The sequence below is a fragment of the Bacillus sp. VA13 genome (genome assembly GCF_055710085.1).
In genome coordinates, this window is the sequence record NZ_JBVQPP010000001.1 from 1,383,774 (window position 1) to 1,441,444 (window position 57,671).

The following is a 57,671-nucleotide window of genomic DNA, read 5'->3' on the forward strand; positions in this document are numbered from 1 at the left end:
GTCATACCATGCGAGCACCTTTACTTTTCTGTCTTCCATTACCATTGTCGTAAGCCCGTCAATGACCGCTGAATGCGGATTTGTATTATAGTCAGTCGAAACGAGCGGTTCATCTGAATAATCAAGAACGCCGTACATCGAAGTTTTGGCAGCCCGTTTAAATGCCTCGTTTACCTCTTCAGCCGTTACTTCAGTTTTCAGATCGACAACGAGATCAACCAGTGAGACGTTCGGAACAGGGACGCGCAAGGCAAGGCCGTGAAGCTTTCCTTTCAGATGCGGCAGCACGAGCGAAAGCGCCTTTGCCGCTCCTGTTGTCGTCGGAATGATGGATTCACCACATGCCCGCGCCCGGCGCAAATCTTTATGCGGATTATCAATATTTTTCTGGTCATTCGTATATGCGTGAACTGTAGTCATCAGCCCGCTCTCAATGCCAAATTCTTCATCCAGCACTTTTACAACAGGCGCAAGGCAATTTGTCGTGCATGACGCATTTGAAATAATGACATGGCGGTCGGCGTCGAATTGGTCCTCATTTACTCCCATCACAATGGTAACGTCTTCATTTTTTCCCGGAGCAGTCAGAATGACTTTTTTGGCCCCCGCTTCTATATGACCCATCGCTTTATCTTTTGAATTAAACTTCCCTGTCGCTTCGACGACAATGTCAATATCATATTCCCGCCAAGGCAGCTGTTTTGGATCACGGCTGTTTAATAAAAGCACTTTCTTTCCATTCACGATTAGGCAGTCTTCACCAGCCACAACCTCTTTGTCGTACCTGCCGTGATTTGTGTCATACTTTATTAAATGAGCCAGCGTTTCTGCGGAATAGCTGGCGTTAATGGCCACTACTTGAATTTGATCATCTAACATTGCTTTTCTAAAAACCATTCTCCCGATTCTTCCAAACCCGTTGATCGCTACTTTTACCTTCATGTTGGACACCCCTTATCGATTATGTCATTCTAATTTGTTGTCATCTGTAATTAGTATAACACATTAAAATGAATTCGCCAGTACATATTGATAAAAATCAACGATTACAACGCTAATTTATGATGCATTATATATTTTCTTGCACACAAATTAGGCGTAAGAACCAAAAAGCAGCCAGCGTTCCGCACTGACTGCTCTCATTTTTTATGACTCCTGTTTTAACTTATCATTGAGCACACTTTCTTCTAACACAGAAAATGTATCCCCGTACACTCTGTTAATATGACTCGCTCCCCAAGCACACAGCATGTCTAAAATCCCTTCTAAGCTGCGGCCGTATTCGCTAAGCTCGTATTCCACTTTGGGAGGAACCTGATTGTACACGATCCGGTTAATGACACCGTCCGCTTCCAGCTCGCGCAGTTGCTGGGTCAGCATTTTTTGCGTGATGTTAGGCATCAGGCGCTTTAATTCACTCGTGCGTTTTTTTCCGTGCGTCAGGTGGCATAAAATGACGCATTTCCATTTCCCGCCGATCACTTCAAGAGTCGCTTCAACTGAAATGTTATATTTTTTCTGCTCCATGCGGTTCACTCTCCTTACAGGCACTAAAAAGTGACTATAGCACTTAAAAGTACGTACTTTTCTTTTTTGACGATATCTTTCATAATCACATTTGTCGGCTGATTTAAATCTGCTCTTTTTTATTTATATAGCTTACTCGGCAGAATTTCAATCATACAACACATCATACAAAGGAGGAACATGATGACTTCAGCCAATAAAAGCAGCATTCCTGCACTCCTGGCTTTGGCCGTAAGTGCATTCGCCATAGGAACAACCGAATTTATCAGCGTCGGCCTTTTGCCGCTCATTTCTGATGACCTGCACATCCCTGTCACAACAGCGGGATTGACCGTTTCCCTTTATGCGCTTGGCGTTACATTCGGTGCACCTATATTAACTTCATTGACCTCAAGCATGTCACGTAAGACGCTATTGCTTTGGATCATGTTGATTTTTATTGCCGGGAATACGATGGCCGCTACCGCTTCAAGCATCGGGATTTTATTAGCAGCACGTGTGATATCAGCTTTTTCGCACGGTGTGTTTATGTCGATCGGTTCGACAATCGCAGCGGATATCGTCCCTGAGGATAAAAGGGCTAGCGCGATTTCGATAATGTTTACAGGGCTCACTGTGGCAACTGTAACCGGAGTTCCTTTCGGCACGTTTATCGGCCAGCAGCTCGGCTGGCGTTTTGCCTTTATGGTCATTATCGCCGTCGGAATCATTGCTTTCATTACAAATGGCATTCTTGTCCCGTCCAAATTACGAAAAGGGACGAAAACAACGATGCAGGATCAATTGAAGCTTGTGACAAACGGCCGGTTATTGCTTCTATTTGTCATTACAGCTCTTGGATACGGAGGAACATTCGTTGTATTCACGTACCTGTCTCCCCTGCTTCAGGAAGTAACAGGCTTCAATGCCGGAACTGTAGCAGTGATCCTGCTCGTATACGGAATTGCCATTGCAATCGGCAATATGATTGGCGGAAAGCTGTCAAACCGAAATCCGATTGCCGCTTTATTCTATATGTTTATCGTACAGGCACTCGTTCTATTCACGCTGACATTTACGGCTCCATATCAATCAGCAGGCCTTATCACCATTCTCTGTATGGGATTGCTGGCCTTTATGAATGTGCCCGGCCTTCAGGTGTATGTCGTCATGCTGGCTGAGCGTTTTGTCCCGAGTGCAGTTGATGTCGCATCCGCGATGAATATCGCTGCCTTTAATGCAGGGATTGCGCTTGGCTCATATCTTGGGGGTGTGATCACCGATTCAATCGGACTGATTCATACCGCTTGGATAGGCGGATTAATGGTAGTCGGTGCAGTTATCTTAACAGGCTGGAGCCGCTTGATGGAAAAACGGGATCAACAAGAAGCCTGACAATTTTAAAGGAGGAAATCAATATGACAACACATTTACAAGCAGCAGCAACACTTCATAACGGAGTAAAAATGCCATGGTTCGGCCTAGGCGTATTCCAAGTGGAAGAAGGATCTGAACTGGTAAACGCAGTTAGAGCCGCCATTGTTCACGGATACCGCAGTATTGATACTGCCGCTATCTACGGAAATGAAGCTGGAGTCGGAGAAGGGCTTCGGCAAGGCATTGAAGAAACAGGCATCTCAAGAGAGGATCTGTTTATTACATCAAAAGTGTGGAATGCAGATTTAGGCTACGAGGAAACACTTGCCGCATTTGAAGCAAGCGTGTCAAAACTCGGTTTGGATTATTTAGATCTATATCTCATCCACTGGCCTGTAGAAGGAAAATATAAAGAAGCCTGGAGAGCGCTTGAAACTCTGTATAAAGAAGGCCGTGTCAAAGCGATCGGCGTGAGCAACTTCCAAATCCATCATCTTGAAGACCTGATGACGGCTGCTGAAATACAGCCTATGATCAACCAAGTGGAATTTCACCCGCGTCTTACACAAAAAGAGCTGATGGCATACTGCAAAAAACAAGGCATCCAGATGGAAGCTTGGTCACCTTTAATGCAGGGACAGCTGCTGGATCACCCTGTACTGGCAGACATCGCTCAAACATATAACAAATCAGCAGCACAAATTATTTTGCGCTGGGATCTGCAGCATGGCATCATTACGATTCCTAAATCAACGAAGGAACACCGCATTAAAGAAAATGCCAATGTGTTTGACTTTGAGTTAGCACAGGATGACATGAACCGAATCGATGCGCTGAATGAAAACCTGCGCGTCGGTCCTGATCCGGACAACTTTGATTTTTAATGACAAAAACACCGTTCTAACGAACGGTGTTTTTGTATTCTGCCCAGCTAGTGATGATTTCATCAAGCTGCTGTTTGGTCTCTGCAAGCGTGCCGCTGTTATCAATGACTTGATCTGCTCTTGCTGTTTTTTCCTCTAAGGGCATTTGGGCACGGATACGGCTGACCGCCTCTACTTCCGTCAGCTGATTGCGCTTCATCAGACGTTCCAGCTGAAGCTCTTTGGTCACACTGACCACAATAATTTTATTAACTAAAGATTCCAATTTGCTTTCAAACAATAGCGGGATATCTAATACAACAAATGCCTCGCGATTTGCTATGGCTTCATCACGGTGATTGAGCATTTCCTGCCTGACTGCGGGATGAACAATTGCATTTAAAGCAAGACGCTTTTGTTCATTTGTAAATACCAGTGCCCCAAGCTTTTTTCGATCTATATCACCGTTTGGGAGCAGGATGTCTTCACCGAATTCGTCAATGATTTGCCGGTAGGCCGGCATCCCTTTTTCTACCGCTTGTTTGGCAATGATATCTGCATCTATAACTGTTATTCCTTTTTCAATCAGCATATTGGCTACCGTACTTTTGCCGCTAGCTATTCCTCCCGTTAAACCAATGACTAAGGTCAAGAGATCCACTCCTTTTTACAATTTCCAGAGCCCAATCGTGATCAGCAGAAGCCCCGGCAAAAACGCCATCTTATCAATCCATTTCCACTTAGACAGAAAATGGCCGGCATTGATTCCGATTGATACAAACAACGAGCTCATGATTGCCACGGCAATGCTCATCACAATCGGTGAAAAACCAAGAATGGCTGCGCCAATACCTGCTCCGAAGGCATCAATCGATAAGGCAAATCCCAATAAGACCGCCTCAATTCCATTGATCACACCCGATTTGTCGATATCCGCACTCATAGGTTTTCTCAAAATATGAATCACAATCCCTAATGACCGAACCTCTAAATTAAGCAGCGTTTTTTCATGCAATAAGTATTCTTTGTCTTTTGCCGGTTTGAAAAATTGATACAGAACCCACGCACCGATTCCGACCAATACCAAACCGCCAAGCTTCTCCGTTACATATACAGGAAAAAACTTTGTAAGAAAGCTTCCGATCAGCATGGATATAAACATGACAGCACCGGAACAGCAGGCGATAATTAAAATCGCTTTAAACGGTATTTTCATTTTTCTCAATCCGTACGTAAATCCGACTGAAAAACTGTCCAAGCTGACAGCCAACGCCAGCAGCAGTATAGAAACCATTTGCATATCCGTTTCTTCCTTTCTGTTGGTGCTCTTGTATCAGATGTGAAATGCCCGGGATTCATCACAATCATATATATGGTAAAGTGAAAAATCCGTGTTTCGAAAATGGCATCCTCTATTACAGAGTTACTGATATATGCACCGACAGCTTGGACGATGAAGCATTATGCTACTTTTTTTTCTGGCACTTCGCGCAAAAATGCGTGCCCCTGCCTCCGACGACAATTTTTGAAATCATCGTTCCGCAATTTTTGCACGGCTCGTCTTTTTTTCCGTACACAAAATGCTGCAGCTGGAACATTCCAATTTCCCCTTGGGAGTTGATATACGAGCGGACTGTGCTGCCGCCCGCGTCAATCGCCTCCTGCAGGGTGTTTTTGATTTCAGCATGAAGTGTTTTGATTGTTTTGTCTGATAATTGATTTGCTTTCGTCTCAGGATGGACACCCGCTCTGAAAAGAGCCTCGTCCACATAAATGTTCCCGAGTCCCACAACTGTTTTCTGATCCAGTAGGGCGGTTTTGACAACACGGTTTGTTTTGGCAAGCCGTTCTTTTAAATATGCACTCGTAAATTCTTCTGCATCCGGTTCCGGCCCTAATTGAGAAAGAGGGAGCTCGCCCGCTTCCTCTCCCGGTTTAAATAAGTGCATGGTCCCAAACTTCCGCACATCCCTGTAACGAAGCTGTGTTTCGTCTGTCATCGTGAATATGACATGCACGTGTTTATCGTCTGGCTCCTCCGCTTGATGAAGCCCGTATTTCCCTTCCATTCGAAGGTGGGAAACCATGACATAATGATCTAAATGAAACAGCAAAAACTTTCCTCGTCTTCCGATAGACTGTATCGTTTCTCCTGCTAGATTTCGCGCAAATTCCTCCGGTTCGGCAGGCCGTTTGATGATATTCGGCCATCTGATCTCTACCGATTTGATTGTTTTTCCCTTTACAAGCCCGGTCAGAGTGCGCCGGACCGTTTCAACCTCTGGTAATTCCGGCACATCCATCACTTCCTATCTCTGTTTATTTCGCATCGTACCAAGATGGGCCTGATGCAAAGTCCACCTTTAACGGCACATCTAATGCAAGCGCATGTTCCATCACTTCAGGAACAAGCTTTTCAAGAATTTCAATTTCTTCTTGCGGCGCTTCAAAAATCAATTCATCGTGTACTTGAAGCAGCAGTCTTGCTTTCAGCTGTTTTTCTTTCAGCTTGGCAGCCATATCAATCATGGCTTTTTTTATAATATCAGCTGCGCTTCCTTGAATCGGCGTATTCATTGCCGTACGCTCCGCAAAACTGCGGATATTAAAGTTTCGGCTCGTCAGCTCAGGAATGTAACGGCGGCGATGCATAAGCGTTGTCACGTATCCTTTTTGCTTCGCGTCCTGAACTGAATCTTCCATGTACGCTTTTACGCCTTGGAAGCTTTCCAAATAGCGTTCGATGAATGCTCCGGCTTCCTTCCGGGTAATGCCGAGGTTCTGTGACAGCCCGTAATCGCTGATGCCGTATACGATGCCAAAGTTGACCGCTTTTGCCTGGCGTCTCATCGCAGAAGTCACTTCATCCTCGGCAACATGGAACACATCCATTGCCGTTTTCGTATGAATATCCATATCATTTGTAAAAGCTTCAATAAGATTTTGATCCTTTGAAATATGGGCAAGCACCCGCAGCTCGATTTGTGAGTAATCGGCTGCAAAAATAAGCCAGTCTTTTTCAGACGGAACAAAAGCTTGGCGGATTTTACGCCCTTCTTCAAGCCTGATCGGAATGTTTTGCAGATTCGGATCAGTCGAGCTGAGACGGCCTGTTTGCGTTAAAGCCTGGTTAAAGCGCGTGTGCACCTTATGCGAATCCGGTCTCGTCACCTTTAAAAGCCCTTCGACATATGTCGATTGAAGCTTGCCAATTTGTCTGTACTGCAAAATATAGTCGACAATCTCATGCTTGTCAGCCAGCTTTTCAAGCACATCAGCAGACGTTGAATAGCCTGTTTTTGTTTTTTTTACGACAGGCAGGCCGATCTTTTCAAACAAGATGACGCCGAGCTGTTTCGGAGAATTGATATTAAACGGCTCTCCCGCAATCTCATGGATTTTTTCTTCATATTCCTTCAGCTTCGCACCCAGTTCTTCACCCATTCGTTTTAAACGATCAACATCGACCTTGACGCCAGTTGATTCCATTTCGCCGAGAATAAGCGCAAGCGGCATTTCGAGCTCTTCAAACAGCTCAAGCTGATCGTTGTTTTCCAGCTCCTGAACAAGCTTTTCCCGCAGGCTTTGAATGGCTAACGCTTTTCGGACAAGATGCTCAGACAGTACATCTTCTGAAGGTACCGCCCGTTTTGCTCCTTTGCCATAAACTGATTCGTCGCTTGATACGATATGCAGGCCGTAATCCTTGGCCACACTCGCAACGTCATCATATGAATTGCCCGGATTGATGATATAAGCCGCAAGAAGCGTATCAAACTCCGCCCCCTTCAGCTCAATGCCCTGCCAGCGCAAAGCGACAACAGCCCGCTTGCTATCGAAAAGCCATTTCTTCTGCTCGTCATTTTCCGCCCATTCTTTAAACACCTTAGACTCCACGGCAATGTCTTTCGGAATAAAATAAGATCCCGTTTCATTTACGATCGAAAATCCGAGAAGCGGCTCTTCATGATAATTGTCGCCAATCTGTTCAACGACAAATGCGGATGGAGAAACCAATATGCCGCTTGTTACGTCTGTGACGGTTTCGACCTTAATTTCCTCTAATGCCTGATCCTGCTCTGCTTCTTCACTGTCTTCCCCAAGACGTTCAAGAAGCGTGTTGAATCCAAGATCTTTAAAGATGGCAATCACCTGTTCACGATTAAAGCCTTGATATTCCAAGCCGGAAACGGATACCTCAATCGGCGCATCCGTCATGATCGTCGCAAGCTCCTTGCTCATCAATGCCTGATCCTTAAATTCCTCAAGCTTTTCCTTCAGTTTCTTTCCGCTCACCTCGTCAATGGACTTCAGCAGCTTTTCCACGGAATCGAACTGTTTTAAGAGCTTAATCGCTGTCTTTTCTCCGACGCCGGGCACACCTGGAATATTATCCGAGGAATCGCCCATCAGACCCTTCATGTCAATGATTTGTTCAGGCGTAAGCCCGTATTTCTCTTTGACGTGCTCCGGTGTGTAAAATTCAACATCGGTAATTCCTTTCCTCGTAATGGCAACTGTTGTTTTGTCTGTTGCCAGCTGAGTTAAATCCTTATCTCCTGAGAAAATCTTTACTTCAAATCCGTCTTTTTCAGCCGATTTGGCCAGTGTGCCGATAATATCGTCGGCTTCGTATTGTTCCAGTTCGTAGCGGCTGATCTGATAGGCATCCAGCAGCTCGCGGATAAATGGCATTTGTTCGGAAAGCTCAGGCGGGGTTTTCTGTCTGCCGCCTTTATATTCTTTAAATGTGCCGTGACGAAATGTTGTTTTCCCGGCATCAAATGCAACCAGCATGTGCGTCGGTTTTTCATCCTCAAGCATCTTCATTAAAATCATCGCAAAGCCGTATACGGCATTCGTATGAATACCTTTATCATTGCTTAACAGCGGCAATGCAAAAAACGCCCGGTAAGCCAGACTGTTTCCGTCTACAAGCACTAATTTTTTTCGTTCCGTCATTCAATATCCTCCTAAGAAGCCTCAGGCTTCCATTCATCTCTTACATAGTCATTAGCTCCTCTTATTTTAACAAAGTTCAATTTGAAAGGAAAATACGTGAACTGAGGAGAAGACACAAAAAAGGACGGGAACACAAAATGGTTCCCGCCGTCAAAATTGGCTCCTTGGATGAAGGGGTTCTACTACATCCTACCAGCATAGGTTTAACAGTGCATGAAGATATTGTTAAACCTTTGTAAACATTAGGCGGACTTTTCAGCGGCCCGTTTCAGCGTCACTGTAAAGACCGTTCCCAGTCCAGGCTCGCTTTTGACATCGATTTTCCCTTCATGAGCCTCTATTAAATGCTTTACGATTGCAAGACCCAGGCCGGTGCCGCCCGAATTCCTGCTTCTGTCTTTATCTACGCGGTAAAAACGTTCAAAGATGCGAGGAATTTCTTCTTTCTGAATTCCGATTCCGGAATCGGCAACTTCAATCTGAATGTCTTTTTCTCTGGGCGTTACATTGATAGCTACAGAGCCCCCTTCAGGCGTGTAGGTTAACGCATTGTTTACGAGATTAAGAAATACCTGTTTCAGCCTGTACGGGTCGCCTGATACGTATAGCGGATCTTTCGGGACATTCAGTTGTAAGGAGATGCCTTTCTCATCCGCCTTATGCTTAAGAAGCGTTTCAATCTCACCAAGCATTTTGGCTGGTTCAAACGTTTCAATGCTGAGCGTAAAATTTTGCTGCTCGATTTTTGAGAGATCGAGAAGATCCTGAACCAAAGACTGAAGCCTTTCGCTTTCCTTTAGAATAATAGAGAGAAATTCAGAAAGCGCTTCTTTGTCCTCCATCGCCCCGTCCAATAACGTCTCCGTAAACCCTTTAATGGACGTAATCGGCGTTTTCAGCTCATGAGAAACATTCGCCACAAAATCCTTTCTCATCTGCTCTAATTTCTTCGTCTCCGTCATGTCATGGAAAACGAGCACAATTCCTTTCCATTCATCGTCCGGCCCCATAATCGGTACGCCGTCCACTTCAAAATAACGCCGTTCAATTTTGATCGGAAGCCTTAACAGTTTGCATTTCTTTGTCTCCGTCATAAAAATGTCTTCGACAAGCTGGATCACTTCTTCATGTTCAAATGCATCATGATAAAGACGGCGCAGCATCTGATTCGGATTGATATGAAACTGCTTGGCGTAAGCCCTGTTCACGAGATTGATAAAGCCTCTTCCATCAATCATAATCAGCCCAGAGCCGATATTTTCAATGACTGTCAGCAGCCGGTCCCGCTGCATTTCCTGCGTTCTCGTCATTTCCATCAGATCAACAGCAAGACTGTTCATCGCACGGCCGAGCTTATCAGAGCGCCTGATATAGCCGCCGTATGTCCTGGCATCGTAGTTCCCCTTGGACAGTTCTGTCGCTACGTTTGTCGCTGCTTCAATCGACCTTTTATAGCGTGAGGTCATACTGGAATAAAAATAAACAATGACGATAAAAGCGGTACAAAGACTGGCCGTCAGCATCCCCCACATTTCGCCTTTCAAGCCGTAGCTTTTTTTAGAGGCAGAAAGCAGCACATATCCTGTTTTTTCACCTTCGCTTCTAAGCGAGAGTCCGTAATAAAGCTTGTTATCCGCTGTTGAAAGAACACCCTCATGGCCAGAGACAAGCGCCCGCACCTTTTGAGAATCTGCTGCTCTCCCGTTTGACCCGTACAGCACCTTGCCGTCTGTATCGATAACGGATGCGCTCACATCAAGCGCGCCGCCTGCATCTTTAATGATTTTCTCATTTGCTTGATCATTCAGATTGCCGGCATCAAGAAGCGAAGCCATGTATTTGGCTTCTTTTTCAATGTGTTCCTCTGCTTTCCTTTGATCAGATGTTTCAAAGAGCTGCTGCAAAAACAGCCCGAGGACACTAAACACCAGAATCATACAGACAACGAGTACAGAAAAAAGGCGCACACGGTATTTATTCATTCATTTTTGGCTCCTCCAGTTTATACCCCAATCCCCTAATCGTTTTAATATAGATCGGTTTTTTCGTATTGTTTTCAATTTTGTCGCGGAGATGGCTGATATGCACATCAACAATTCTCGTATCTCCGGCAAAATCATAATTCCAGACAGCGCTCAACAAAAGATCTCTCGTCAGCACTCTGCCTTTATGTCTGCCCAAATACAGCAGCAGTTCGAATTCTTTCGGTGTCAGCTCAAGCTGATTTTCTTTAAAGTACGCTTCATAATGATCAGGCAGGATTTTCAGATCGCCAATTACGATCTGACCTTCAATTTCATCGTTTTTCATTTCACTAGAGGGCGCAGCCATTTCCGAACGCCTTAAAATCGCTTTGACTCTTGCATTTACTTCCCTTGGACTGAACGGCTTGGTCATATAATCATCAGCACCGAGCTCAAGCCCTAATACTTTGTCGAATTCCTCATCCTTCGCTGTCAGCATTAAAATCGGAAACATCAGTTTTTGCTGTCTCAGCTGCTTGCATACTTCGATTCCGTCCAGTTTTGGAAGCATCACATCAAGCACAATCAAATCAGGCTTCTCTGTCTCCGCTTTTTTGAGTGCTTCTTCCCCATCCGAGGCGGTAATGACATCATAGCCTGACCGTTCCAAATTGTACTGTAAAAGAGTAACAATAGATTCTTCATCATCCACAACTAAAATTTTCTTGTTCATGCTGTGCCTCCAGTATTATAATTCCCCGACATCCTATTTCTCTATTTTATGTCATCTTAACATGTTTCATGATTTTATTTTAGCGAAAGCAGGATATTCCGACAATTCGTCTTTTACATCATTTTTAAAAGAAATAAAGAAGATGATGACAACGCTTTCATTTATAGCAAAAAGAGAAAGGCTCTATCAAGCAAGCCTTTCTCTCTTTTTATTAAGATAATACTTTCATGACATTTTTGACAGATTCAACTGATTTATTCAGCTGTGCTCTTTCATAGTCTGTCAGTTCAAGTTCAATGATTTGCTCAAGACCGTTGCCGCCTACGATTGTAGGAACACCAAGGTAGATGCCTTCATAGCCGTATTCCCCTTCAAGATAAGCAATTGTAGGAAGGACGCGGCGCTGGTCTTTCAAGATCGCTTCAACCATTTCTGTCAGAGAAGCCGCAGGCGCATAATACGCGCTTCCGTTTCCAAGAAGATTTACGATTTCGCCTCCGCCTTTTCTAGTGCGCTCTACAATTGCGTCAATCCGTTCCTTCGGAATGAGAGTTTCAAGCGGGATACCGCCAGCATAAGAATAACGCACAAGCGGCACCATATCGTCACCGTGGCCGCCAAGAACGAAACCAGTCACATCTTTCACTGACAGGTTTAATTCCTCTGCCACAAATGTTCTGAATCTTGCCGTATCAAGCACACCGGACTGGCCGATTACGCGCTCTTTAGGGAAGCCTGATTCTTTGTACACCGCGTATGTCATTGCATCAACAGGATTTGTCAGCACCACAATGATAGAGTCAGGAGAATATTTCACGATTTCTCGTGTAACGCTTCTCATAATTTTTTCATTTGTAGAGACTAGATCATCTCTGCTCATACCAGGTTTTCTTGCGATACCGGCTGTAATAACAACAATGTCAGAACCCGCTGTATCCTCGTAATTGGATGTGCCCGTAATTTTTGCGTCAAAGCCTTGAACCGGGCTTGCCTCAAACATATCAAGCGCTTTTCCCTTTGTCGGGTTCTCCAATTGCGGAATGTCAACAAGAACTACGTCTGCCAGCTCTTTTTGAGCGATTAAAAATGCAGTTGTCGCTCCGGTAAACCCTGCTCCGATAACAGAAACTTTTTTACGAGTATTTCCCATGTCTCTCTTCTCCTTTATGGCTAGTTTTAGGCTGTTTCCTTGCTTAGTCCATGTTTTTAATCAGTTCTTCTCCGAACTCTGAACATTTCACTTCAGTGGCGCCGTCCATTAATCTGGCAAAATCGTAAGTTACGACTTTAGAAGCGATTGTTTTTTCCATAGATTTGATAACCAAATCAGCCGCTTCGTTCCATCCTAAATGCTCAAGAAGCAGAACGCCTGAAAGAATAACTGAAGATGGGTTTACTTTATCAAGGCCTGCATATTTAGGAGCCGTTCCGTGCGTCGCCTCAAAAATCGCATGTCCTGTTTCATAGTTGATGTTCGCTCCAGGAGCAATGCCGATTCCGCCGACTTGCGCAGCAAGAGCATCAGAGATGTAATCTCCGTTCAGGTTCATTGTTGCAACGACATCAAATTCGTTCGGACGCGTTAAAATCTGCTGAAGGAAGATGTCAGCAATGCTGTCTTTGACAATGATTTTGCCTGCTGCTTCCGCTTCGCTTTGCGCTTTGTTGGCAGCGTCTTTTCCTTGTTCTTCAGCAATGCGGTCATATTGAGCCCATGTGAATACTTTTTCGCCGTATTCTCTTTCAGCAAGTTCATAGCCCCAGTTTTTGAAGGCGCCTTCTGTGAACTTCATGATGTTTCCTTTGTGAACTAGGGTTACTGATTTGCGGCCGTGCTCGATCGCATAATCAATGGCTGCTCTGACCAAACGGCTTGTTCCTTCTTCAGAAACAGGTTTAATGCCGATACCTGATGTCTCAGGGAAACGGATTTTGTTGACGTTTAACTCATTTTGCAGGAAGCTGATGAGCTTTTGCACTTCTTCAGAGCCTTTTGCGTACTCGATGCCTGCGTAAATATCTTCTGTATTTTCACGGAAGATGACCATATCAGTATCTTCAGGGCGTTTTACCGGTGACGGCACTCCAGTAAAGTATCTTACAGGTCTTAAGCAGACGAATAGGTCAAGCTCTTGTCTGAGCGCTACGTTCAAAGATCGGATTCCGCCGCCGACAGGTGTCGTTAACGGGCCTTTAATCGCGATGAAATATTCGCGGATCACATCTAATGTTTCAGCAGGCAGCCACTCACCTGTTTTATTATAAGCCTTTTCTCCGGCATAAACTTCTTTCCACGTAATTTTCTTTTCGCCTTTGTATGCTTTTTCAACTGCTGCTTCCAACACCTTCGAAGCCGAGTTCCAAATATCAGGACCGGTTCCGTCTCCTTCGATAAACGGGATAATCGGGTTATTTGGTACGTTTAATACTCCGTTAGAAACTGTAATTTTTTCACCTTGTGCCACAATAAAAACCTCCCAGTATGTAATTCATATTTAGAAAACATTTTATTTTTCCTATATAGAAAACAAAATGATTTTTCTCAACATTCAATGAAAGTGTAAACCACTTTTGATGTTCTGAACAAGAGGCTAACCTCATTAACGCAAGCCAGCCTCCAATGGTTCTTTAGGCTCTTTCTTCAATCGGAACAAATGCTTGTTTATCAGGGCCTGTGTAATCTGCCCGCGGGCGGATCAGTCGATTGTTGTCATACTGCTCAAGAATATGAGCAAGCCAGCCGGACATTCTGCTTATAGCAAAAATCGGTGTGAACAAATCATGGTCAATACCGAGGCTGTGATAAACAGAAGCCGAATAGAAATCAACGTTAGGCGGTAGCTTTTTCTCTGATGTGACGATCTCTTCTACGCGAATCGACATCTCATACCATTTGCTTTCGCCTGTCAGGTTGGTCAGGCGCTTGCTCATTTCTTTCAGATGCTTCGCGCGCGGGTCACCATGCTTATACACGCGGTGGCCGAATCCCATGATTTTTTCTTTCTTTTCAAGTTTGGCGCGGATGTACGGCTCAGCGTTTTCTACTTCACCGATTTCTGTCAGCATCTTCATCACGCCTTCATTTGCACCGCCGTGAAGAGGACCCTTCAGTGCGCCGATTGCGGCAGTAATGCCTGAATAGATATCAGAAAGTGTTGCGACGCAGACCCTTGCTGTGAACGTTGACGCGTTCAGCTCATGGTCAGCATGTAAAATCAGCGCTTTGTTGAAAGCTTCAACCTCAATTGGCGAAGGCTCTTCACCGTTTAATGTGTAGAGAAAATTCTCGGCAATGCCGTAGTCTTCTCTCGGTTCAACAGGTTCAAGGCCTTTGCGGATTCTGGAAAACGCTGCAACCAAGCCAGGCACCTTTGCCTGAAGGCGGATCGCCTTTCTATAGTTGGCTTCCGGGTTCATGGTATCAGCCTCGCTGTCAAGCAGGCCTAGTAATGAAATTGCTGTCCGAAGAGCAGCCATGGGATGAACATTTTCGAGGGAATAAGATTTGAAGTGCTCAATAATTTCTTGCGGAACGACAGCTTCCTTTGCAAGCTGCTGCTTTAACTCATCAAGCTCCTTTTTGTTCGGCAGCCTTAAATGCCAAAGCAAGTAGATGATTTCTTCAAAACTTGCATTCTCTGTTAAATCATCGATATCATACCCCACATATGTAAGGGTATCGTCAATAATAGAACTAACAGATGATGTTGTTGCTACAACCCCTTCTAGACCGCGTGTCGCTGTCATATATAACATCTCCTTTTCAATAAATTTCCCCTTTAAGAGTGTTGTAAAAACATGAGGCTTACTTAAAAAGCATGATGCAAGTATTTCTCTCCCCCTAAAAGAAAATGCTTACATTTTACTGCCTGCTTCTACTGAAACCCTTTGCTTATGAAAGAACATAACAAATTCTTATAAGCTTATTTAAGTTTAAGCCTATTCTCATTATAAACAATAATCAGACATTTGTTAAATGTTTACCTATAATTTTTTTTTTCGTTCTGTGTTTTCCCCGAAAAAACGCCTTTATTTGTGGGTTTTTGCATATAAAAAAAAGCGGCCTGAGAGCCGCTTTTTTTATGAAGTGAACAGTTTTACGATCTGCATGGCTAAATAAGCAATCCCCGCTCCGATCAGCGGTCCCACCGCAACTCCGCCAAAAAGCGCGACTGCAAGAATGGTCCCGATCACAAGAGCAGTTGTAATATGCGGGTCATTTTCCAGCAAGGTCAGGCCGTTTTTGGCAATCAGCGCCACTGCAATTCCTGCTCCCAAGGCGATCCAAGCGTAGGAAGACCGCACTGCTTCTCCAAGCTGCTTAAATCCGATTTCTCCCGTGGCAATCGGAACAAGAACAGCGATCGTGATAATGGTCACTCCCCAGTTAATGCCTTTTGACTGGATGGTTGGAAATAATTTCTGGTCAAGTCCAACGATTTTGATGATCAAAAGGACGGATACAGCAAAGAGCAATGATTGGTTTTTTGCGATAAGTGCAATAGCCAAGAGTATAATTAAAAATAAATTCGCTTGTGTAAACACATGCCATCCCTCCTTAAAGATGAATGTATTCATATTCAGCCGGAGCGTGAATACATATAAAAAATAGGACATGCTGACGAGAGGAGGACCGATTTCGTGAATCAATCTTATATCACTATTTTATTCAGAACCCTCTTTGTCATATCAGTTACCGCAGGATCGATAGCTGCGGCCTATTATTCGTTTCCGTTAACTTATCCGTTCCTAATCGCCCTTATTCTCTCATCAGTGATTCATCCTGTTGTTGACTATTTGGACAAAGTGACAGGATTCCCCCGAACGGTAAACGTGCTGGGCGTGCTTGCTCTTTTTCTGCTCGCCGCCTTCGGCGTGCTCACCATTCTTGTAGCGGAAATCGTAACGGGAACAGCCTATCTTGCAAAAACACTGCCACCGCATATCAGCACGTTTATCTCATATTGCGAAAAATTATTTACGACTCATATCCAGCCGCTCTATAACGAACTGACCCTTTTGTTTCAAGAATTGGAGACCAACCAGCAGGCTTCCATCGTTACTCACATCCAGACACTCGGTGATTCCGCCGCTAAAAATGCCGGGCTGCTGCTGTCCCACATTCTAGAAATGATCCCGAGGTTTTTCGCGCTTCTTCCCAATACGGCGGCTGTTCTGATTTTTTCTCTCCTGGCAACATTTTTTATGACAAAGGATTGGCACAAACTGAAAGCGATGCTCGTTTCGATTCTGCCTGATCGGGTTACAGCTAACAGCAAGGCCATAAGCAGCGAATTAAAAAAAGCAATGACCGGTTTTATCAAAGCTCAGGCCGTTCTCGTTTTCATTACGATGGTAATTGTATTTATCGGCCTTTCTCTCTTAAAAGTAGAACATGCTGCAACAATTGCTTTTTTAATCGGGCTTGTTGATCTTCTCCCTTATTTGGGTGCGGGTTCCGTATTTGTGCCGTGGATTTTGTATTTATCGATTACAGGCCAGCTGCCTCAGGCGATCGGAATCGGTGTACTGTACCTCGTTGTTCTGATTCAGCGGCAGCTGACAGAGCCTAAAATACTTAGTAAATCTATCGGGATCGATCCGCTGGCAACGCTCATCGCCCTGTTTGCCGGTTTTAAATTATTCGGGTTTTTAGGATTGATTGCCGGGCCGGCTGTTCTCGTCATCATCCAAGCCTTCATCACAACAGGCGCATTAAAGGAAGTATGGTCCTACATTACTGTTCAACAAAAATAAAACAGCAGCCCATGTTGCATGGCTGCCGTTTTTTATTTGATGATGATCCGCTTGTTCTTCGACATCCCTCTCAGCCATTTGAACAGAATCGGCTTACACCAGCTGCGGGTAAACGGGATAAGCAAACAGGCGCCGGCCAAATCTGATAAAAAGCCCGGAAGCATCAGCAATAGACCGCCAATGAAAATGCACAGGCCGTCAGCAATCGCTTCCCCCGGCATTTTGCCATATTGAAGATCACGCTGAACCTTGTAATATACTTCGGTTCCTTGTTTTTTTGCAGCTGCTGCGCCGATAATGCCCGTCAGAATCATTAAAAGGACCGTCGGCAAAATGCCGATCAGCTTGCCTGAAAATAGGAATATGCCGATTTCTATTGCCGGAAATACAATAAAAAGCAAAAATAAAAATCTCATATCCAAGCCCCCCACACGTGTAACACGCCTCTGTTCAACATTAGGCGAGATAAAGAGAAAAGGAAGGGATTCCCCTTCCGTTTTCACCTGTGATTAAAGAACGCTCGCACGGCCTTGGTAGACTGCGCCTCTGGAAGCGTCAACTGTAATTTCCTGGCCTTCTGTCAAAATAGATGTCGCATTTTCAAGGCCAACGATTACCGGAATGCCAAGGCTTAATCCAACTACCGCAGCATGGCTTGTCAAACCGCCTTCTTCTGTAATAAGGGCAGACGCTTTTTCAAGAGATGCAATCATATCACGGTCAGTGCTTTTTGTAACGAGTACCGCACCGTCAGTCATTTTTTGCTCAGCTTCTTTTGCATTTTGTGCTATGACAACCGGACCGAAAGCTGATTTACGTCCAATGCCTTGGCCTTTAGCGATGATATCGCCGACAGTGTAAACTTTCATTAAGTTCGTAGTGCCAGACTCACCGACAGTGCCTGCTGTAATGACGATTAGATCGCCGTGTTTTACAATTCCGCTGTTCAATGATTTTTGGACAGCATCCTCAAGCATCTCATCCGTTGTGTTCGCATTTTGGCCGCTTTCTGCGAATACGCCTGATACGAGCGCAAGTTTTCTGGAAACAGCATCATTTACAGTAACCGCAACAATCGGCGCCTGTGGACGGTATTTCGCGATCATACGCGCTGTATGGCCGCTTTCAGTCGGTGTTACGATCGCAGCAGCATTCAGGTTAATTGCCGTATGTGCGACAGATTGTCCAATTGCGTCTGTAATCGTCATTCCTACTTGATCTCTGCGTTTTGAAAGAATTTCTTTATAATTTAAAGCTTCTTCAGAACGGGACGCGATGTTGTGCATCGTTTGAACCGCCTCAACCGGATAGCTTCCGGCAGCTGTTTCACCAGAAAGCATGATCGCATCTGAGCCGTCGAAGATCGCGTTTGCAACGTCACTTGCTTCCGCACGAGTCGGACGCGGGTTGCGCTGCATGCTGTCAAGCATTTGTGTCGCTGTAATAACAGGTTTTCCTAGCGCGTTGCATTTTTTGATCAGCTCTTTTTGCACGAGTGGCACTTCTTCAGCTGGAATTTCCACACCTAAGTCTCCGCGTGCAACCATTAAGCCGTCAGACACTTCGAGAATAGCATCGATATTGTCAACGCCCTCTTGGTTTTCGATTTTAGGGATGATTTGAATATCCTGAGCGTTGTGCTCTTCAAGAAGCTCACGGATTTCAAGCACGTCCGTGGAACGGCGAATGAAAGATGGCGCGATAAAGTCTACTCCCTGCTCAATACCGAAAACGATGTCTCGTGCATCTTTTTCAGTGATACCCGGAAGATTGACACTGACGCCCGGTACGTTAACACCTTTTTTATTTTTGAGTGTTCCGTTGTTCAATACTTTTGTTTTGATTTCGCGTTTAGCAGCATCTACATCTAGTACCTCAAGGCCGATAAGTCCGTCATCTAACAGAATCGTTGAACCTTTTTCAACGTCGTCAACTAAACCTTCATATGTGACTGAGATTTTATCTGTTGTTCCCACTACCTCGTCCATTGAAACGATAAGCTCTTTGCCTGTTTCGAGCTCAATGCCGCCGTTTTCCATTGTATGTGTGCGGATTTCAGGACCTTTTGTATCAAGCAGGATACCGATGTTTTTGCCAAGCTTTTTGCTTGCTTCGCGGATATTTTTAATTCTTGCACCGTGCTCCTCAAAATCTCCGTGAGAAAAGTTTAATCGAGCCACGTTCATTCCTGACTCCATTAATTTCGTAAGCATTTCAACACTTTCACTTGCCGGACCGATAGTACAAACAATTTTAGTTTTTCTCATTTGGTTCACTTCCTTCTGAAATCTTCAGCCTTCAGCTGACATTAAATAGACAGTTCTTTTGAAAGCTGGTACATGTTTTGCTCAACTGTGTGTTTTGTATCCAGTATTTCTATAATATCATGGTCTACAAGCTTATTGTTTTGTATACCTACACAGCGTCCGCCTTTTCCTTCTAGCAGCAGTTCAACAGCATATGCGCCAAGACGGCTTGCCAGCACGCGGTCAGCAGCGCTTGGAGAACCTCCGCGCTGGATATGGCCCAGTACAGATACCCTAGTTTCAAGATTTGTTTCTTCTTCAATGCGTTTCCCGAACTCAACACCGCTGCCTACACCTTCGGCAACGATAATAATACTGTGTTTCTTGCCGCGTTCGTGGCCGCGTTTTAAGCGGGCAATGATTTCGTGCATGTCATAGTCTGCCTCAGGGATTAAGATTGATTCCGCGCCCCCTGCAAGACCGGCCCACAATGCGATATCACCGGCATGGCGGCCCATTACTTCGATCACATATGTACGTTCATGAGAAGTCGCTGTATCGCGAATCTTATCAATTGCGTCAATTACTGTATTTAAAGCTGTATCGAAACCGATTGTAAAATCAGTGCCCGGAATGTCATTATCAATTGTACCCGGTACACCTACACATGGAAACCCGTGTTCTGTTAATTTTTTCGCACCCATATAGGAACCGTCTCCGCCGATGACAACAAGACCTTCAATACCAAGCTTTTTCAAGTTTTCTATCCCTTTTTCACGGCCTTCAACCGTTTTGAATTCAGGACATCTTGCCGTATAAAGCTTTGTTCCTCCGCGATGTATAATATCGCCTACAGATCCGAGCTCAAGCTTTTCAATCTTTCCGCTGATCAATCCTGCGTATCCGTTGTAAATGCCGTACACTTCAACGTCATGATAAATCGCTTTTCTGACTACTGCGCGAACTGCTGCGTTCATTCCCGGGGAATCCCCGCCGCTCGTTAATACCCCTATACGTTTCATTCTCCATTCACCTCAGCAACATATATGATTAAACATAACATGATCATTGCCCTAAAAACAATGAAAAGGGATCTCCATCCTCCCTATCAAACCTTACCTATTATACAATTAAATAAATTGTTTTTAAATAAAATTTAAAGAATGTCACAAAAAATAAACGTGAGCCAAAGGCTTCACGTTTATTTAGTTTACCCCGATATATTGATCTTCAACCGAGACTTTGCCAATTGCTTTATATTTTTCATAGCGCTGCTGAACTAATTCTTCTTCGCTCAGCTTCAGCAAAGTTTTTAACGATTGTTTAAGGGTTTCGTCCATATAGCTAGCCTGCAGCTTTACATCGTGATGCGCTCCGCCTTTTACTTCTTTTATCATATGATCTATAATACCTAATTCTTTTAAATCCGGCGCAGTGATTTTCATTGTTTCGGCTGCTTTTTTAGCAAGACTGGAGTCCTTCCATAAAAGTGCCGCGGCACCTTCCGGAGAAATAACAGAATAAGTAGAGTTTTCCAGCATATGCAAGTGATTGCCTACACCCAGACCAAGGGCTCCGCCGCTCCCGCCTTCACCGATGACGATGCAGATAACAGGCACTCGAAGGCCGGCCATCTCAAACAGGTTTTTGGCAATGGCTTCGCTTTGTCCTCTTTCCTCCGCTGCTCGTCCAGGGTATGCTCCCTTCGTATCAATAAAACAGATAATCGGTCTGTTGAATTTGTCAGCCTGTTTCATGAGACGAAGCGCTTTTCGATAGCCTTCAGGGTGAGGCATCCCAAAATTGCGGACTAGGTTTTCTTTCGTGTCTTTGCCGCGCTGATGCCCGATAACCGTTACAGGAAGGCCCTGGAACTTCGCAATCCCGCCGACAATGGCTTCATCGTCCCCGTACGCTCTGTCTCCGTGACATTCAAAAAAGTCGGTAAACAGGTGTTCGATATAATCAAGCGTTGTCGGCCGGTCCGCCAGACGCGCGATTTGAACACGGTCCCAAGGCTTCAGATTTTTGTAAATATCATCCTGAAGCTTAGCGAGACGGTCTTCGAGCCGTTCGATTTCAGCACTTAGATCCATATCGGAATCTTGGGTGAATTTTTTTAGTTCGGCGATTTTGGTTTGCAGTTCAATCACCGGTTTTTCAAATTCTAATCTTGCAGCCACTCTATGTCACCTCCTGTTTGATGCATATCCAGCAGATTCTCTAACGTTTTTTTCATATCGTCGCGGTGAATAACCGCATCAAGCTGTCCATGTTTTAATAAAAATTCAGCCGTTTGGAAGTCCTCAGGCAGTTTTTCTCCTATTGTCTGTTCAATAATGCGTCTTCCGGCAAAACCGATCAGCGCGCCAGGCTCAGCGAAATTGTAATCGCCAAGGGATGCAAAGCTTGCTGATACGCCCCCGGTAGTCGGATGCGTCATCACTGAGATAATGAGGCCTTGTTCTTCACTGAACAGCTTTAAGGCAGAGCTTGTCTTAGCCATCTGCATCAAACTTAATACGCCTTCCTGCATTCTAGCGCCGCCTGAAGCCGTAAAAATAATAAACGGAACTTTATCAGCTTTTGCTTTTTCAATCGCAAGCGTGATTTTTTCACCGACGACTGAACCCATGCTGCCCATTCTGAATGAAGAATCCATGACGGCGACAACAGCCGGGTGTCCGCCGATGGTGCCCTTGCCTGTCACAACAGCCTCGTTTAAGGATGTTTTCTCGCGATCTTTTTCAAGCTTTTCCAGATAACCCGGGAAACCAAGCGGGTTTTCCGACACCATTCCCTGATTGAATTCCTCAAAGGATTGTTCATCCATCAAGCTTTCGATACGTTGTTTTGCGTTCATTGGGAAATGATAATCGCAGTTCATGCATACTCGCATATTTTTATCCAACTCTTTAGTGAGCATGATTTTTTTACACTTAGGACATTTTGTCATAATGCCTTCCGGAACATCGTGCTTCGCTTGATCAGACGGTACGGAAGCATACTTTTTCTTTTTCGTGAATATATCCTTTAACAAATGATTACCTCCCTTTTGTGAAGGGTTCTCTTCACCGCATGTCATCAATCAGATAGACTTGCTAATAACTTTACCGAAACTATTGTACTTTTTTTGTCAAACGCTGTCATCCTCAATTCGACAACTTTTTATTCAATGACGTGTTCGGAAAGGTTCGGATGAATTCAGATAAGACATTGAAATAACAGGATTGGCAGCGCATTCAAAAATAATGTTAAACCCGGCTGAAATTTTTTTAAGGCCAACCCCCTAAAAAAATTTCAGCCGCCAGTTTAACTTGAGAACAGCGCGCCGGACTCCGCCAACACGCTGCCATTTTTGGAATGAATTAAAATTATTCACCAATAATCGTAAGTTTTCTCGTTTTTTCTGCGACTTCCTCAGGGTCAACAGTGATTCTTGCAACACCTGTTTCCATCGCCGCTTTTGCCACAGCTTTCGCAACAGCAGGCGCAACACGTTTATCAAACGGTGCAGGGATGACGTAGTCTGCGCTAAGCTCATCTTCTGAAACCAGTGAAGCAATGGCTTCAACTGCTGCGATTTTCATTTCTTCGTTAATGTGAGTGGCGCGAACGTCAAGCGCACCGCGGAAAATACCAGGGAATGCAAGAACATTGTTTACTTGGTTCGGGAAGTCAGAACGGCCCGTTCCAATAACGCTTGCGCCAGCTTCACGCGCATCTTCCGGCATAATTTCCGGATTTGGATTTGCCATCGCAAAGATAATAGGATCTTTTGCCATGCTTTGAACCATTTCTTTTGTTAACGCTCCTGCTACAGACACGCCGATAAATACGTCCGCATCAACGATGACATCTTCCAGAGAACCGTCTTTGCGGTCTTGGTTTGTGAATTTCGCCACTTCATTTTTGACATCGTTCATGCCTTCCGGACGCCCTTCATAAATCGCTCCTTTTGAATCGCACATCACGATGTCACGCACGCCGTAATGGTGAAGAAGCTTGATAATCGCAATACCAGCTGCACCGGCGCCATTTGCGACAACTTTAATGGATGACATGGATTTTCCAGACAGTTTCAGCGCGTTTACAAGACCTGCTACAGTTACAATGGCAGTACCGTGCTGATCATCATGGAAAACCGGGATGTTTGTTTCTTTTTTGAGGCGTTCTTCAATGATAAAGCAGTTTGGCGCTGCAATATCTTCAAGGTTGACGCCGCCAAATGTCGGTTCAAGCAATTTAACAGTTTCAACGATTTTATCAACATCGTTTGTGTTTAAAGCAATCGGGAACGCGTCCACGCCTGCAAAGCTTTTGAATAGAACAGCTTTCCCTTCCATGACAGGAAGCGCGGCTTCAGGGCCGATATTTCCAAGGCCAAGCACAGCTGTACCGTCAGTTACAACTGCTACCATGTTCCCCTTCATTGTATAATCATATACTTTGTTAATGTCTTCATGAATATCCTTACACGGTTCTGCAACACCCGGGGAATATGCTAGACTTAAATCTTTCGCGTTTCTGACTTCTACTTTTGATTTAGACTCAAGTTTCCCTTGATTGACTTTATGCAGGTGTAATGCTTCTTCTCTTAATGACATTCTCCTAAACACTCCTTATGGATATTTTTTGATTCGTATATTGCTGCGTTGATTGCTGCATTCTGCGGAGTTGATCTATCTGAATATTTAAACAGGGTCACATAATTGCTCCAATTGTATAACAAAAAGTGAATCGTTACCACTGTTTTAAAACGACGTTTTTTTGACCCAACAGCTCTTTTAAGCGATATAATACCTGGTGATCCGCATTGATATGAAACGACTCAGGAAGCTTAATCGTCTGTTTCTGCCTTTCATAATAGAGATAAACGCCTGTTTCCCCTTTATGCTCCAGCAAAATGCGCTTAATCTTTGCCAGGATCTCCTGACTGTGCTGACTGCTTTCTATTTTTATATAAACCGATGGCGCTTTTTCTGCATCCATATTTTCTAATAATTCTGCCCGGGACATGATAAACTGGACCTTATCCTGCCTTACTTCACATTTCCCCGCTGTGAACAAAAGAGCGCCTTCTCTTAAAACGGGAGAAAGCTGTCTGAATTGTTCAGGGAAGACTACGGCTTCCATTTCGCCGGTTTCGTCACTGAGCGTTAAAAACGCCATATTTTGACCTGTTTTCGTCCGAATCGTCTTGATCTTTGACAGCAGAACTCCGAGAGAAAGCTGCCTTTTGACAGCCTGCTGGGCCTGCAGAATGGACACTGCCCCGTGCGCAGCCAGCTGTTTTCGGTAGGCAGAGAGCGGATGATTTGAAAAATAAATGCCGAGCGTCTCTTTTTCAAACGCGAGTAAATCCACAAGCGGAAGCTCCTCCGTCTCCACATACTTCGGCTTAATTGAAAACGATTCATCTAAAAACAATCCCATTTGGTCATCGTCCGCGGCGAATAGCTCAGCATGTTCCAAAGCAACATCAATGGATGCGAGCAGCGTGGCTCGGTTTTGGCCGAATTCGTCCATCGCACCAGAAAAGATAAGTGCTTCAAGCATTTTGCGATTTACGCTTTTTGACGGCACGCGAAAGCAGAAATCGAAAAGATCTTTAAATGGTTTCTCTTTTCTTGCTTTATATATATCTTTTACTGCTGAGACGCCTACACTTTTTATCGCGCGGAGGCTGTATCTGACAGATCCGTCTTCAACTGTAAACGGAAAACTGCTTTTGTTCACTGACGGAGGAAGGATACGAATCCCGCTCCCCTTTGCTTCGTAAAGATATTGAGATATTTTATCCTCATTGCCAATGACGCTTGTCAGCAATCCGCACATAAAATATAACGGATAATGAGCTTTCAAATACGCAAGCTGGCAGCCAATCATGCTGTATGCCACCGCATGGCTTCGGTTAAAGCCATAGTTTGCGAATTTGACGATTAAATCGTAGACTTCATTTGCAGTGTCTACAGAATACTCCTTTTTTAAGCACCCTTCAACAAAATGGCTTCGCTCTCTGTCCAGGATTTCTTTTTTCTTTTTGCTGACCGCCCGTCTCAGCATGTCCGCTTCGCCTAAAGAAAACCCTGCCATGCGGGAAGCAATCATCATAATTTGTTCCTGATACACAATGACGCCATATGTATCGTCCAAGATGCTCCTTAAATCTTCATGAGGATAGTGAACAGGCGCCCGACCGTGTTTACGGTCAATAAATAGCGGAATATTTTCCATCGGACCAGGTCGGTACAGCGCATTGACCGCCACAATATCCTCCAGGCCTGAAGGTTTAAGCCTCTTCAAGACGCTTCTCATCCCTGCAGATTCAAGCTGGAAAATCCCTGTCGTATCCCCTTTTGACAGCAAGGAGAACGTTTTGTCATCACGGTAGGAAATACTTGAAAGATCTATTTTGATGTTTTCTTCTTTTTCGATCATTGAAGTGATGGACTCGATCAGAGTCAGGTTGCGCAAACCTAAGAAATCCATTTTTAAAAGGCCCAAGTCTTCAAGATGATCCATCGCGTATTGCGTCAAATATATCCCTTCATGCCCTTCCTGAATCGGAACAACATCGGTTAATGGCTCTTCACTCAGGACAACGCCTGCTGCGTGTGTTGATGTATGCCTTGGCAGCCCTTCTATTTTTCGGGCAATCGTATAGACTTGCTGAAGCAGGCTTGACTCCCGAAGCCGCTTATCCAGCTGCGGCGACTGCTTTCTCGCCTCATCCAGCGTCATGCCCGGCCTTGCTGGAATGAGTTTTGCAAGCTGATCTGCTTCCTTCGGGCTTACGCCGAATACTCTGCCGACGTCCCGAAGCGCCGCTTTTGCCGCAAGTGTTCCAAAGGTTATAATCTGGGCAACATGCATCGCACCGTATTTCTGCTGAACGTATTGAATGACTTCATCTCTTCTGGTATCCGGGAAGTCAATATCTATATCCGGCATACTGATACGTTCGGGATTTAAAAATCGTTCAAACAGCAGGTTATGTTTAATCGGGTCAACATCTGTGATATACAGCACATAAGCAACTAGAGAGCCTGCCGCAGAACCCCTTCCCGGTCCCGTGACGATCCCTTTTTCATGGGCATGCTTCATAAAATCCCATACGATCAGAAAGTAATCGCTGAATTTCATCCGCTTGATGACACCAAGCTCATATTGAAGGCGGCGAAGATATCGTTCATCAGGCGTGCCAAAACGGCTGCGGAGTCCTGCCATACAGATGTCCGTTAAATAATCATCAGCGGACGTTCCGTTTGGAGTCGGGAAAGACGGGAGACGGGTCTGCCCGAGGCTGACATCAACCCGGCATTGTTCCGCGATCTCAACAGAAGCTTGCAGTGCTTCAGGATGCTCTCGATAAATATTTTGCATTTCTTCGAGCGGTTTCAAATCGAGATCAGGAAGATCTTCGGCGGGTACATCCGTCAGTTTTTCACCTGCTTTAATCGCTTTCAGACAGCGGTAGGCAGCCTTATCTTCTTTCCTTATGTAATGCACATCGCCTGTCGCCGTTACAGGGATACCCGTTTCTTCAGACAGACGCAGAATCTGCTCAGACAAGGTTTCATGCCCTTTAAAAGGCTGATAGGAGAAATAAAAGGCTCCCTTACCGAATATAGACTGAAATTCAAGTGCGGCTTGAGCGGCCTGTTCAAACAGCCCTTCTTCAAGAAGCATTTCAATATATCCTTTTTCGCCGGGCGTTATTGCGATAATACCTTCTCGATAACTGTGAAGCCATTTCGGCTTTAGCCCGCCTTTTGATTTCGATTGCAGGACGCTGCTGATTTTCAGCAGGTTTTGATAGCCTGTATTTGATTTGGCCAGCAGGACGAGCGGGTAGGCTTCAAGCTCGTTATCATCTGTAAAAACTGAAGCCGTCAAACCGATTATCGGGTTGATTCCTCTCGCCTTGCATGCTTTATAAAATTGAATAGCTCCGTACATGACATGATCATCTGTCAGCGCCAAAGACGCATATCCGAGCCTGTCAGCTTCACTGACGAGCTCTTCCACAGCCGCGGCGCTGTTTAGCAGGCTGTACCCGCTATGCACTTGCAGGTGAACAAAAGACATGCTATCACCTCTTTCTCATTACGATCCATTTCTTTCTTCATTATAAGTCCGGTTTCCAAAAGAAACAAATGTTCTTTTTCGACTACTCATCATACTTGTCCTGAAAGCTCAATATGATATAAAAGGTGAGGTGATAAAGATGGATCAGGAAGCAGGATTTATGGTGAATTTTATTAATAGTTACTTCATTGCGTTAGGGGTGCTGATCGGGGGCGCACTCATTGGAGGGCTCGGAGCATATTTGGCAGGCGAAGCCCCGCTTACGGCGATTACAAAGCTTGCAAACCGGTTAAAAATATGGGCGCTTGTCGCAGCTATCGGAGGCACCTTTGATGCGGTTTACAGCTTTGAACGGGGCATTCTTGAAGGCAATACGAGAGATATTTTTAAACAGCTTCTTTTGATTATCTCGGCCATGGGCGGCGCGCAAAGCGGCTGGCTCATTATTTCATGGCTGACTCAGGAGCATCTTTCTTCATGAGGGTCCCCCAGCATTACAAAAAACCGGGGTGGCAGCGCTTTTTCGCGGGAATGATGTGCGGAGCCGTAATCAGCTGGTTTTTTTTCCTGTTTACTTACGGAACATTCCAAGAGGAGCAGGTCAGCCTCATCGAAAAACAAAAAGAGCATGTAAAAGACTTGAACAATCAAATTTCGATCTATCAGGAAGACCTCCATAAACTGAATGAAGATAATAAAAGAAAACTGCTGATTCAAAGCGTCAGCGTTAAATTGCTGAATGGGGATAAATATAAAATATCGCAGCCGGATAAAACGAAATTCGAGGAGCATGTAAAGGATGATATTTCAGAGGTGATTACAAAAGACATAGAGAGCGTCTATCAAACAAAAGATCTTTTAAAACGGACAATCGAAAATAAAGTGTATATGATCAATGAAAAAAAATACGAGGCAACCGTCAAGGAATTAACGATTTATACAAGATTGACAGTAGAACTTGAAATATCATTCGCCACATAATTATGGATTTTTTTTAAATTCTCCAAACTACTGTCGCTTTTTCCCATTCTTTTTTATAAACTATATGTGAGGCTTCAAAAGGAAGGAGGAAGGGAAATGGAGGTTTACAGTGACCGTCAGTTAGCAAAAGATCAAGCAGCCCGGCTCAGACAAGGTTTTTCTGCATATGCCGAAACACACTCACTCGCTTCCCTCATCAAAAAAGAACTTCAATCTCACAATCTCCAAGTCTATGAGGACCTTACTGATTTTGGCTGCTGGTTCATCCCCGTCACAGATGAACACTAAGAGAGAGGGCCTCCCCTCTACTCGTGTTCTTTACATAATGTTTCCAGATCAGCTAAAATCCGATCAGCTTCATCCCAACTGTAAATAGAGGCGCCCGAAGCAAGCGGATGCCCTCCGCCGTTATATTTCCGGGCAAGTCCGTTAATGACAGGCCCCTTCGAACGGAATCTGACTCTGATTTGATCGTCTTCTTCTACGAAAAACACCCAAGCGCGAATACCTGAGATATTCCCAAGCGTCCCGACAAGCTGCGACGCTTCTGAAGCCGTTGTGCCGAACTTTTCAAGCGTATCTTTTTTGATAAAAACAGAAGCGGCACCGTTTTCGGACAATGACACATTTTGAAAGATATAGCCGTTAAGCTTCACCACATTCAGTTTTGTTTCATACAATTGATTAAACAACTCTGAGGAAGAGAATGGATACTGAATGAGCTCGCCTGCATATTTTAATGTTTTTTCCGTTGTATTCGGAAATAAGAAGCGCCCGGTATCTCCGACAATGCCGGCGTAGATGAGCTCTGCCGCTTTCGTATTCAGCTTCCAGCCGTGCTCTTTTCCTTCTAAATACAGCTCGTAAATCATTTCACTTACTGAGCTGGCGCTTGTATCGACCCAGAGAAGGTCACCGTATGGATCTTCGTTCGGATGGTGGTCGATTTTCATCAGTTTGGCGCCTGAAGGATAACGCTGATCGTCGATTCTTTCCTGATTTGCCGTATCGCAGACAATGACAAGTGCGCCTTCATATGTTTCATTGTCCACCTCATCAAGGGAATATAAGAAAGAGAGGGACGGTTCAGGCGTGCCGACCGCAAAAATATTTTTTTCAGGATATGTTTCACGCAGGATTTCTGTAAGTCCGCACTGTGATCCGTAGGCATCCGGATCAGGACGCACATGTCTATGTAAGATAATCGTGTCATATAATGATATGGTTCTGATCAGTTCTGTTTTCATTTGATACTCCTTTATTGTTTTTATTTATTAAATCACATTCTCTGCCGACGGAAAAGAAAAATAACGTCAAAACCAAGCCCGTTTTTGTATAGAATGGGTTTGTAAACTTTTACGATGGAGGATTTCATTTATGCTGGTTCTTGTTTTTTTGATTGGGCTTTCAGCCTGCTTTTATGTGTACTATAAAGTAAAAGGCGTTCGGGCTAAGCAATCTTTGGAGAAAGAAATCTGTTCAGCAAAATCAAGCATGGCCTTAGGGTCACTGGTCCTGTTCTACGGGCTCAACCAAATGATATTATTTCATTCTGTATTAACGTTAGTAATTGGCGGTATCTTTATCGTCATAGGAGCAGGAAGCGCTTGGGCAGGTTATAAAGCCTACAGGCATTACTATCCCCTTCACGCCAAAGAAGCTGAAAGAGATCACGCGTAAGGGGCGCCTGAAACGTCCCTTAGCTTCTTTCCATCAGCTGAACCATTAGCATCGCTTTTGACACGATATGGCCTTGGCTATGCACTTCAACTTCCATTTTTCCGAACTTTCGGCCAGCCTCCAAAATGCGCGGTTTGACTTCGATGACCGACTCCATCTGCACAGGCTTCAAAAAGAAAATGGTGATGCTTTCGATTACGAGCTCGCCGCGTTTTTTCGAGCGTAAAAACCGGTTTGCCGCTTGCGTCAAAATGGTCGTAAACACACCATAAGAAATTGTTCCGAGCTGGTTTGTCATCTGCGGCGTGACTTCATACTCGTAAACTGTTTGATCCTCTTTATCATCACCCTCATCTTTAAATCCCCTTGAAACGATATCATCAAGCTTCTCCCCAACCTGCGGCTGCTTTTGAATCATTTGAAGCGCTTTTAACACGTCTTGGCGGCTGATCATGCCGATCAGTTTTTGGTGGCCGTCAGTGACGGGAAGCACTTCGATCCCTTCCCATACCATCATTTGCGCAGCTGAGGCGACAGATGTTTTCCCAATAACCGTAACGGGATTTTTAGTCATGACCTTTTCGATAGGTGCGTTTCGGTCATGGCCAGCAATATCTTTTGATGTCAGGATGCCGTGGATTTTCATCTGATCATCGACAACCGGGAACCGGCCGTGCCCCGTTTCAAAGTTTTTCTCATACCATTTTTCAAGTTTATCCTTAGGCGAAAGATATACCGTACGGTCAGCCGGCGTTAAGATGTCCTCCACCAGGACAATTTCTTTTTTGATCAGCTGGTCATAAATCGCCCGGTTGATCATTGCGGCGACTGTAAAGGTGTCATAGCTTGTGGATAAAATCGGCAGCTCAAGCTCATCTGCCAGCTGCACAATGCTGTCATCCGTGTTAAAGCCCCCAGTCACCAATACAGCCGCGCCCGCTTCGAGCGCCTGTCTGTGTGCGTTGATTCTGTTTCCGACAATCAAAAGATTGCCCGCTGCGGTGTAACGCATCATCGCGTCCAGCTCCATCGCGCCGATGACGAATTTATTCAATGTCTTATGGAGTCCAGCCCGGCCTCCGAGCACCTGTCCGTCTATAACATTTACAACCTCTGCATATGTAAGCTTTTCAATATTCTCTTTTTTCTTTTGTTCAATCCTGATTGTGCCCACACGTTCAATCGTGCTGACAAACCCTTTATTCTCTGCTTCCTTGATCGCTCTGTACGCGGTCCCTTCGCTTACTTTCATTTCCTTTGCAATTCTTCGCACAGAAATTTTTTCACCGACAGGCAGTGAATCAATATACGTTAAAATTTGTTCATGCTTCGTTGCCAAGCGTTTCACCTCTAAGGACAGTCTTCTGTTTTTATTATAAGGTTTCGAAGGATTTATACGCAATGAGCGGAGAAAATAAAAAAACATCCCCTGAGAAATCAGGAGATGTTTTCACCCGTTTAAAGCTCGATCGTCTCACCGACCGCCATGACTTTACCGACTCCGCCCGGCAGGCTGTCAGCGAAGGCCTCAGGGTCTTGTTCGATGACCGGGAATGTATTGTAATGCACCGGCACGACCTGTTTTGCGCGCAGCCATTCAGCGGCAAGCTTGGCGTCTTCAGGCCCCATCGTAAAGTTATCGCCAATCGGCAGGAAGGCAATGTCAATATGATTCAATTCGCCAATAAGTTTCATATCAGAGAAAAGAGCCGTATCGCCCGCGTGGAAAATCGTTTTATCTTCTACTGTCAGCAAAATACCGGCTGGCATGCCTGTGTAAGTGATCGTTTTGTTTTCTTCATCTGTGATGGCTGATCCGTGAAAGGCCTGTGTGAGCTTCACTTTTCCAAAATCGAACTGGCGGGAGCCGCCGATGTGCATTGGATGAACATTCAAGCCTTTCCAGCCTAGGTACACGGCGAGCTCGTTCGGAGCTACAACCAGCGCATTGTTTTGCTTGGCAATTTGCTCAGTGTCACCGACATGGTCATTGTGGCCGTGCGTTAATAAGATGACGTCTGCTTTTACATCCTCCGGCTTTATATCTGTTAACGAATTCCCTGTCAAAAACGGGTCAAATATAATATGATGATCCTTCGTTTCCACTGTGATTACAGAATGTCCGTGATATGTCACTTTCATTTCTTTCACCTCGTCACGTTATTTTGTTTTTTTATTTTCCCTTTTTATAAAGCTGAAAAACTTATGTTGTTTGATTCTTATTAATGACATTGAGGCCTCCAGTGGCTTCAATGACAGTCCCTGTCACAAGGTCTGAGTTCTCCTCACACAAGAAAGCGATAATCCGGGCAATATCCTCGCCTGTGCCGGATCTTCCTATCGGCGTTTTTTCTTTGCCGATTCGCTTTCTGGCTTCCTCTATTGATGCTTCCTTCATGTCGCCGACAATGTCACCCGGGCAAACCATGTTGGCGGTTATGCCGAATTCGGCTTCTTCAATGGCAATTGTCTTCGTTAAAGAAGCCAAACCCACTTTCGCAGCGCCAAATGCCGACCGGTGAAGCCAGCCGGGCGCGTGCGCCGCACCTTGGAATCCGTACGTGATAATGCGTCCGAATTGCTGTTTTCTCATAATAGGAATAACCGCTTTGAATAAATGAAAGACGGCGCTTAAATTACCTTCCAGCATGCCGTACCATTCATCATCAGTATAATCGGCTAACTTTTTACGTTCAAATATGTAGGGTCCCGCGTTGTTAATCAAAAAGTCGATCCTTCCGAAGCGGTTTAAGGCAGCCTCTGCAATACGCAGCAGATCTTCTTTTTTGGTGACATCACCTTTTACAAATTGCAGCCGGTCAAGACAATCAGGACAGGCTTCCTTCAGGCGGCTGACAGCCTCCTCATCCTGCCTGTAATTGACTGTTACTGAATACCCCTTTGCAAGCAACGTCTCAGTCACTTTGCGGCCTAAACCCTTCGAACCGGCAGTAATTAAAGCATGTCGCACATGAATACCTCCCAAAGCAACGTCGCCGCTTTCAATAAAGTGTTTCTTCTTCTACTTTACTATAAAAGGCCTTCAATATCACTTTTTACACTTGGACATACAAAAAAAGCTGCCTGTACAGACAGCTTATTCAGCAGAAGATGAAGGCTCCTGATCATGCATATCGACATAACCGCTTTGATATGCTTCTGAAATGAGCCTTGTTGTCTCCTGGCTTTCTTGTTCATCATATATATAGCGTTCCGGTTCTTTTTTCATTCTTCTGCCTCCCATCATTATAGAGGTAGGTTGGCTATAATGACGGGATTTTATGAAGGAAATTTTAACAAACTCCGGCTGCCACGCAAGCTTTCGCTTTTTCAAGCGCGTGCTCCACCTGTTTGAATCCAGTGCCTCCGGCGCTCATTCTTTTTTCAACTGCGTGGTAAGGGTCTAAGACAGTGTATATATCTTCTTCGAAGAGCGTGCTCGCCTGCTGAAATTCGGCAAATGGCATATCGCTTAGATAGATCCCTTTTTCGATACATGTGTACACAAGTTTCCCGACTACTTCATGCGCTTCTCTGAACGGCATTCCTTTTTTCGCTAAATAATCGGCCAGTTCCGTCGCATTTGAAAAGTCTTGTTTTGTCGCTTGCTTCATGACCTCTTTGTTTACAGTCATTGTTTGAATCATGCCTGTGAAGATTTGCAGGCTGCCCTCAACTGTTTTCACTGTGTCAAACATGCCTTCTTTATCTTCCTGAAGATCTTTGTTGTAAGCGAGCGGGAGACCTTTCATGATCGTAAACAGTCCCATCATATCGCCATAAACGCGTCCTGTTTTACCCCGGATCAGCTCTGCCATATCAGGGTTTTTCTTTTGCGGCATCATGCTGCTTCCCGTTGCATACGTATCGTCAAGCTCGATGAATTTAAACTCCTGAGAGCACCATAGAATGATTTCTTCAGAGAAACGGGATAGGTGCATCATCAGCATACTGCTGTTGCTTAAAAACTCCAAAATGAAATCTCTGTCGCTGACGCCGTCCAGGCTGTTTTCATAAATGGAATCAAAACCGAGCAGTTCTGCTGAATAATCACGGTCGATTGGGAAGGTTGTTCCCGCAAGTGCCCCGCAGCCTAGCGGAGATTTGTTAATCCGCTTCATTGAATCCTGAAAACGCTCCTTGTCGCGCTCCAGCATCCAGAAATACGCAAGCAAATGGTGAGCGAACGAAATCGGCTGGGCGCGCTGCAGATGAGTGTAGCCCGGCAGAATCGTTTCGACATTCGCTTCCGCCTTTTCGATCAGCGCGCTTTGGAATGCCTCAATCAGCTCGATGATGTGGCCGACATGATGTTTCAAGTATAAATGCATGTCAGTTGCCACCTGGTCATTCCGGCTTCTGCCGGTATGAAGCTTGCCGCCGAGAGGGCCAATTTCGTCAATAAGCATTTTCTCAATGTTCAAATGAATATCTTCATAATCAACTGAGAATTCCAATGCTCCCTCCTCTGCTTTTTGCAGAAGGGTATTCAGTCCCTCACGGATTTTCAGCTCTTCCTCTGCTGTCAGGATACCGCATTTTTTCAGCATGGCAGCATGTGCGAGAGACCCTGTAATGTCTTCAGTGACTAAATTTTGGTCAAATGATATAGACGCGCCGAACTCGTCGACCCATTTTTCCGGTGTTTTTTGAAATCGGCCTCCCCAAAGCTTCTTCATGCTTGAATCTGCTCCTTCTTTTTCACGATGCTGTTCACTTTTGTCGGAAGTCCCCAAAGCTCGATAAACCCGATTGCCGCATGGTGATCAAACGCATCGTCTTTTGTATATGTTGCAAGTTTTTCATCATATAGAGAGTATTCTGATTTACGGCCTTCTACAATCGCATGGCCTTTAAACAGCTTCACGCGGACAATGCCTGTGACATGCTTTTGCGTTTCTTTTAAGAAAGCGTGCAGTGCGTCTTTTAACGGCGAGAACCACAAGCCGTTGTAAATGATTTCTGACATTTTTTGCTCGACGATCGGTTTAAAGTGGGCTACCTCTTTAACCAGGGTTAGATCTTCCAATTCTTTATGCGCTTTGATGAGTGTTATCGCACCAGGGCATTCGTATACTTCCCGCGATTTAATGCCGACAAGACGGTTTTCCACGTGGTCGATACGTCCGACACCGTGCGCGCCTGCCATTTCATTCAGCTTCAAAATCAGTTCAGAAAGCGAGTAGGATACGCCATCAATGGATACAGGCACACCTTGTTCAAATGCAATTTCAATCACTTCCGGCGTGTCCGGCGTTTTTTCCAGCGGAGCTGTTAAATCGTATGCACCTTCTGGCGGCGCCGCCCATGGATCTTCTAAAATGCCGCACTCATTTGCGCGTCCCCAGAGGTTTTGGTCGATTGAATAAGGGCTGTCAAGATTGATCGGAATCGGAATGCCGCGGCTTGCCGCATATTCAATTTCTTCTTCACGTGACCACTGCCATTCCCGAACCGGCGCGATCACTTCGAGGTCAGGGTTTAATGATTTAATGGATACTTCGAAACGAACCTGGTCATTTCCTTTCCCTGTGCATCCGTGCGCAATCGCCTGTGCATCTTCTTTTTCCGCGATTTCAACCAGTTTTTTTGCAATCAGCGGCCGAGATAATGCCGAAACGAGCGGATATTTCCCTTCATACATCGTGTGGGCCTGCAGAGAGATAAGCGCGTAGTCCTGTGCAAATTCTTCTTTTGCATCGATCACGTAGGAGTTTGTCGCGCCGACTTCCAGCGCTTTCTGCTGAACAAATGCCAAATCTTTGCCTTCACCGACGTCCAGGCAGCAGGCGATTACATTATATCCTTGCTCCTGGAGCCATTTTATTGCGACGGAAGTATCAAGACCTCCTGAGTATGCTAATACGACTTTTTTCTGTTCTGACATGATAAAAATCCCCTCTCAACCGTGTTTCTTTTTGTATAAAAATAAATTATATTTAATAAAAATACATTTTGTATGTATACACTTTAACAAGTACGTTTCGTTTTTTCAAGCCTTTTATAAAAAAAACTTCACCTAATTTTCAGGTGAAGTTTCGTAGTATTTATTCATTTACTTGTCTTTTCTGATTTCTCTGACCACATGTGCAAGTTCGGGAATAATCAGCTTATTCATTGCCAGCTTTACCGCGCCGCTTGAGCCTGGTGTTGAGAAAACAGCTGTATGCTGGATGACACCAGCAGTAGCTCTCGACATGATTGCGGCAGAGCCGATATCCTCTGTATAACTCAGCATCCTGAAGATTTCTCCAAAGCCGGGCAACTCTTTCGAAAACAGCGGCGTAATGGCTTCAATTGTGACGTCCCGATTTGCTATGCCTGTCCCTCCGTTTAAGAGAACCGCGTCTGTTTGTTCATCCATGCAGCCCGCAAGCACAGCCCGCTGCAAAGCATCCTTTTCGTCTTTTACAATTTCATATGCAGCAATGTGATGACCGGCTTCTTCTAAAAACGAGATCATCAGTTTGCCGCTTTTATCGGTTTCCTCTGTTCTCGTGTCACTGACTGTGATCACTTTGCACCGAACGATATCCGGAGCTTCTTGTTTATGCTCTTGAACACTCATTGGCCCACCTCTTTTAATTTTCTGTCTGTCATTATCATGCATGAACAAAAAAGCACATTCAAGAGAATGTGCTTTTCAACTGATTTATTTTGCTAAACGAACAACGTCGCGCGCAATCATGACTTCTTCATCAGTCGGAATGATCATGACTTTTACTGGAGAATGCGGATAGCTGATGAAAGCTTCCTCGCCGCGCACATTATTAAGCGCAGGATCCCAGTATACACCCATGAATTCTAAGCCGCGAAGGACGCGCTCTCTTACTTCCACACTGTTTTCACCGATACCGGCAGTAAAGATGATCGCATCTACACCACTCATTCTTGCAGCGTAAGAACCGATGTATTTGTGGATTCTGCTCGCGAAGACTTCAAGGGCAGTTTCCGCGCGCTCATTTCCTTCTTTCGTTGCTTCAACGATGTCACGAAGATCGCTTGAGAAACCGGAGATGCCGAGCAGTCCGCTTTTTTTGTTTAATGTATTCAGTACTTCGTCAGCCGTTTGGCCTGTTTTCTCCATGATGTATGGGATCAGGGCAGGGTCGATGTTTCCAGAACGTGTACCCATTGCAACACCGGCAAGCGGCGTAAAGCCCATAGATGTATCAATTGATTTGCCGCCTTCAACAGCCGCAATACTTGCGCCGTTTCCGAGGTGGCAGGAAATCAGGCGTAAGTCTTTTAACGGGCGGCCGAGAAGCTCTGCCGCGCGCTCAGTCACATATTTATGTGAAGTGCCGTGGAAGCCGTATTTACGGATGCCGAACTTTTCATAGTATTCATACGGCAGGCTGTATAGGTAAGACTGCTCAGGCATTGTTTGGTGGAATGCCGTATCAAAAACAGCAACCGCAGGAACATTTGGAAGCACTTCTTTGAACGCTTTAATTCCAACGATATTTGCCGGGTTGTGAAGCGGTGCCAATTCAGAAATATCCTCAATTTCCTTAATGGTTTCATCCGTTAATAAAACAGAATCGCTGAATTTTTCTCCGCCATGCACGACGCGGTGGCCGATTCCGTCAATTTCATTCAAATCTTTAATAATGCCGAATTCCGTTAACTTGTTCAGCAGCATTTTAACAGCTACCGCGTGATCCGGAATATCAGTTACTTCTGTATTTTTTTCGCCGTTTACAGAAATCGTGAATACGCTGTCGGCGATACCAATTCGTTCAACTAAACCCTTCGTTAAAACGGTTTCTGAAGGCATTTCGAAAAGCTGAAATTTCAAAGACGAGCTTCCTGCGTTAATTGCAATAATTTTGGACATGATTGACGCTCCTTTATACTCTGTATCAACAACTTCATTTTTCGTACTTTTTTCCCGGTGAATATCATCATCTTCCCCGAAAAATATCTGACTTTTCCATTTAAACATTGTCATGTCGGCATTTCAAGTCAACTTGTGTATTGATAACGCTTACAATAAGAAGTCGTTATTTTCAGACATATCACCTATAGATTTCGTGTTGACGAACGCTTACATGTTGCGGTTTTTCTTTCTGTATTTTGTGTTTCAAAGCTGGATTCAATTCGCCGGCCTTGTCTTCAAGTGCACAAATAAAAACAGCTTAAGCATCCATCGTATGACGGCTGCCTAAGCTGCTATTCGACACCTATTTTTCTTTTCTAAACCACTCATCGAATTGAGCCATCATATCAAGCATTGCCTTCTGATTGGAGAAAGACGGAAGATTCGCAAGCAGAATTTGACTCGGCGCTTTCGTCTCCTCTCCTTTTTTCTGAAGCACAAGAATGCTTTTGGCATGAGCCTCATCTTTAAAAATGGATTTTGGCAGCTGCAAAAGCGCGTTGATATGAACCTTATCTTTGAAAAACTGTTTCAGCTTGTCGCTTTGGGAGCTCTCAAATAAATGATTCGGGATCATAAAAAATAAGTAGCCACCCGGTTTGGTATGTTTGACGCTCTGTTCAATAAACAGATGATGCGCGAAGGAATGGCCTTCGTCCGCTTTGAGCTCAAACGCTTCTGCTCCTTCGTCATTCGGATAATAGCCGACGGGCAGATCGCATATGACAGTGTCAACAGGATCGATAAACAGCGGCTCAAGGCTGTCCTGATGGAAAAGCTCAAGCTCTTTTTTCAGAAGGTTCGCTTGGGCATACGCGATCTTCAACAGCACATCATCAATTTCAATGCCATAGCTATTTGCCGTTTTTTCAGACAGCTGGTTCAGCACGGTGAACAGAAGGTTTCCCGTTCCGACAGCCGGATCAAGAACCGTCAGTTCCTTTTGGTCCGCCATAAACTTATTCACCAAATAACTGATGAAAAGCCCGATCGTGTCCGGCGTCATTTGTCTGTTCGGATGGGAGACATCTTTCAGGCCTTTCAGGACGGCAAGCTGAAAAGCTTTGCGCACCCACTCGTGCTCATACGTGCCGAATTCCGCTTTTTCAAGCAGAGCCTGAAGCTGTTCGGCTTTCTCATCAGGCAGTTTCAACTGATCCGTTTTTTCAAGAAAATACATTTCTCCCGCTTCAGCCAGCGCTTCTATATATGAAATTTGCAATTCATTCTTTATTATTATCGCGGCTTCGTTTAACAGCTCGTAAACCGCACCTACATGGTCTTTTTGCATATATGTTCCTCCTTGCCATGAAAAAAGCTCCGGCGGCAGCCTGGAGCTTTTTTCCGTGCTTACTTCACTAATGCCTTGGCAGCCTCAATTGGCTTTTCATAGTTCGGGTGGTTTGTTGCTTCGCTTACATATTCAGCGTAAACGACTTTTCCGTTCTCATCAAGGACGAATACGGAACGTGCAAGCAGACGAAGTTCTTTAATATACACACCGAATGCTTCGCCAAATGACATATCTCTGTGGTCAGACAGTGTTTCCACTTTGTCAATTCCGTTAGCACCGCACCAGCGCGCTTGTGCAAATGGAAGGTCTGCACTGATTGTATAGACGTTAACATCTCCAAGCTTTGCAGCTTCTTCGTTAAAACGGCGTGTTTGCGCATCACAAACACCTGTATCAATTGAAGGGATAACAGAAATAATCGTTACCTTTCCTTTCATATCAGCTAACGATTTTTCTTCAAGGCTGTTAGTCAGCACTGTGAAATCAGGAGCTTGATCTCCTACTTTCACTTCTTGTCCGACGAGTGTAACCGGACCGCCTTTAAATGTAATTTCAGCCATTATAATTCCTCCCTTTTGTATGTATGACTCTATCATAGTAAAGTTTCCTGTAAACTGCAAAGTATATGCCAAAAAAAAGTTAACTGCGGCGGCCGCAGTTAACCTTCTTTAATAATTCATATTGTTCATTTGGTTTTGATTTTGGCCTTGGCCCTGACCTTGGTTCTTGTTATTTTTCTTGAACATTTGCTGGATGCGTTCAAGGGTTTGAGGGGCTGCGTCTAAAATTTTCTCAATCAAATGGGTATTTTCATCTAAATGAAGCATTCTGATTCCTGTCGATCCGACAATTAAAAACGCGATCGGCGTAATGGACACACCGCCCCCGCTTCCGCCTCCGAAAGGAAGTTTTTGTTCTCTTGTCTCATCGTCTTCCGATTTCTTTTCTGCCGGCTTTCCGCCAAACTCGCTTCCGCCTGCGGCGAATCCGAATCCAACTTTAGAAACGGTTAAAATCACGCTTCCATCCGGCGTTTCAACCGGATCTCCAATAATGGTGTTAACATCAATCATTTCCTTCAAGTTTTCCATTGCGGTTTTCATTAAACCTTGGATGGGATGGTCTGCCATATACGCTTCCTCCTTAAACTGATGAATCATTCTTTGAAGTCATTCGGGACGACGGATTCTTCTTTAATACGGATAGCTCCCGTCCGTATTTGACGAATTTGAAAGCTGCAAGCATAGCATGTCCAAAGCGAAAAAAGAATATACACTGAAGATGGGTCTTGGAGACAGGGACTTGAAACGATGGAATCACTTCATAGACGGGTTTATTCACAAAGTCCAGATGGTCATACAGCATCGCAGCGATGCCGCCTTTCACACCCCATACAGCACCTGTTAACACACCTGTCACTGCCGCGTCGTGAATACCGACAACTGTGACCCATTCGAGTTTTGTGATATGCAAATGCGCCAGAATAGAGGCGCTGGTTTTTCTTAAATTAGTAACTCGATGCACTAGCATTTCAATTTTATTAATGCTTTGCTGTACATCATCAAACGTAATTTTTTTCTTGCTGCTGCTTTTTTTTACTTTCGATGTTGATTTTTGTTTGATATCAACTGTTCCGTCCTCTTTATTCACCTTAATCGCCGGAATTGTTTTTTTGATCCGTATGAGGCCAAACAGCGTCGTAATATTCAAGGTCAGTTTGTCGTTATCATCGGCATGAAGAAACTCCATCGCGACATGGATTTTCATTCTGAAAAGCAGCACGATACCTATAAGAATAAGAATGGCTGTCAGCACATATACCATATTCTTCACTTCCTCTAGGAGCATTATCGCCAATTCAGAAAAAAATAAACCCGGACGAGGTCCGGGTTTATCGGTTATTTGCTGTATAGTTTTTCATGCACCACAGTTGTATCCGCAATATAATCATGAATCCCCTGCTTTGTGGGTGAAAAAGCAACGACGATATATAAAATCCAAATCTTATCAATATACCGTCCGACTACTTCACGAAAAATCACTGTGCTCCATGACAGTTTGCGATCCGGCTTCATAGAAACCACTTTGAGGCCGAACACCATCTTTCCAAGCGTCTGCCTAAAAAACTTTGTCATCAGCGCAAAATAGGCAAGATAAACAACAAGCGTAGTCACACTGTAGGCCGAGAAGGTAAACATGCCGGATGTTTTCGGCAGATCCAATACGGTAAAGAGGGGAGAAACAAGTAAATGGTTTAATCCCCATACAACGAGCCAATCAAGCAGGAAAGCCCAGAAACGAACCCAAAAGCCAGCATAGGCGTGTGTCAGCCGCTCTGCTTCTTGCGGGCTTGTGATGTCATTGCGCTCTAACTCTTCATATGTCACATCCATTATTGATCCCTCCTACTTCGCATAGAGATACATCATTCTCGGCGAACCGGATTGTGAAAGAATTTCTCTCATATTCAGAAAATCAATTTCACTCTTAAACATTTTGTTCGCGCCCATGGAAAACAGTGAGCCTAATCCGAAGCTTTCCTCGTAAGAAATGACAGAGGCGTTTTTCAAATCCTTATGATCCTTTTTCATCGCTGAAATGGTATCGTCATAAAAACCAAGCTCATCAACGAGATTCAGCTTTTTCGCCTGCCGTCCGTCATACACGCGTCCGTCCGCAATTTTCTTTACCTCTGCTTTCGACATGCCGCGGCCTTCTGAAATGACATCAACAAAGCCTTCATACGAATGATCAACCATGGATTGCATGATGTTCTTTTCTTCTTTTGTCATCTCACGGGAAGGAGACATAATATCCTTATGGGCCCCGCTCTTAATTGTTTCAAAAGAAATGCCGAGCTTATCAGCAAGCTTTGAATAATTGACGCTTTCCATAATGACGCCGAGTGACCCAGTCAGGGTTTCCGGTGTCGCAAAAATCTTATCAGCCGCCGTTGAGATGTAATAGCCGCCGGATGCTGCCATCGATCCCATCGACACGTAAATCGGTTTTTTTGTTTCTTTCTTGATTTCTTCCAGCTTCTTATGTATTTCAGCACTTTCATATACTCCGCCGCCCGGAGAATTCACCTTCAGAACGATGCCTTTAACCGCCTTGTCATCTTTTGCACGCTCAAGGTTTTTTAAGAACGTTCTGTGGTTATATCCGTCTGAACCGAGCAGACTGCTTGAATCCCCATTATCCTGAATGGTGCCGCTGACCTCCAATACGGCAATTTTACTTGAAAGACTGCCGTTTTCCAGCGTCTTTTCCTGAGATTCATCTGTCAGTGATGTGAGATCCGTTTGAGCGCCTTTGACGCTTTCAAAGAAACTCATTGAGATGCTGACGATGATGGACACGCCGAAAATCCCCAGGGCAATCACTAATGCAATCCATCTTTTTGCATTCATTTTTTTCTCCTCCTTTTTCCCAAACTCTCTCATTATACGATTTAATAAGAAAAATGTTTCATTTGATGAGAAAGCTCTGGCTTAACGGGCTGCCGGCAAACGTGGTACACTTATGGCCAAAGGTATTTTATCACAAATACTGGATGGCAGAAAAACTTAAATATGACAGCAAAGGGGAAATGGGATATGACCGATCAACGCCGTAATGTTTATTTTTTTCACAAACAGGACCAGGAAACAAACGAACAAGCCAACTCTTTAACGCAATTGGCTGAAGAGCATGGATTTACAGTTGTGAATCAGCACTCAGACGCCAATATCATTGCTAGCATTGGCGGGGACGGCACATTTTTGCAGGCAGTCAGAAAGACGAATTTCCGTGACGACTGCTTGTACGTCGGCATTACCAAAAAGGGGAAAGCTCATTTATATTGCGACTTTCATAGTGATGAGCGTGAAAAAATGGTCGATGCGATGACGTTTGAACAAATTGAAGTCAGAAAATATCCGCTGATTGAAGTGACAGTGGATAACGCCAGTCCTTTTCATTGCCTAAACGAGGTTTCCATCCGTTCAAGCATCATTAAAACCTTTGTGATGGACGTGCTGATTGATGATCTGCACTTTGAAACGTTTAGAGGTGACGGGATGATTATCTCAACGCCTACAGGCAGCACCGCATATAACAAGTCTGTTGCAGGAGCGGTTGTTGATCCGCTGCTCCCATGCATGCAGGTATCTGAGCTTGCTTCTCTTAACAATAACACCTACCGGACACTTGGCTCGCCATTTGTCCTCAGCTCTGACCGAAAGCTGACCCTTCGTGTGGTACAAGACGGCAATGAGCACCCAATCATTGGCTTAGACAATGAAGCACTCAGCACGAGGAATGTGAAAACGATCGAAATCAAACTGTCCGACAAGAAAATCAAAACAGTCAAACTAAAGGACAATTCATTTTGGGAGAAAGTGAAACGTACTTTTTTATAGAAAATGAAAAGGACAGGCTTCCCGCCTGTCCTTTTATTATTTCTCATATACAATCTGGCCGTTAATTACGGTTTTTTCAATGTCTAAAAGATGAAGCTTTACAGGGTCAATTGCAAAAGGATCCTCGCTGAGAACCGTAAAATCCGCGTCATAGCCTTCGGCAATTTTTCCGCGTGATGTCTCTTTATAAATGATTCCTGCGCTTCCTTCTGTATAGAGCTTAATTGCTTCATATACAGTTAAACATTCGCTTTCATAATAGCTTGGCCCGTTCTGTTCATGACTGCTTTTCCGGAGCACCGCGGACTGGATGCCAAGAAGCGGGTCAACAGGCTCAATCGGGGCGTCTGAACCGCCCGCGCATAAAATGCCTTTAGACATCAGCGTTTTCCACGCAAAGGCTGTATTCATCCGGTCTTTTCCGAGACGGTCAATCACCCAAGGAAAATCACTGGCGACAAAATGAGGCTGAAGATCAAGTGCGATCGGCATGCGCGCTGCTTTTTCGATTAATTCGTCATTCAGCACTTGAGCATGAATCAGCCGATCATGCCGGCCGTTTTTGGGCGGATGCTTTTCTATTGCGTTCAGCACTTTTTCAAAAGCTAGGTCGCCGATTGCATGAACCGCAACTTCCATGCCTTTTTCTCTCGCTTTTCGAATGAGCTGGCCAAGGGTTTCGTCATCATGAACTTGAACACCATTAGTGGATGGATCGTCCTGATATGGTTCTTTCAATAAAGCCGTTCTTCCGCCAAGCGCCCCGTCTGCAAAGATTTTCATCGCACCGAACTCCACATACGGGCCTGACGGCTTCTCCAGCTGCTCCCATCGATCTACTGCTTCGTGATGAACGAGCAAATGACAGCGGAACGGATAGTTTCCGCTAGCGGCAGCTTTCTCATAAGCTTTCATCGGCACCGAAACATCACCATAATAGGACAAGTCTTCCGAATGTCCGCCCGTCAGGCCTTTTGTCCAGCAGTCCTCTATTGCAGCCGTAAGCGCCTCATCAACATAGTGCTGGGAGACTGGCGGGACAGCCTTCAGAATCAAATCCTGCGCCTTATCAAACAGAAGCCCGGTCGGCTCACCGTTTGCATCTTTTACAATGACTCCGCCATCAGGATCAGGAGTGTTTCTGGAAATCCCTGCCGCTTGAAGAGCCGCAGAATTGACGGCTATCGCATGCCGGCATATTCGTTTAAGCAAGACGGGCCTGTCTGGAAATAAGCGATCAAGATCATGCTTAACCAAATAGTCAGGTGTCTCAAACTGATTTTCATTCCAGCCCTCTCCAATGAGCCAATCGCCTTCAGGAAGCTGCTGCTCTCTTTCCTTGGCAGCCTGCAAAATAGCTTCTTTTGACGTTAGTGCGGACAGATCGAGCTGAAGCTGTTTCTCACCGTGGCCGATCAAATGTAAATGGCTGTCGACAAAACCGGGAAACATCACTGCTCCGTTCAGGCTGATTTCTTCTGTTTCCGGGGACCCGTACTTTTTCTTTAGACGTTCATAGCTGCCAGTGCCCTTTATGACACCATCCTCGACATAGACTGCCTCTGTCAGATCGCCTTCTTCGAGCATCGTATAAATGAAACCGCCGTGCCATATCGCCTTCATTCACGTTCACTCTCTTTCTTTACGCCTTTTTATTGGCTTTGAGCTGTTCTTCACGTTTTCTTAATTCCACTCGCCTGATTTTTGCAGAAGCTGTTTTCGGCAGGCTTTCCACAAATTCAATTTCTCTCGGATATTTGTATGGAGCGGTAATGGTCTTCACGTGATTTTGCAGCATTTTGACAAGCTCATCACTGCGTTTTGCGTGATCTTGCAGGACAACGTACGCCTTAACGATGGAGCCTCTGATTTCATCAGGGCTTGCGACCACAGCACATTCTTTTACTTCAGGGTGCTTAACAAGCGCGTCTTCCACTTCGAATGGCCCGATCGTGTAGCCAGAGCTGATAATGATATCGTCATTTCGGCTTTCAAACCAGAAGTAACCTTCCTCATCTTTTTTTGCTCTGTCTCCTGTTAGGAAATAATCGCCGCGAATTTGTGTTTTCATTCTTTCAGGGTCTTTGTAATATTCTTTAAAGAGTGCCGGCGTGCTAAGGTGAACTGCGATATCGCCAACCTCACCAGATTTGCAGATTTCACCGTCTTCATTAATGATCTCCACCTGATTTCCTGGTGTCGGTTTTCCCATGCTTCCCGGTTTAATATCCATATCTTTCAAGACACCGACTAAAAGCGTGCTTTCTGTTTGGCCATACCCGTCCCGCACCTTAATGGCGAAGTGCTTTTTGAACACATCAATGACTTCACGGTTAAGCGGCTCGCCTGCGGACACAGCGCTGTGCAGGGCAGAAAGATCATACCGGTCCAAGCCTTCGACCTTCGCCATTAAGCGGTATTCCGTTGGCGTACAGCAAAAGACATTGATTTTGTAGCGGTTTAAAAGTTCTAAATATTTTTCTGCTTTGAATCTGCCGTGGTACACAAAACCCGTTGCTCCACTGCCGAGTACCGCTAAAAACGGGCTCCACACCCACTTTTGCCAGCCAGGGGCAGCAGTCGCCCAGACGATATCCTTTTCAGAAATATCAAGCCAAGCGCCGGCAGATGTTTTTAAATGAGCAAATGCCCATCCGTGTGTATGTACAACACCTTTAGGCTGACCTGTTGTTCCGGATGTATAAGATAAGAAAGCCATATCTTCTCTTGTTGTGTCAGCTGTTTGGAATCGGCTTCCGTCCGCTTTAATCGATAAGAGATTTTTCCAGCCGGCATCGTTTTCGCCAATAGACAGTTTAATCAGTTTGTCAGCCGTACTGACATCACGGAAAGCGCCGATAAATTCAGAGTAGACGATGGCGCCTTTCACTTCTGCATGTTCAATCCGGTATTCAAGATCTTTCGCACGAAGCATTTCCGAGCACGGAATGACAACCATTCCTGATTTCAGGATAGCCAAATAAACAGCATAGGCTTCAAGCACCCGCGGAACCATTACAATCAGCTTGTCTCCCTTTTTAAATCCAAGGTCAGCCAAAGCCGCTCCAATTTTATTTGTTTCTTCCATCAGCTTTTCATATGACCAAGATTTTTGCTTGCCCGACTCATCCTCCCATAGAAGAGCGGTTTTTTGTCCAGCGGCACTGAACTTTTCCATTTCATTCACTAAATTATATTGCATAGGGGCAATTAAATCTTCTCGTTTTAACACGAACAACTCCTCACTTTCTTCACCCATTATACATAAATACAGGCTCTTTCCGTAAGGATATGCCTAAAAACAAGCTCTGTAAACATAGGTTTTTATAGGCCGCTGGTCCTTTTTTATACATATAAAACGAAAAAGAGTGGGGATACCCCCACTCCTAAAGCCATTATGTGAAATTGTAAATTAGAATTGTCCTCCGCCCATGTTTTGTTGAGCAAAAGATACAAGACGTTTTGTAATCTCTCCTCCAACAGAACCGTTAGCGCGAGAAGTTGTTTCTGCTCCAAGGTTTACACCGAATTCAGAAGCGATTTCTAATTTCATTTGGTCGATTGCTTGAGCAGCTCCTGGTACTAAAAGGTTGTTGCTGTTACCTGAGTTATTGTTAGCCATGTGTCTCACCTCCTTGTGAGTATAGAATGTGTTAAAACACATGGCTTCATTCAAAAAAACTTTGGTAATTGTATACAGGAGCCGGAGCGATTTAAAAGAGTTCTGCGAATTTATCGTTTGCTTCTTGTTCGCTATAAAGCGTCATTGTTTCAATGTTGTCAACCGCTTCTTGAATATACGGCTCAAAATCAACAAAGCTTTCAAAGTGTTCGATTTTTTCTTTTTTAGGTCGTGTTTTCGGACTTGGCGGCGTAAAGATCGTGCAGCAGTCTTCAAACGGCTGAATGCTTGTCTCATATGTGCCGATTTCTCGTGATTTTTCGATGATTTCTGTTTTATCCATGGCGATTAACGGACGCAAAATCGGTGTTGACGTCACCGCATTAATCGCATACATGCTTTCAAGCGTTTGGCTCGCTACCTGACCGAGGCTTTCTCCAGTAATGATGGCAAGCCCATTTCTCTTTTCTCTGATTCTGTCGGCAATTTGAAGCATGAGGCGGCGGGTTGCCGTCATTGTGTAGTTCTCAGGTATTTGTTTTTGGATGAGCTCTTGCGTTTTCGTAAACGGAACGATATGAAGCGTCATGCTTCCCCCAAAGCGGGACAGGCATTTTGCCAGATCCATTACCTTTTGTTTTGCGCGCTCGCTTGTGTACGGCGGGCTGAAGAAATGAACAGCTTCTACCGATAGTCCCCGTTTCATCGCATAAAAACCAGCCACAGGGCTGTCAAAACCGCCGGAAAGCATTAGCATCGCTTTGCCTGCAGAACCAACGGGCAGGCCGCCTGCACCTTTTTCATCGCGAATCGTCAAAAAGGTCGCTTCTTCCCTGATTTCGATTCTGAGCGGGATGTCGGGATTGCGAACATCGACCGTCAATCCTTCTGTATTTCGCAAAATATGGCCGCCGATTTCAGCGTTCATTTGATTTGTATCTAATTCAAATTGTTTATACGCTCTCTTCGTTGCGACTTTAAACGTATCACCAGGCTGATACTGATCTTCGATAGCCTGCAGAGCAGTTGCCTTAATATCATCAAGGCGGCTATCACACTTAATCGCCAGGCTGAAGCTTTGAATGCCAAACACCTGCTTTAAATGTGGAAAAAGAGCCTCAGGATCTTCTCCATTTAATGTAATCGTCATACGGTCCCGATTGGAAAAGTATTTTAAGTTCGGATAGTCTTTCAAAACGAGTCTGACGTTTTGCTTTAAGCGCTCAATAAAGCTTTTTCTGTTTTTGCCTTTGGTTGAAATTTCTCCAAAACGAATTAATATATGATCGTAATTCATGTTCTACCTCATCATTTTCTTTAATTTTTTGATGCCAGGCACAAGTGCGTTCATAAACGGTTCTGTCACATCGCTTGTCTGGCTGTAGTTTAAGCTGATTCTGATGCTGCTTCCGGCAATCTGCTCTCCCTTGCCCATCTGTAAGAGAACTTTGCTGGGCTTATGCTCTTTTGCCGAGCAGGCCGAAGTTGTTGAGACGAATATATCCTGTTCCTCAAGCATGTGTAAAAGCACCTCTGCTTTAATCCCCGGAACAGAGAAATTAATAATGTGCGGCGCACTATTCATTTGAGGCGTGTTGACAACGACACCTTCAGTTTCACTCAGCCTTTTCATAAACAATTCCTTTGCGGCAGCCATCGTGTCAAGCCTTGTTTCAAAATCAACAGCGGCAAGATTAATGGCTTTGGCAAGCGAAACCGCACCCGCAGTATGCTCCGTTCCGGCCCGAATGCCTTTTTGCTGAGAGCCGCCCGTTATCAGGGGAATAAGACGTGTTCCTTCTTTTACGATAAGCGCGCCTGTCCCCTTCAGCCCGTGAAACTTATGCCCGGAAATCGAACAAAGATCAATGCCTGCCTTTTCAATCGCCAAGGGCACTTTATAGATGCCCTGCACATAATCGACGTGAAACAAAATGTTCGGGTGCTCTTTCAGCACTTCTCCTGCCTTTTCAATAGGCTGCACCGAACCGACTTCATTGTTCACATGCATCATGCTGACAAGCACGGTATCCGGACGGATGGCTTGTTTCAGTTCTTCAATTGAAACAAATCCGTCTTCGTTCACTGAAAGATAAGTGACATCAAACCCGAATAACTCTGTCAGCTGTTCTAACGATTCCGTAACGGATGGATGTTCAATAGAAGTGGCAATGATATGTTTGCCTGCTTTTATTTTTGACAAAGCGGCTCCTTTTAAAGCCAAATTATTAGCTTCTGTAGCGCCTGACGTAAATACAATATCATAATTCTTTAGGCCTATGGCTCTTTTTATCTGATGTTTCGCTGCCTGAAGCAGCTGTTCCGTTTCAACTCCATACCGGTGCAAAGATGAGGGATTTCCAAAATATCGTCTGCTTGTTTGTTCATATGTGTTCAAGACTTCATCGTAAGGTTTGGTCGTTGAACTATTGTCTAAATATAACATCTTTTTACTCCTTTAATATGAAAGCGATACAAAATTGATTTTATATGTTACCATAACAAATTACTGCAGAAAAAGTAAATGAAATTACTATTGACTTCTTCATACATTCACCTATAATTAGATTTGTTACTTTCGTCATATTATCTGACAATTAATTGACAGAATATTCTACCATAGTGAAATTAGGAGGATTTATACGTTATGAAATCATCACTATCAGCCAAGGAAACGATCGCCATCGGGCTTATGCTCTTTGCTTTGTTCTTTGGCGCAGGAAATATGATATTTCCGCCGGAACTTGGACAAGCAGCCGGTGAAAATGTTTGGAAAGCGATGATAGGCTTTCTCGTGACGGGTGTCGGCCTGCCGCTTTTAGGTGTTGTAGCTGTTGCATTAACAGGTACAGATGCTAAAGGCCTTGCAGATAAAGCACATCCGGTCTTTGGAACCATTTTTACAGTCGTTCTGTATTTAACAATCGGACCGCTGTTTGCGATTCCGCGCACAGGCACTGTTTCTTATGAAATTGCGGCTGCACCTTTTGTAGGAGGCATGCCGGCATGGCTCACACTTCTTATTTTTACGTTTCTTTTCTTTGCTGTTACGTACTACCTGGCTTTAAACCCTACAAAGCTAGTTGACAGGATTGGCAAGGTATTAACACCTATTTTACTTGCTGTTATCGCAATCTTAGTCATCAAAAGCATCGTGACGCCGATGGGGGACATTCAGTCGCCGCTTGAAACGTATGCTTCCGGATCATTGTTTAAAGGATTTTTAGAAGGCTATAAAACAATGGATGCACTTGCTTCTATCGTGTTCGGAATTGTCGTTGTTAATGCCGTTAAGGACAGAGGCATCACCAGCCGTAAATCAGTTGCTTCCGTATGTATTAAAGCGGGACTTGTTGCCGCAGCAGGACTCGGCCTGGTTTACGTATCACTCGCCTATTTAGGAGCAACAAGCACAGATTCTGTCGGACTCCTTGGTGCAGGAAGCAAAATTTTATCAGAATCTTCACAGCACCTGTTCGGATCATTAGGAAATATCATTTTAGGCGTCGCTATCCTATTCGCGTGCTTGACAACAAGCATTGGCCTTGTCTCTTCATGCGGAAATTATTTCTCAAAGCTGATTCCTTCTTTATCTTATAAAGCCGTTGTAACGATTGTCACTGTGTTCAGCTTTATTATTTCTAACTTTGGGCTGTCAAATATTATTTTGTTCTCAGTTCCTATTTTATCAGCTATTTATCCGTTAGCAATTGTTATCATTTTGCTTTCATTTATTGAAAAATCATTTAAAGGCAGACGTGAAGTATATATTCTTTGTTTGATTGCAACTGGTATTTTCAGTATTATTGATGGCCTGAATGCCGCGAGCATTCCGCTCAGTTCTTTAAATAAAGTTCTCGGTCAATCGCTGCCGCTTTACAGCTTAGGATTTGGCTGGGTCATCCCTGCAATCATTGGAGGCATTGCCGGTTATCTGATTTCTCTTGCTACCGGTTCGAATAAAAAAACAGCTAATATCAACCAGTAAAAACAAAAAGCCTTAATGGATGTAGATCCAATAAGGCTTTTTTATATTCTGAATACATTAAAAGGCCGAGCACTCACGCGTCGGCCTTTTATATACACTTTACTGATATTGATGCTCTTTTGTCTTTTGTGATTCTATTTTTCGGACAGCACCTGGTGCAGCCTTTTCAACTGCTGCTGCTGCAATTTCATACGCTTCACTGTAATCATATTCATAAAAACGTCTTTCCGCTTCTTTCAGCTGTTCAGATAAAATATGATTCTGGCTTCTGAACCTGTTTCCGAACTGAATGATTTTTTCAATGAGGATCACCTGCTCGACAAGTTCCTCTGATTCCCTGCTTGCCCTGTTGACGATATCTTCTGCTTGCTTTAAATGGGCTCCGGCTTCTTCCATGTTTAATGGAAGTTCGTTTAGTTGATTGACTGTTTCTTGAATATGATGATATGCGTTTTCCAGCATCTCTTGAATATGACTCGGAATGCCTGGAATATTGCTTGTCTTCAGCAGTCTTGCTGTCTCAGAAATTGTTTTTTTCAAATTGCTGAGCGTCTCTCTTGCCTGAAGCTCTTCTTTTCTCAGCGCTTGCAGATTTTCACGGTATTCGGCATGCTCTTTTTTCACTTCTTCAATCTTCTTCTCTATTGAAGCAACTTCTTCTACTAAAAGTGAGTAGGCGACGTGCTCTGCATCGAGCTTATCTTTAACGGATGAGAGCAGCTTGCCAATTTCATCAAGGCGCTTTTCAAAAGCCTGCTGTTTACCGAGCTCGCCAGCTGTCAGCCTGTAGCTTTCCTTCACCAGCTCAGTTTCCGCCTTTGTATCCTCTTTCTCTTCTATCAGCTTGTCATAAGCAATGATCAATTCAGGCATTTTGCTTAGCACAGATTGGCCGGCTTCGACTTCGCCCTCCAGCTGCTGATAAACAGATTGAATATTTTCGTCTATGAGCTGCAGGATTGCGGATGCTTCATCAATATCCAGCTCAGTCATCAAGACATGTTCCGCCCGTTTCAGCTGATTTGACAGATTTTCTAATTCCTTATCAAGCTGGATATGCTCAAGCTTATACCCTTTCTCTTTCATTTCGCGATAGCCGTCTTTGAGCTTTGCAATCTGGCCTGGCACCGTCTGCTTGCAGTCAGCCAACAGCTTCGGCACGTCATCTATGTATGACTGAAGCCGATCAAGATTGCGATCCTGCTCAAGCAGCACTTTACGTGCAGTAATATAGTTTCCGCCTTCTGTTTCTTCTTCAAATTGTTTGATTCCGCTCCAAATTTCGTCAAGATCCTTTTCAAGGCTGTCATAAAGCTCTCCGTAAAGGTGGCTGTAAGCCAGCAGGTTTTTTCTCGATTTTGAATAGCGTTCTCTCACCTGTTCAATCTCTTCACGGCTCTTTTCCTCACTTGTGACGAGGTCGCTGATTTCGCGAAGAATCTTTTCAATGTTCGATTCCGCCGCTGTCAGCAAGTCGTCGATATGAACGAGCACTTGATTGGCCTTTTTAAAACGGTATTTGTCTGCATTTTCCTCGGCATCATAAAGGAGCTCTTCAACTTTCGGCATGTGGGCTGTGACAATCTCATCCCATTCTTCACGCCACTTCTCAAAGAACTCTTCTGTCTGACCCGTCATTTTTAAGTGTTTAATTTTGGACATTTCTTCCACAATCGACCGGTTTAGAATTTCAATCTTCCACGATTCCAGCCGGTCAATTTCAGCGTAGATTTTTTTCCTGAAAAAGTAGCCTGCCGCAAACAGCGCGAGCAGTACAATTAATAATCCAATGACAAACTCCATAATGAGCCCCCTTGCTGTTAACCTTAATCTGTCAGGGTGTTTTATTTATTCAGAAAGATTTCAGGATATGTATTGAGAAAAACTGTCGTTTTCATTGTTATTATGATACCATGTAACCAACATTTTTTGACCAGAAATCAAAAACTTTTTGTGCAAAATCGGCAGGATTTGACTATTTTTTCATGGAGTGACGCCAATGCAAAAGCGAGACGGACATATTCACACACCATTTTGCCCTCACGGCTCAAATGACACACTCAGACAATATGCAGAAGAAGCCTTAAAAAAAGGCTTTGATTCGATTACTTTTACCGAACACGCCCCATTGCCGCCCTCTTTTACTGATCCGACACCGCTGAAAGACAGCGCGATGGCACAAGCCTCTCTGGAGCGCTATATCAACGAAATCTCCCGATTAAAGAAAGAATATCGCGGACAGCTTGCCATACGGACGGGGCTTGAGGTCGATTATATTGCTGAATTTGAAGACGAAATTACATTATTCCTGGACACATACGGGCCATATTTAGATGACAGCATCCTATCCGTTCATTTTTTGCGCGCAGGTTCTTCCTATCTGTGCCTTGATTATGATGAGCATACCTTTAAGGAGCTGATTTCAGCCTGCGGGAGCATTGAAGCTGTATATGAACAGTATTACCGCAGCATCTATTCTTCCATTGTAGCATCTCTCGGCTCTAATAAGCCAAAAAGAGTCGGTCATATCACACTCGTTCAAAAATTCATCAAGCTGTTTCCATACAGCATGTCTGAACATATTCGCGGACTCGTTTCTCAGTGCCTGAGTGCCATAGAAGAAAACGGAATGGAGCTCGACTTCAATACTTCCGGCTTAAGAAAAACGTACGCTGGCAGCGTTTATATCGAGGATTGGATGCTGAATGAAGCGAAGCAAAAGAAAATCCCGCTTGTGTTTGGGTCTGATGCCCATCAAGCGGGAGATGTCGGATACGCATATGAGACGTTTTTGAAGGGTGCTAATTGATAAGCGCCACGTCTCCTGTCCGGAAGACGCTCCTGATCCAAATTTTGATTTCTTCAAAGTACATTTTATAAAAATACGGCTCGTGCGGCTGCATGTAGAGCACTTCTGAAATATATTGAGGCTGGAGATATGGCATCATTAAGAGAGATTTTAATTGAAGAATAAAATGGGGCAGCGGCAGCGTTAAATGTTCACGCTGTTTTTCTCCTTCCTCAATGATCAGCTGGAAGATATACTTTTCCTTCATTAGATATGTCGACATAATTTCCCTGATTAACGTGGAGTCAATCGTGACTTCCCGGTAGACAAAACGAGTTAATTGACGATGATTATGCTGATAGGATAAAATATCGAAAACCAGTTGGAGAAGCTGTTCTTGTGTGCTTTGAGAAGAGATATTGCCTGCCGCTGTTTCAAGCGTTTTGCTGTAGCCTTCGTAAAACTCTGAAACTAAGTGTTCCATCAAACCTCCTTTACCTTTAAAATAGTAGGAGATGTGCGCAACATTTACATCAGCTGACTTTGCAATTTCACGGACAGACGTGCCAGAAAATCCTTTTTGGTTAAAGAGCATGACAGCAGATTCAATAATTTTGTCTTTGGTGCTTACTTTCATACGGCTCACTCCTTCCTCTTTGTACTATTCAAGCAGAAGGCCGCTGTTCCTGTAAGAACTTATCGACAAATGCCGGCAGAAAAGCCGGAAATTTGTTTTATATTATAGAAAAAGTGAGGGTTTTCCATGTTCCATGTCGAAAAACAATCTGGAGATAAAGAAAAAGACTATCAGCTTCTGCTAAAACAGCTCGAAGCCATGACCGAAGACGAGACAGATCAAATTGCAAACTATGCAAATGCCTCAGCGCTTCTGTATCATTCTTTGCCTGAAGTAAACTGGGCTGGTTTCTATTTTGCCAAAGAAGAGGACGGACAGCTTGTGTTAGGGCCGTTCCAAGGTCTGCCGGCATGTGTTCGGATTCCTTTCGGCAGAGGCGTTTGCGGTACAGCGTATGCAAACGGAAAAGTGGAGCGTGTTGAGGATGTAAACGCGTTTCCGGGACATATCGCTTGCGATGCAGCGTCCCAATCAGAAATTGTGCTTCCGATTCATGTAGGCGGAAAAGTTGTCGGCGTCCTGGACATCGACAGCCCAGTGAAAAACCGTTTCGACGAAATTGATGAAAAATACTTATCACAATTTGCCGAAACGCTTGAAAAAGCGTTAGCACAGTAATATAAAAGCCCAAAACTGATATTGTTTTGGGCTTTTTTTATTTTATTGATTCGTGAATCATCAAGCGGTTTTTTCCGCTTCGTTTTGCGCTGTAGAGCGCTTCATCAGCCTCATGCACAAGCTCTTTCAGAGATTTTCTTTTTTCTGCCGTCCAGCAGGAGATGCCGCATGAAATGGTTACCTCGGGTTTCGTATTTTTTCTGACCGCATAAACCAATCGCTCAGTAATCCGTTTACCCACCGCAACCGGCACATTCGGCAAATAAATCGCCAGCTCTTCGCCTCCCCAGCGGGCGCCTACATCATGCTTTCGGATGTTGCTTTTAATCACCGAAGCGACTTGAATTAAAATCTCGTCCCCAGTCTGATGACCGTACGTATCATTTACATTCTTGAAATTATCAATATCTACAAGAATAAAGACACCCTTTTGGTGGATTTTCATGCTGTATTGAATTTTTTCATCTAAATACACCCTTGAATACAGTTCAGTCAGCTGATCTGTTTTCACGAGATGCTCAAGGCGGTCGCGGAGCATCGAATTGGTTACAGCCAGCGTTGCGTGATGAATCAGCGCTTGAAACAGCTTGTACATTTCAAATGTAAAAGCGTACAGTTCCTGTTTTAATAAAACCGCAAAGCCTAAAAGCCGGTCATTCTCAATCATCGGAGCGGCCATCAGCGAGCCGTAGCCGGCCTTTCCAAAAACAGACTGGCCATTTCCGATGAAAACCCCTTTTTCACCTTCATACAGCTTTTCTTTCAACTCATGATAAAAATCAGATGGCTTCGCTTCTTTAAAAAACACTGTGCTGCCAGGGAGCAATGTTAGCTTTTCAAAATGGTCTATATGAAAAAACCCCACTTCATCCGCCTGAAATGATTCTGCCATTCTCACAGCCAGATCATTCATCGTATCGGTCAATGTCAGCCTCTGATTCAGGCGGCGTGACGTTTCATTGATCAATTCCAAATTTGCGATGCTTGCTTTGGATTGTTCATAGAGCTGGGCATTTTCAAACGCTTTTCCCGCCGCGTTTGCGATCAGCGACATTTCATCAAGGTAGACGTCAGTAATCAAACTGCCGCCCGTTCCTTCAACCATCAACACACCGTACGTTCCCTGCTGTCCTTTGATCGGAATGTAGGCGGCTGATTCATTCTTCCGCAAAATATCCCCGGACAAATACACTTTGAGAGCAAAGGAATCGGATTTTTCCCCTTCCATATACAGTTCTTTTGCAGGAATACCTAAACATTGATCTTGGTCGTGCGAAATAAACAATGAAAACTCAAAAGGAGAAAACGTGCGGGTCAAGCTTTCTAAAAGCTGCTTCAGCACCTCTGTCTGATCAAGCAGTGAATGGAACAGCTCTGTCATTTTGTATATCTTTTTTTGATAGATCGTTTTGATATAGAGCCTTTCCTGTTTCATAGACTGGTTTAAAAATGAAACAACCACGTCCGCAAGCCCTTCAGGAATCTCTCCATCCTGCCTGCATGTAAGATGAAAGCGCCTGCCGGAGCCGTCCTCAATCATATAAAATGAAGCGTTTATTTTCGAAGCGGAAAAATGTAATTCATCATCTGCCAGTTTTGCCGCAGAGTCAGATGGTGACGGTGTAAGCGAAACACAAAGGGATGAAAAATAGGTTTGAATAGCCGAAGTCAGCCATATGAATGAGTCGGTGAATGTGACTTTTTCAGATTTGGTTAATAAAAAATCGAGCATATGATAATGAAAGGCGGATAATTGTTCTTTTGTTTGTTCTACCATGTTTTTATCACCTAAAAGTTTACCACTAATTTTTGTTTATTATATCATAAACAGCGAAGCAGTAATGGAGATATGGTTGACTTCAAAACAAATAAATTATATAATGACCTTTGTGTGAAATATTGCAGCCTTTTTGTTCAGCTTCTATGTTTTCATTTTGTTCCTTATCCATAAGGTGTATCGTGTAACTCTCTGCTGCTGGAGCGAGGATACATGAAAACAAAATGTACATGGTCGAATAGAGCAGACGGTTTTTATTTTCCACAAAAATAAAACCAAAGGAGGAGTCACATTATGGCTCGCTATACAGGTCCATCTTGGAAACTGTCCCGCCGTCTAGGAATCTCTCTTAGCGGTACAGGAAAAGAATTAGAAAAACGCCCTTACGCTCCAGGTCCACACGGTCCAGGACAACGTAAAAAATTATCAGAATACGGTTTGCAATTGCAAGAAAAGCAAAAGCTTCGTCACATGTACGGTGTAAACGAACGCCAATTCCGCA

The 57,671-nt window shown here is 44.3% G+C and carries 53 protein-coding genes and 1 pseudogene (2 of these 54 cut by a window edge); 12 read left to right on the plus strand and 42 right to left on the minus strand.

The genetic code is table 11. From position 1 onward, the window contains the following. On the minus strand, positions 1 to 942 hold the 5' portion of the coding sequence (locus AC0C66_RS07200) for a glyceraldehyde-3-phosphate dehydrogenase (RefSeq protein ID WP_461845646.1). Its footprint begins 81 nt before the window's first position; 942 of the gene's 1,023 nt are visible here — the first part of the coding sequence; it begins with the start codon at positions 940 to 942; the stop codon falls past the left edge of the window. Positions 943 to 1,146: 204 nt separating this feature from the next. Further along, complete coding sequence (locus AC0C66_RS07205; RefSeq protein WP_014114741.1) at positions 1,147 to 1,527, minus strand: winged helix-turn-helix transcriptional regulator; 381 nt, start codon at positions 1,525 to 1,527, stop codon at positions 1,147 to 1,149. A gap of 183 nt (positions 1,528 to 1,710) precedes the next feature. Between AC0C66_RS07205 and AC0C66_RS07210 the strand changes: the two genes are divergently transcribed. Together AC0C66_RS07210 and AC0C66_RS07215 are read left to right on the plus strand one after the other, a co-directional pair. Beyond that, positions 1,711 to 2,901 carry an MFS transporter gene (locus AC0C66_RS07210; RefSeq protein WP_072182755.1) on the plus strand — a complete coding sequence of 397 codons (1,191 nt, stop codon included), beginning with the start codon at positions 1,711 to 1,713 and terminating at the stop codon, positions 2,899 to 2,901. A 23-nt stretch (positions 2,902 to 2,924) separates the two neighbouring features. Continuing rightward, the gene (locus AC0C66_RS07215) at positions 2,925 to 3,767 is read left to right on the plus strand and encodes an aldo/keto reductase (RefSeq protein ID WP_461845647.1); all 843 of its coding nucleotides are present in this window, start codon (positions 2,925 to 2,927) and stop codon (positions 3,765 to 3,767) included. 16 nt (positions 3,768 to 3,783) lie between these two features. Here AC0C66_RS07215 and coaE read toward each other — a convergent pair whose 3' ends face one another. From coaE to AC0C66_RS07265, 10 genes and pseudogenes are all read right to left on the minus strand, one after another. Continuing rightward, positions 3,784 to 4,398 carry a dephospho-CoA kinase gene (gene coaE / locus AC0C66_RS07220; protein ID WP_072182758.1) on the minus strand — a complete coding sequence of 205 codons (615 nt, stop codon included), beginning with the start codon at positions 4,396 to 4,398 and terminating at the stop codon, positions 3,784 to 3,786. 15 nt (positions 4,399 to 4,413) lie between these two features. Continuing rightward, positions 4,414 to 5,064, minus strand: a pseudogene (gene ytaF / locus AC0C66_RS07225) (sporulation membrane protein YtaF); the annotation flags it as partial. A gap of 148 nt (positions 5,065 to 5,212) precedes the next feature. After that, a complete protein-coding gene (mutM, locus tag AC0C66_RS07230) occupies positions 5,213 to 6,043 on the minus strand; it encodes a DNA-formamidopyrimidine glycosylase (protein WP_072182759.1) in 831 nt (276 codons plus the stop codon). Between the two features lie 22 nt (positions 6,044 to 6,065). After that, positions 6,066 to 8,708: a DNA polymerase I gene (polA, locus tag AC0C66_RS07235; protein ID WP_461845648.1), complete on the minus strand. Its 2,643-nt coding sequence runs from the start codon at positions 8,706 to 8,708 to the stop codon at positions 6,066 to 6,068. Positions 8,709 to 8,950: 242 nt separating this feature from the next. After that, on the minus strand, positions 8,951 to 10,690 hold the full coding sequence (phoR, locus tag AC0C66_RS07240; protein WP_072182762.1) for a sensory box histidine kinase PhoR: 1,740 nt from the start codon (positions 10,688 to 10,690) through the stop codon (positions 8,951 to 8,953). Next, positions 10,683 to 11,405, minus strand: a complete 723-nt coding sequence (gene phoP, locus AC0C66_RS07245) for a two-component system response regulator PhoP (protein ID WP_003223561.1) — start codon at positions 11,403 to 11,405, stop codon at positions 10,683 to 10,685. Before phoP ends, phoR begins: the two co-directional genes overlap by 8 nt. A 211-nt stretch (positions 11,406 to 11,616) precedes the next feature. Beyond that, entirely contained in the window at positions 11,617 to 12,555 is a 939-nt protein-coding gene (gene mdh, locus AC0C66_RS07250) for a malate dehydrogenase (RefSeq protein ID WP_003223559.1), read from the minus strand. A gap of 43 nt (positions 12,556 to 12,598) precedes the next feature. Next, complete coding sequence (gene icd / locus AC0C66_RS07255; RefSeq protein WP_003223557.1) at positions 12,599 to 13,870, minus strand: NADP-dependent isocitrate dehydrogenase; 1,272 nt, start codon at positions 13,868 to 13,870, stop codon at positions 12,599 to 12,601. 163 nt (positions 13,871 to 14,033) lie between these two features. Next, complete coding sequence (citZ, locus tag AC0C66_RS07260; RefSeq protein WP_014114751.1) at positions 14,034 to 15,152, minus strand: citrate synthase; 1,119 nt, start codon at positions 15,150 to 15,152, stop codon at positions 14,034 to 14,036. Between the two features lie 333 nt (positions 15,153 to 15,485). Beyond that, positions 15,486 to 15,950, minus strand: coding sequence for a DUF441 domain-containing protein (locus AC0C66_RS07265; RefSeq protein WP_014114752.1), 465 nt, complete (start codon positions 15,948 to 15,950; stop codon positions 15,486 to 15,488). A gap of 96 nt (positions 15,951 to 16,046) precedes the next feature. On the opposite strand from AC0C66_RS07265, the gene ytvI reads away from it, so the two are divergent. Next, positions 16,047 to 17,162, plus strand: a complete 1,116-nt coding sequence (ytvI, locus tag AC0C66_RS07270; RefSeq protein WP_014114753.1) for a sporulation integral membrane protein YtvI — start codon at positions 16,047 to 16,049, stop codon at positions 17,160 to 17,162. Between the two features lie 32 nt (positions 17,163 to 17,194). Here the strand turns inward: ytvI and AC0C66_RS07275 are convergent, their stop codons facing one another. From AC0C66_RS07275 to dnaE, 7 genes are all read right to left on the minus strand, one after another. Further along, positions 17,195 to 17,578 carry an FxsA family protein gene (locus tag AC0C66_RS07275; RefSeq protein WP_003237784.1) on the minus strand — a complete coding sequence of 128 codons (384 nt, stop codon included), beginning with the start codon at positions 17,576 to 17,578 and terminating at the stop codon, positions 17,195 to 17,197. A gap of 93 nt (positions 17,579 to 17,671) precedes the next feature. Then, positions 17,672 to 19,429 (minus strand): pyruvate kinase, encoded by a 1,758-nt coding sequence (pyk, locus tag AC0C66_RS07280; RefSeq protein WP_041521039.1) that lies wholly within the window; start codon positions 19,427 to 19,429, stop codon positions 17,672 to 17,674. Between the two features lie 41 nt (positions 19,430 to 19,470). Further along, the gene (gene pfkA / locus AC0C66_RS07285) at positions 19,471 to 20,430 is read right to left on the minus strand and encodes a 6-phosphofructokinase (protein ID WP_003223547.1); all 960 of its coding nucleotides are present in this window, start codon (positions 20,428 to 20,430) and stop codon (positions 19,471 to 19,473) included. 183 nt (positions 20,431 to 20,613) lie between these two features. Continuing rightward, positions 20,614 to 21,591, minus strand: coding sequence for an acetyl-CoA carboxylase carboxyl transferase subunit alpha (gene accA, locus AC0C66_RS07290; protein WP_072182596.1), 978 nt, complete (start codon positions 21,589 to 21,591; stop codon positions 20,614 to 20,616). Continuing rightward, positions 21,576 to 22,448 carry an acetyl-CoA carboxylase, carboxyltransferase subunit beta gene (accD, locus tag AC0C66_RS07295; RefSeq protein ID WP_014114757.1) on the minus strand — a complete coding sequence of 291 codons (873 nt, stop codon included), beginning with the start codon at positions 22,446 to 22,448 and terminating at the stop codon, positions 21,576 to 21,578. Before accD ends, accA begins: the two co-directional genes overlap by 16 nt. Before the next feature lie 334 nt (positions 22,449 to 22,782). Beyond that, positions 22,783 to 24,015 carry an NADP-dependent malic enzyme gene (ystJ, locus tag AC0C66_RS07300; protein WP_072182595.1) on the minus strand — a complete coding sequence of 411 codons (1,233 nt, stop codon included), beginning with the start codon at positions 24,013 to 24,015 and terminating at the stop codon, positions 22,783 to 22,785. A gap of 136 nt (positions 24,016 to 24,151) precedes the next feature. Next, on the minus strand, positions 24,152 to 27,499 hold the full coding sequence (gene dnaE, locus AC0C66_RS07305) for a DNA polymerase III subunit alpha (protein ID WP_461845649.1): 3,348 nt from the start codon (positions 27,497 to 27,499) through the stop codon (positions 24,152 to 24,154). 139 nt (positions 27,500 to 27,638) lie between these two features. Between dnaE and ytrH the strand changes: the two genes are divergently transcribed. The 3 genes from ytrH (at position 27,639) to AC0C66_RS07320 (ending at position 28,768) form a co-directional block, all read left to right on the plus strand. Beyond that, a complete protein-coding gene (ytrH, locus tag AC0C66_RS07310) occupies positions 27,639 to 27,980 on the plus strand; it encodes a sporulation membrane protein YtrH (protein WP_003223537.1) in 342 nt (113 codons plus the stop codon). Then, positions 27,977 to 28,480, plus strand: coding sequence for a sporulation membrane protein YtrI (ytrI, locus tag AC0C66_RS07315; RefSeq protein WP_003223535.1), 504 nt, complete (start codon positions 27,977 to 27,979; stop codon positions 28,478 to 28,480). The genes ytrH and ytrI overlap by 4 nt, the downstream gene beginning before the upstream one ends. A 96-nt stretch (positions 28,481 to 28,576) precedes the next feature. After that, positions 28,577 to 28,768 (plus strand): YtzJ family protein, encoded by a 192-nt coding sequence (locus AC0C66_RS07320; protein ID WP_003223533.1) that lies wholly within the window; start codon positions 28,577 to 28,579, stop codon positions 28,766 to 28,768. A gap of 17 nt (positions 28,769 to 28,785) precedes the next feature. Here AC0C66_RS07320 and nrnA read toward each other — a convergent pair whose 3' ends face one another. Next, positions 28,786 to 29,727: a bifunctional oligoribonuclease/PAP phosphatase NrnA gene (nrnA, locus tag AC0C66_RS07325; RefSeq protein ID WP_061186757.1), complete on the minus strand. Its 942-nt coding sequence runs from the start codon at positions 29,725 to 29,727 to the stop codon at positions 28,786 to 28,788. A gap of 130 nt (positions 29,728 to 29,857) precedes the next feature. Between nrnA and AC0C66_RS07330 the strand changes: the two genes are divergently transcribed. Then, positions 29,858 to 30,160 (plus strand): YtpI family protein, encoded by a 303-nt coding sequence (locus AC0C66_RS07330; protein ID WP_003223529.1) that lies wholly within the window; start codon positions 29,858 to 29,860, stop codon positions 30,158 to 30,160. A 19-nt stretch (positions 30,161 to 30,179) separates the two neighbouring features. Here the strand turns inward: AC0C66_RS07330 and AC0C66_RS07335 are convergent, their stop codons facing one another. From AC0C66_RS07335 to sppA, 14 genes are all read right to left on the minus strand, one after another. Beyond that, positions 30,180 to 31,499, minus strand: coding sequence for a CBS domain-containing protein (locus AC0C66_RS07335; protein WP_014114761.1), 1,320 nt, complete (start codon positions 31,497 to 31,499; stop codon positions 30,180 to 30,182). 119 nt (positions 31,500 to 31,618) lie between these two features. Next, entirely contained in the window at positions 31,619 to 32,302 is a 684-nt protein-coding gene (locus AC0C66_RS07340; protein ID WP_014114762.1) for a metal-dependent hydrolase, read from the minus strand. 61 nt (positions 32,303 to 32,363) lie between these two features. Beyond that, a complete protein-coding gene (locus tag AC0C66_RS07345) occupies positions 32,364 to 33,131 on the minus strand; it encodes an SDR family oxidoreductase (protein ID WP_061186759.1) in 768 nt (255 codons plus the stop codon). A gap of 126 nt (positions 33,132 to 33,257) precedes the next feature. Then, on the minus strand, positions 33,258 to 33,389 hold the full coding sequence (locus tag AC0C66_RS07350; protein ID WP_003223517.1) for a hypothetical protein: 132 nt from the start codon (positions 33,387 to 33,389) through the stop codon (positions 33,258 to 33,260). Between the two features lie 64 nt (positions 33,390 to 33,453). Further along, the gene (argH, locus tag AC0C66_RS07355; protein WP_014114765.1) at positions 33,454 to 34,839 is read right to left on the minus strand and encodes an argininosuccinate lyase; all 1,386 of its coding nucleotides are present in this window, start codon (positions 34,837 to 34,839) and stop codon (positions 33,454 to 33,456) included. Continuing rightward, a complete protein-coding gene (locus tag AC0C66_RS07360; RefSeq protein ID WP_014114766.1) occupies positions 34,836 to 36,047 on the minus strand; it encodes an argininosuccinate synthase in 1,212 nt (403 codons plus the stop codon). Before AC0C66_RS07360 ends, argH begins: the two co-directional genes overlap by 4 nt. 168 nt (positions 36,048 to 36,215) lie before the next feature. Beyond that, entirely contained in the window at positions 36,216 to 36,728 is a 513-nt protein-coding gene (locus AC0C66_RS07365; RefSeq protein ID WP_014114767.1) for a MogA/MoaB family molybdenum cofactor biosynthesis protein, read from the minus strand. A gap of 84 nt (positions 36,729 to 36,812) precedes the next feature. Continuing rightward, a complete protein-coding gene (locus AC0C66_RS07370) occupies positions 36,813 to 38,000 on the minus strand; it encodes an acetate kinase (RefSeq protein WP_003223511.1) in 1,188 nt (395 codons plus the stop codon). Positions 38,001 to 38,346: 346 nt separating this feature from the next. Further along, positions 38,347 to 39,333: a class I SAM-dependent methyltransferase gene (locus AC0C66_RS07375; protein ID WP_061186762.1), complete on the minus strand. Its 987-nt coding sequence runs from the start codon at positions 39,331 to 39,333 to the stop codon at positions 38,347 to 38,349. A gap of 59 nt (positions 39,334 to 39,392) precedes the next feature. Next, the gene (gene tpx, locus AC0C66_RS07380) at positions 39,393 to 39,896 is read right to left on the minus strand and encodes a thiol peroxidase (protein ID WP_003223506.1); all 504 of its coding nucleotides are present in this window, start codon (positions 39,894 to 39,896) and stop codon (positions 39,393 to 39,395) included. Positions 39,897 to 40,004: 108 nt separating this feature from the next. After that, positions 40,005 to 40,466, minus strand: coding sequence for a GerW family sporulation protein (ytfJ, locus tag AC0C66_RS07385; protein ID WP_014114770.1), 462 nt, complete (start codon positions 40,464 to 40,466; stop codon positions 40,005 to 40,007). A 13-nt stretch (positions 40,467 to 40,479) separates the two neighbouring features. Then, entirely contained in the window at positions 40,480 to 41,160 is a 681-nt protein-coding gene (locus tag AC0C66_RS07390; RefSeq protein ID WP_014114771.1) for a DUF2953 domain-containing protein, read from the minus strand. Positions 41,161 to 41,234: 74 nt separating this feature from the next. Then, positions 41,235 to 41,729: an RDD family protein gene (locus AC0C66_RS07395; RefSeq protein WP_072182020.1), complete on the minus strand. Its 495-nt coding sequence runs from the start codon at positions 41,727 to 41,729 to the stop codon at positions 41,235 to 41,237. 12 nt (positions 41,730 to 41,741) lie between these two features. Then, positions 41,742 to 42,749, minus strand: coding sequence for a signal peptide peptidase SppA (sppA, locus tag AC0C66_RS07400; RefSeq protein ID WP_014114773.1), 1,008 nt, complete (start codon positions 42,747 to 42,749; stop codon positions 41,742 to 41,744). Between the two features lie 186 nt (positions 42,750 to 42,935). Here sppA and AC0C66_RS07405 point away from each other — a divergent pair, with 186 nt between their 5' ends. Then, the gene (locus AC0C66_RS07405; protein ID WP_014114775.1) at positions 42,936 to 43,739 is read left to right on the plus strand and encodes an NAD kinase; all 804 of its coding nucleotides are present in this window, start codon (positions 42,936 to 42,938) and stop codon (positions 43,737 to 43,739) included. A gap of 36 nt (positions 43,740 to 43,775) precedes the next feature. On the opposite strand, the gene AC0C66_RS07410 is transcribed toward AC0C66_RS07405, so the two are convergent. The 5 genes from AC0C66_RS07410 to AC0C66_RS07430 all read right to left on the minus strand — a co-directional run bounded on the left by AC0C66_RS07410 (position 43,776) and on the right by AC0C66_RS07430 (position 49,807). Continuing rightward, positions 43,776 to 45,362 (minus strand): amidohydrolase, encoded by a 1,587-nt coding sequence (locus AC0C66_RS07410; RefSeq protein WP_461845650.1) that lies wholly within the window; start codon positions 45,360 to 45,362, stop codon positions 43,776 to 43,778. 19 nt (positions 45,363 to 45,381) lie between these two features. Beyond that, positions 45,382 to 46,971, minus strand: a complete 1,590-nt coding sequence (gene mbcS / locus AC0C66_RS07415) for an acyl-CoA synthetase MbcS (RefSeq protein WP_461845651.1) — start codon at positions 46,969 to 46,971, stop codon at positions 45,382 to 45,384. Between the two features lie 180 nt (positions 46,972 to 47,151). Continuing rightward, complete coding sequence (sspA, locus tag AC0C66_RS07420; RefSeq protein ID WP_014114778.1) at positions 47,152 to 47,361, minus strand: alpha type acid-soluble spore protein SspA; 210 nt, start codon at positions 47,359 to 47,361, stop codon at positions 47,152 to 47,154. 91 nt (positions 47,362 to 47,452) lie between these two features. Next, entirely contained in the window at positions 47,453 to 48,658 is a 1,206-nt protein-coding gene (gene thiI / locus AC0C66_RS07425; protein WP_061186767.1) for a tRNA uracil 4-sulfurtransferase ThiI, read from the minus strand. A gap of 3 nt (positions 48,659 to 48,661) precedes the next feature. Then, on the minus strand, positions 48,662 to 49,807 hold the full coding sequence (locus AC0C66_RS07430) for a cysteine desulfurase family protein (RefSeq protein ID WP_072182017.1): 1,146 nt from the start codon (positions 49,805 to 49,807) through the stop codon (positions 48,662 to 48,664). Between the two features lie 201 nt (positions 49,808 to 50,008). Here AC0C66_RS07430 and brnQ point away from each other — a divergent pair, with 201 nt between their 5' ends. Further along, positions 50,009 to 51,349 carry a branched-chain amino acid transport system II carrier protein gene (gene brnQ, locus AC0C66_RS07435; protein WP_061186769.1) on the plus strand — a complete coding sequence of 447 codons (1,341 nt, stop codon included), beginning with the start codon at positions 50,009 to 50,011 and terminating at the stop codon, positions 51,347 to 51,349. A gap of 99 nt (positions 51,350 to 51,448) precedes the next feature. On the opposite strand, the gene ezrA is transcribed toward brnQ, so the two are convergent. Further along, positions 51,449 to 53,152, minus strand: a complete 1,704-nt coding sequence (gene ezrA, locus AC0C66_RS07440) for a septation ring formation regulator EzrA (RefSeq protein ID WP_087987942.1) — start codon at positions 53,150 to 53,152, stop codon at positions 51,449 to 51,451. A 196-nt stretch (positions 53,153 to 53,348) separates the two neighbouring features. On the opposite strand from ezrA, the gene hisJ reads away from it, so the two are divergent. After that, positions 53,349 to 54,158: a histidinol-phosphatase HisJ gene (gene hisJ, locus AC0C66_RS07445; RefSeq protein WP_014114783.1), complete on the plus strand. Its 810-nt coding sequence runs from the start codon at positions 53,349 to 53,351 to the stop codon at positions 54,156 to 54,158. Here hisJ and refZ read toward each other — a convergent pair. Further along, on the minus strand, positions 54,151 to 54,774 hold the full coding sequence (gene refZ, locus AC0C66_RS07450; protein ID WP_003223478.1) for a transcriptional regulator RefZ: 624 nt from the start codon (positions 54,772 to 54,774) through the stop codon (positions 54,151 to 54,153). The two genes, hisJ and refZ, sit on opposite strands and share 8 nt — an antisense overlap. Positions 54,775 to 54,900: 126 nt before the next feature. On the opposite strand from refZ, the gene AC0C66_RS07455 reads away from it, so the two are divergent. Then, positions 54,901 to 55,392, plus strand: a complete 492-nt coding sequence (locus AC0C66_RS07455) for a GAF domain-containing protein (RefSeq protein ID WP_014114784.1) — start codon at positions 54,901 to 54,903, stop codon at positions 55,390 to 55,392. A 37-nt stretch (positions 55,393 to 55,429) separates the two neighbouring features. Here AC0C66_RS07455 and AC0C66_RS07460 read toward each other — a convergent pair whose 3' ends face one another. Continuing rightward, positions 55,430 to 57,169 (minus strand): diguanylate cyclase domain-containing protein, encoded by a 1,740-nt coding sequence (locus AC0C66_RS07460; protein WP_461845652.1) that lies wholly within the window; start codon positions 57,167 to 57,169, stop codon positions 55,430 to 55,432. A gap of 294 nt (positions 57,170 to 57,463) precedes the next feature. Here AC0C66_RS07460 and rpsD point away from each other — a divergent pair, with 294 nt between their 5' ends. After that, a protein-coding gene (rpsD, locus tag AC0C66_RS07465) for a 30S ribosomal protein S4 (RefSeq protein WP_003223474.1) crosses the window boundary here: on the plus strand, positions 57,464 to 57,671 show its 5' portion. The gene runs 395 nt beyond the window's last position; only the first 208 of its 603 coding nucleotides appear in the window; it begins with the start codon at positions 57,464 to 57,466; its stop codon lies beyond the right edge, outside the window.

Excerpts from the sequence above, each read along its gene's own strand:
- AC0C66_RS07395 (WP_072182020.1), bottom strand. The coding sequence starts at position 41,729 with ATGGATGTGACATATGAAGAGTTAGAGCGCAATGACATCACAAGCCCG.
- brnQ (WP_061186769.1), top strand. The coding sequence starts at position 50,009 with ATGAAATCATCACTATCAGCCAAGGAAACGATCGCCATCGGGCTTATG.
- AC0C66_RS07370 (WP_003223511.1), bottom strand. The coding sequence starts at position 38,000 with ATGTCCAAAATTATTGCAATTAACGCAGGAAGCTCGTCTTTGAAATTT.
- ytfJ (WP_014114770.1), bottom strand. The coding sequence starts at position 40,466 with ATGGCAGACCATCCCATCCAAGGTTTAATGAAAACCGCAATGGAAAAC.
- sspA (WP_014114778.1), bottom strand. The coding sequence starts at position 47,361 with ATGGCTAACAATAACTCAGGTAACAGCAACAACCTTTTAGTACCAGGA.
- AC0C66_RS07405 (WP_014114775.1), top strand. The coding sequence starts at position 42,936 with ATGACCGATCAACGCCGTAATGTTTATTTTTTTCACAAACAGGACCAG.
- argH (WP_014114765.1), bottom strand. The coding sequence starts at position 34,839 with ATGAAGAAGCTTTGGGGAGGCCGATTTCAAAAAACACCGGAAAAATGG.
- citZ (WP_014114751.1), bottom strand. The coding sequence starts at position 15,152 with ATGACAGCGACACGCGGTCTAGAAGGGGTTGTAGCAACAACATCATCT.
- AC0C66_RS07410 (WP_461845650.1), bottom strand. The coding sequence starts at position 45,362 with ATGAAGGCGATATGGCACGGCGGTTTCATTTATACGATGCTCGAAGAA.
- dnaE (WP_461845649.1), bottom strand. The coding sequence starts at position 27,499 with ATGTCTTTTGTTCACCTGCAAGTGCATAGCGGGTACAGCCTGCTAAAC.
- mdh (WP_003223559.1), bottom strand. The coding sequence starts at position 12,555 with ATGGGAAATACTCGTAAAAAAGTTTCTGTTATCGGAGCAGGGTTTACC.
- phoP (WP_003223561.1), bottom strand. The coding sequence starts at position 11,405 with ATGAACAAGAAAATTTTAGTTGTGGATGATGAAGAATCTATTGTTACT.
- AC0C66_RS07275 (WP_003237784.1), bottom strand. The coding sequence starts at position 17,578 with ATGAGATTTTTATTTTTGCTTTTTATTGTATTTCCGGCAATAGAAATC.
- polA (WP_461845648.1), bottom strand. The coding sequence starts at position 8,708 with ATGACGGAACGAAAAAAATTAGTGCTTGTAGACGGAAACAGTCTGGCT.
- ytrH (WP_003223537.1), top strand. The coding sequence starts at position 27,639 with ATGGATCAGGAAGCAGGATTTATGGTGAATTTTATTAATAGTTACTTC.
- nrnA (WP_061186757.1), bottom strand. The coding sequence starts at position 29,727 with ATGAAAACAGAACTGATCAGAACCATATCATTATATGACACGATTATC.
- AC0C66_RS07430 (WP_072182017.1), bottom strand. The coding sequence starts at position 49,807 with ATGTTATATTTAGACAATAGTTCAACGACCAAACCTTACGATGAAGTC.
- AC0C66_RS07360 (WP_014114766.1), bottom strand. The coding sequence starts at position 36,047 with ATGTCAGAACAGAAAAAAGTCGTATTAGCATACTCAGGAGGTCTTGAT.
- hisJ (WP_014114783.1), top strand. The coding sequence starts at position 53,349 with ATGCAAAAGCGAGACGGACATATTCACACACCATTTTGCCCTCACGGC.
- AC0C66_RS07330 (WP_003223529.1), top strand. The coding sequence starts at position 29,858 with ATGCTGGTTCTTGTTTTTTTGATTGGGCTTTCAGCCTGCTTTTATGTG.
- AC0C66_RS07210 (WP_072182755.1), top strand. The coding sequence starts at position 1,711 with ATGACTTCAGCCAATAAAAGCAGCATTCCTGCACTCCTGGCTTTGGCC.
- pyk (WP_041521039.1), bottom strand. The coding sequence starts at position 19,429 with ATGAGAAAAACTAAAATTGTTTGTACTATCGGTCCGGCAAGTGAAAGT.
- pfkA (WP_003223547.1), bottom strand. The coding sequence starts at position 20,430 with ATGAAACGTATAGGGGTATTAACGAGCGGCGGGGATTCCCCGGGAATG.
- AC0C66_RS07320 (WP_003223533.1), top strand. The coding sequence starts at position 28,577 with ATGGAGGTTTACAGTGACCGTCAGTTAGCAAAAGATCAAGCAGCCCGG.
- AC0C66_RS07460 (WP_461845652.1), bottom strand. The coding sequence starts at position 57,169 with ATGGTAGAACAAACAAAAGAACAATTATCCGCCTTTCATTATCATATG.
- ytrI (WP_003223535.1), top strand. The coding sequence starts at position 27,977 with ATGAGGGTCCCCCAGCATTACAAAAAACCGGGGTGGCAGCGCTTTTTC.
- ezrA (WP_087987942.1), bottom strand. The coding sequence starts at position 53,152 with ATGGAGTTTGTCATTGGATTATTAATTGTACTGCTCGCGCTGTTTGCG.
- AC0C66_RS07215 (WP_461845647.1), top strand. The coding sequence starts at position 2,925 with ATGACAACACATTTACAAGCAGCAGCAACACTTCATAACGGAGTAAAA.
- AC0C66_RS07365 (WP_014114767.1), bottom strand. The coding sequence starts at position 36,728 with ATGAGTGTTCAAGAGCATAAACAAGAAGCTCCGGATATCGTTCGGTGC.
- ystJ (WP_072182595.1), bottom strand. The coding sequence starts at position 24,015 with ATGTCATTAAGAGAAGAAGCATTACACCTGCATAAAGTCAATCAAGGG.
- tpx (WP_003223506.1), bottom strand. The coding sequence starts at position 39,896 with ATGGCTGAAATTACATTTAAAGGCGGTCCGGTTACACTCGTCGGACAA.
- AC0C66_RS07205 (WP_014114741.1), bottom strand. The coding sequence starts at position 1,527 with ATGGAGCAGAAAAAATATAACATTTCAGTTGAAGCGACTCTTGAAGTG.
- AC0C66_RS07340 (WP_014114762.1), bottom strand. The coding sequence starts at position 32,302 with ATGAAAGTGACATATCACGGACATTCTGTAATCACAGTGGAAACGAAG.
- refZ (WP_003223478.1), bottom strand. The coding sequence starts at position 54,774 with ATGAAAGTAAGCACCAAAGACAAAATTATTGAATCTGCTGTCATGCTC.
- phoR (WP_072182762.1), bottom strand. The coding sequence starts at position 10,690 with ATGAATAAATACCGTGTGCGCCTTTTTTCTGTACTCGTTGTCTGTATG.
- AC0C66_RS07350 (WP_003223517.1), bottom strand. The coding sequence starts at position 33,389 with ATGAAAAAAGAACCGGAACGCTATATATATGATGAACAAGAAAGCCAG.
- thiI (WP_061186767.1), bottom strand. The coding sequence starts at position 48,658 with ATGAATTACGATCATATATTAATTCGTTTTGGAGAAATTTCAACCAAA.
- AC0C66_RS07390 (WP_014114771.1), bottom strand. The coding sequence starts at position 41,160 with ATGGTATATGTGCTGACAGCCATTCTTATTCTTATAGGTATCGTGCTG.
- AC0C66_RS07455 (WP_014114784.1), top strand. The coding sequence starts at position 54,901 with ATGTTCCATGTCGAAAAACAATCTGGAGATAAAGAAAAAGACTATCAG.
- sppA (WP_014114773.1), bottom strand. The coding sequence starts at position 42,749 with ATGAATGCAAAAAGATGGATTGCATTAGTGATTGCCCTGGGGATTTTC.
- AC0C66_RS07375 (WP_061186762.1), bottom strand. The coding sequence starts at position 39,333 with ATGCAAAAAGACCATGTAGGTGCGGTTTACGAGCTGTTAAACGAAGCC.